The organism is Hymenobacter crusticola (genome assembly GCF_002154225.1).
Taxonomy (GTDB): Bacteria; Bacteroidota; Bacteroidia; order Cytophagales; family Hymenobacteraceae; genus Hymenobacter; species Hymenobacter crusticola.
Window position 1 is genome coordinate 57,672 of sequence record NZ_MTSE01000018.1, and the last position, 42,504, is coordinate 100,175.

Sequence of the window (42,504 nt, forward strand, 5' to 3'; positions counted from 1 at the left end):
CGCCGGCACGTGGGAGAAAGTAGGCGGTGGCATCACCTACACCCCTAGCCGCTCTAGGTCGTGGCTGACCAAGCCGCGCCGCTGGCAGCTTGCCCTAGCCGCCGCCCTGTTGCTCGGGGTGGGTTACCTGATCAGCCTATTCTTCTCCGATTCTGAGTTCACCCCGGCGACCGTCACGCCCCCCGCGGTTGAGGTGGCTAGTCCGGCTGCTGCTAACGCCTTGCCAGCCAGCTACAATGAGGCCGACGCTGCCAGCGCCGCACCGCGCACAACCAACCTGCCGGCCGGTCACTACGACCCCGTTACCGACACCTACATCTACACCATTGGCCAGCCCCTGGTGCTCACGCTGCCCGACGGCAGCCAGCAGCGCGTGGGCTCCAACTCCACCGAGTACCGCCTCTACCACCTGCTCACCGATCCGCGCCAGCGCCTCGAAACGCAAAATACGCCTTCCGAATGGATCAACGTCGACCGGGTGTACTTTACTCCCGGCCAAGCCACGCTCACCGCTGAGTCGCAGCAGCAACTGCAGAACCTAGCCAGCATCCTGCGCGCCTTCTCCCAGGCTCGCATCAAGCTAGGGGGCTACACCGATAGCACCGGCAACGCGGAAAAGAACCTGCTGCTAAGCCAAAGCCGCGCGTCGGCAGCCATGCAGGCGCTGGTTAAGCTAGGAGTTGATGCCAACCGGTTGCAGGCCGAAGGCTATGGTGCCCAAGACTTTGTGGCCTCTAATGTAGGCCCAGTAGGCCGGGCCCTGAATAGACGATTGAGCTTGCGCGTACTCAATCCGGCCAGTGCTTCTACGCCCGTTGGGGCCCTAGGTGCCGTGCCTGCTGCCGCGGCAGCCTCCGTGGCCGCGCCGGCGCATCAGGCTACCAAGGTGATCAAAAAGCGCCGCGTCACCCGGCGCCGGCCCAAAAAGGGGAAGTGGTTTCAGGGTTTGTTCAAGAAGATTCGCGGCAAACGTGCCCAGCGCAAAAGCTAGGGTTGATGATTCTGGCCTGCTCTGCGGCCTCTCCCCTACTGCCGCCACCGGGTTTAGCCCTAAACCGCGACGAGACTTTTTGCTTGTAAGCTGCTCGTTTTTTCGGCGGGAAACTCCAGCACAAACGTGGTGCCCTGCCCTAGCTCACTTCGCACCTCAACTCGAATATTAAGCAGCGCGCAGGCCTTCGCCACAATCGACAGGCCGAGGCCCATACCGTCTATTTCCTTGTGCGCCAGAGCGTCGGAGCGGTAGAGTGGGTCGAAGATCTTGCCTAGGTCCGTGGAGCGAATGCCGATGCCTTGGTCGGTGATGGTGCACTGCACTCGGTGCCCAAGGCCTCCTAGCTTAATGCTGATGGCAGAGCCAACCGGCGAATATTTCACGGCATTCGCCAGCACATTGTCCAGGATCAGGTCGAGCAAGTACGGATCGGAGATGATGAGCGGCGTGTCTTGGTCCTGCACGTCCACGCGGATGTGCTTGGTACCGAGGTCGGCGCGCTGGCGATAGAGCACGTCGTGCACGCTACTCAATACCGATAGTTCTTGGCGGTTTAAGGCTACTTCTTTGGCTTGGTTTTCAAACCGGGCGAGCAGCAGGAGCTGCTCCACGAGTTGCGTCAGCCGGTCGATTTCACGGATGCCTAGGCTGATATTTTCTACGTACTCAGCCGCGCTGCGAGGTTTGCGAATGAGCACTTCCAAGGTACCCTTAAGCACGGCTAGCGGGGTGCGCAGCTCGTGGGAGGCATCGGCGGCAAATTGCTTTTCGCGCTCTACGGCCTGTTCGATGCGGTGCAACAAGCCGTTGATGGCGCTGGCTAGGGTGTGCAACTCATCAGGGCGCGGAGGCAGGGCAATGCGCTCCGTTAAGTTACTGCGAGTAATGCGGTTGGTGGTAGCCGTAATCTGGGTGATTGGGGCAATGCTGCGACCGGCCAGTAAGCGCGCAATGCCAAATAGCACCACCAACACCAACGGGAACGACAGCAATAGCACCGTTTCGAGGCTGCGCAGCACATGTTGGGCAGCCTCTGCCGAAATAGCTGCTAGCAAGTACCCCACCGGCTTGCCGCGCTCCACAATTGACACCTGCACCTGCCGGATGGCCTTGCCGTGCAAAGTCGAATTCAGGGGCACCCGCCCATCCGTAGGGTCATCGAAGGTGAGTTGGTTGGCTTTCAGGTTGGGCGAGCGGTCCATCAGCCGCCCCTGCAAGTCGTTCACCTGAATAAACACTGGATCGATCTGCACTTCGCGGTGCTCCTCTTCCTCCCACTCACCTTTGTGCGCAAACACAATGGAGTGGTTCGCAATGGAGAGTTCCTTGCGGTGTTTGGCGGCCTCGAAGCGCAGGTTGGTATCGAGCCCCGAATACACGCGCTGTTGCACCACCACAAACACCACCAGGTATACCACCGCTATCAGGGCGGCCGTCACGAGCATGTATTGCAGAGCAATACGGTCTTTGAAAGCGAGAAACATAAATTTCGTTAGCGTAACTGAGTAGCCAAGTAGTTGATTAACTGAGCTTACAACTTCAACCTCATCCAATTATTCAACCACTTCACTACTCTCTTGCGACGTAGCCGATGCCGCGGATGGTTTGCAAGTACTCTTCGTCTTTGCTCAGGCGCAGCTTCTTACGCAACGCGTTCATGTACACGTCAATGACGCCCGTGTTGTACTCAAAATGAATATCCCACACTTGCTCAATGATCTTCTGGCGCCGACAAACTTCCCCCTTGTGCCGCAGCAAGTACTCCAACAGGGCAAACTCTTTCTGCGTGAGCAAAATTTCCTCGCCGTCCTTATACACTTGGTGCCTAGCGACGTCGAGCACGATGGGCCCGACGGAGAACCGCTCGGGCGCGGCCGCGGTGGTGCGCAGCTGCACCCGAATGCGCTCCAACACCTCGTCGAAGTGAAAAGGCTTTTTGATGTAGTCGTTGGCGCCAGCCTGCAACCCCGCTACCGTGTCTTGCACCGTGTCTTTGGCCGTCAGAAAGATCAGCGGCGTTAGGTTCTGCTGAGCGCGAAGCTGCTTGCAAAGCGCTAGGCCTGTGAGTCCTGGCAGCATCCAGTCCACGAGCAGCAGATCGTAGGGCTGTCCGAGGGCTTGGCGCAGACCCGCCGAGCCGGTAGCGGCCACATCGACGCCATAGCCTTCCTCTTCCAACCCTTGCTTCAGAAAACGGGCAATGCCGGGTTCGTCTTCGATTACCAATATCCGCATACAGTAAGGTAAAGAGTCAACAGCTTGTTTAGCAACGGATTATTTACCCAATCCCAAGCTGGCTTTTGCATTCCCAACACGAAGTACGCGGATTAGGTGGCTGGGCGCTAGTGTGGCTGCAGCTCTTAAGCAAAGCTTAAGGTTGGCTAGGCGCCAACTCATTTCTTAAATCTTGCTTAAAAAGACACTATCCCGAGCGGGGCTGCGTATGCTAATTACAGTTTTAATCTCATTTTAATCTTCAAGCTTCCGTTACTGGTCATGCGTTTTATTGCCCTTTGTCTTTTTGCGCTATTCACGGTTTTTGGCGCCCAGGCCCAGTCTACCGCCCCTACGTGGACCACTGACCTTAACGCAGCTTTGCAAGAAGCCAAAGCGACCAATAAGCCCGTGCTAGCGGTTTTCTCCGGTTCCGACTGGTGCAAACCCTGTATCATGCTCAAGCAGGAAGTCTTCGATCAGCCGGAGTTTGCTGAGTACGCCAAGGATAAGCTAGTGCTAGCCCGCTTTGACTTTCCGCGCAGCAAGAAGAATAAGCTTTCGGCCGAGCAAACGAAGCAGAACGAGCAGGCGGCGGCCCAGTTCAATAAAGAGGGCGCCTTCCCGCTGGTGGTACTGCTTTCCCCCGAGGGCAAGGTGCTGGCCAAAACGGGGTACCGCCCCGGAGGCCCCGCCGCTTACGACGCCTACCTCACGCAGCTTTTGGCCAAGCGCTAACCCCTATGCCTCGCTCATTCAGGTGGCCGTGGTTTGTTCTAGCGTTGCTCATCAGCGCACTCGCTAACTTTCTTCCGGCGCATGCCCAAAGTCCGACGACGTCGCGCAAGCCGCGCAACTTCACCCGCGAAGCGCACCTGATGGGGTCGCACTTCACCTTCACGGCCGTGTCGGATGATGATTCGCTGGCATGGCGGGCGCTGCGGGCGGCCATCCGCGAAACGCAGCGCATTGATCGGCTGTGCTCTTACTGGTATTCTACTTCGCAAATCACGCAGATCAATCGCGCCGCGGGCCTGCACCCGGTGGTGGTCGCGCCGGAAGTGTACGACCTGATTGGGCGCACCCTGAAGCTTTCGGCGCTGAGCGGTGGGGCCTTCGATATCACCTTCGCCGGTGGGGAGAAAATCTATACGTTCGACCGACAGGCGCACGCCGGCTTGCCCGACTCGGCGGTGGTGCGCGCCTCCGTGCGACGCATCAACTACCACAACGTACTCCTCGACCCGGCGCAACACTCGGTGATGCTACAGGAACCCGGTATGCGCCTGAACCTAGCCGGCATTTTGCAGGGCTACGGCGTGCGACGGGCCCAAGCGCTGATGAAGCAGATGGGCATTCGGGGCGGGCTGATCAACGGCTCGGGCGATATTTCCTGCTGGGGCCGGCAGGGCGACGGCTCTCTGTGGCGCATTGCCATCGGCGACCCGGCTTTTCCGCAGTCGGTGTCTTCCTGGCTCACGGTGACGGACGTAGCCGTTGTGACGGCCGGCAACTACGAGCAGTACTTCACGGTGCACGGCAAGTACTATGGCCACATCATCGACCCGCACACCGGCTACCCGGCTACTGGCTTGCGCTCCGTCACCATCATTTGCCCCGACGTAGAGCTAGCCGACGGCCTCGACGAGGTGGTGTTTGTGAAAGGCCCTGAAGAAGGGCTAGCCTTTATCAACCAGCTCAAAGGCGTCGACTGCACGCTCATTACCAACGACGGTCGGACGCTCACCTCAAAGGGCATGGCGGTCAACTATTACTCCACCCAAAAACCACCGGCGGTATCTACCTCCACACCCTAACGAACATGAGTTACAAGCATTGGCGTCAGGCACTAGTTGGCGTGCTGCTCCTGGCCAGTAGTGGCGGCCTGACGAGTTGCGTATCGGTGGCAGCCTACCAAAAGGTATACCTCAACGACGAGGATATGAAGCTAGCTAACAAACCGATTGAGACCTACGAAACCAATTTCGAGAGCTACCGCGAAGGTGCCGGCGGCGCCAACGGTGGCAAGGTGGGTGGCGGCTGTGGTTGCAACTAAGCCGCCACCCACCTTGCTCGTACGGGGCTAGGTAGCACCTGCCTAGGTTTATGGTTTTCTATGGTTTTCCGTCGCTCACTTCCCTTCTCATGCCCCGCATCTTTACTCACCTTATAATTCGTCTGGCGGCGGCCGTGCTTTTCACGTTGGCGCCAGTGCTCGTCTGGGCGCAGGCCACGCCCACCCCCAACCGGGTAGATGGCTACGGCGCTCCAAACCCGCCGGCCGCGGCACCTAGCCCCGCTACCAACGGAGAAACGCAGGTTGACATCCTGATGAGCTACTACGAACAAGATGGCCACCACGGCGCCGTAGAAGGCGGCATCGGCACCCAGCACCTTACCGATCTGACGCCCACCATTATTCTGAATGTGCCGCTCGATTCGGCCACGCGGCTGTCGGCCAATGTGGGGCTAGACTATTACGCGTCGGCGTCCACCGACCGAATCGACCAGGTGCTGTCGTCTCCTTCTTCCCACGATGCGCGCTACCACGCCGATTTCGGGTACTCGCACACCCTCGCCGACAAGCGCACCACTGTGGGCCTAGGGGCTGGCGCGTCCAACGAGTACGATTACCGCTCCTTCAACGTGACGGGCTCCTGGGCGCACGCCTCCCCCGACGGCAACCGCGAGCTGAGCGTAGCCGCGCAGGCTTTCTTCGACCGGGCTACACTCATCCGCCCCGCCGAGCTGCGCAGCGGCCGCAACCAGGAGCATGGCTCGGGCTTCGATACGCGCCAGAGCTACAACCTGAACATTGTATACTCGCAAGTACTATCGCAGCGCTTGCAAGTAGCCGTGAGCACTGAGCTAGTCGCCCAGCAGGGGTTGCTCAGCACGCCTTTTCACCGGGTGTATTTCAAGGAAACGGGAGGTACCCTAGGTTCAGCCAAAACAGAGCTCTTGCCCCGCCAGCGCTACAAATACCCTGTAGGACTGCGCCTGACCTACTACGCTACCGACTTGGTGCAAGTGCGCGGCTTCTACCGTTTCTACAACGACAACTTCGGCATTCGGGCGCACACGGCCGAGCTGGAAACACCTATCAAGATCACGCCTTTCTTTGTACTCTATCCCTTTTACCGCTACCACACCCAAACAGCCGCTACGTACTTTGCGCCCTACCTAGAGCACTCCACCGCTGATACCTACTACACCTCCGACTACGACCTAGCTGCTTTCTCGGCCAACAAGCTAGGGTTGGGGATACGCTACTCGCCCGTGTATGGCATTGGCCGTTTCAAAACGCCCTTCGGCAGCCGCATTGCCAAGTTCAAGAGTCTGGATCTGCGCTACGCCTACTACCGCCAGAATACGGGTCTTACCGCTAGCCTCGTCAGCGCCGATTTCTCTTTCACTATGCCTTAGGTTTTCTTCAAAACCTAAAAAATACGCGGCCGGGCCTGATCAACCAGCACGTATTTCTATGGCAGACAACTCTTTGCTAGGTAGCGTGCCCAGCAAAGTTTACGTACTTAGCTTCGTCCATCAGCTTTCAGTCGTATGGTTAACGCCCAGCATGCGCACACCGAGCAACATCTCACCAGCTCAGCCATGTTACAAGATATTGTCATTGGCCTTTCCGATGGCCTGACGGTGCCTTTTGCGCTAGCAGCGGGTTTGAGCGGGGCGGTGCAGTCGTCCGCGCTGGTCATCACGGCGGGGCTGGCCGAGGTGGTGGCGGGTTCCATTGCCATGGGCCTAGGTGGATATCTGGCGGGCCGCACCGAAATAGAGCACTACGCCTCCGAGCTGGCGCGCGAGCACCGCGAAGTGCGAGACATTCCCGAGGCTGAGCGCGCCGAAGTCGACGAGCTGCTTGCCGATATGGGCCTCTCCCCGGCAACCCGTGCGGCGGCTGTCCGGGAGCTCACCGCCGACCCCGAGCAATGGGTGCAGTTCATGATGAAGTACGAGCTAGGACTGGAGGAGCCCGATCCGAAGCAGGCCCCCAAAAGTGCCGCCACGATCAGCTTAGCGTATGCGCTCGGCGGTTTGGTCCCGCTCAGTGCTTATTTCTTCACAAGTACTCCGGCCGAAGGGCTAGGTTGGTCGGCGGTGATTACGCTGCTTTGCTTGCTGGTTTTTGGCTACCTCAAGAGCCGCATGACGGGGCAGCCCCCCGTTTGGGGCGCCCTGAAGATGGCCACGACGGGCGCCTTGGCGGCTGCCGCCGCTTTTCTGGTCGCCCGTCAGTTCTCCTAACCTAGGCTTCGGGCGCTGCCTAGCCGCTGAGCACCCATCAGCCAGTGGCTCTTGCCAGCCGGAGAATGAGTTGACACAGGTCGGCTTCCTCAAAAGGTTTTGTCAGCCAGGCGTTCATACCTGCGGCTAAATAGGCTTCACCATCATCCGTGAAGGCATTGGCCGTCAAGGCGATAATAGGAACCCGCGCGCGGGCAGCATCCGTGTGCTGCCGGATGGCTCGCGTCACCCCGACCCCACTTAAGCTAGGCATCTGAATATCCAGGATAGCCACGTCGTAGGCCTTGGCTTTCAGTAGCTCCAGGGCATCTTGGCCGTTGCCAACTGCTTCTACCTGCATGCCCCAATGTTCGAGCATCACCGTTGCCAGCCACTGATTTACGAGGTTGTCTTCGGCTAATAAGATCCGTAAGCCGCGTAGCTGCTCGTAGTCGACGGCCGGAACGGCATCGGCGCTGGGTGCGACTTCCACAACCCGAGGAAAAGTCAGGACAAAGGAGAAAGTAGTGCCCTTGCCTAGCTCACTGCAGAGTTGCAGCGTGCCGCCCATGTGGTGAATCAGTTGCTCACTGATAGCCAGCCCGAGCCCCGTTCCTCCAAAGCGCTGGCTGGTATGCGCATTGGCCTGCGTGAAGGCTTCGAAGATATGGATCTGCTGCTCCGGGGCGATGCCGATGCCTGTGTCGCGCACCCAAAAGCGCATCGCCAAGGCACTCGGCGTATCAGCCACCACGGCCGTGCCTAGCTCCACAGTACCTTGTTCCGTAAACTTAATGGCGTTGCTGAGCAAGTTCAGCAGCACTTGGTGGAGGCGATAGGCATCCCCCAGCACGTGCGGATCGATCAAGGAGCAAGGCGTCATATGAAGCTCGAGTCCCTTCTGCTCCGCTAAAGAAGCCACGGTTTGCAGGGCGCCCTGCAAAGTCACACTCAGGTCGAACGGCGCACGATCAATCTGCATGTGGTTGGCCGTAATCTTGGCCATGTCGAGCACATCATTCACCAGTGCTAGCAAGTGCTGGCCAGCCCGCTGCATGGTGTGCAAATATTCCCGTTGGGAAGCGGTAAGCGCCGTGCGCTCCAGGAGCTTGGCCATCCCAAGCACCCCATTCAGGGGGGTCCGGATTTCGTGGCTCATACGCGCCAAAAACGCTTCCTTGGCACGGGCATTCTCCTCGGCTAGCTGTTGTGCTTTCTTAAGCGCGGTGATGTCAGTGCTCACAATAAGCACTTCCTGTTGGCCTTTCACGCGCTCCAAGGGGCTCATGTGCACCTGCAAAAGGCGTTGCTCGCCCGATTTTAGCGTCAACGGCAGTTCCGTAACCAGAGGTTTCTGGGTCGTTAGTACTTGCTGACGATAGTGCTGGATCTGCCGCAGTTGCTTCTGTACCTCTGGACTTTTCTCCCCGCTCTGAATATGCTCGCTTCGGGCAGCCATCTCCTCGAAGAGCTTGTTAGCAAACGAAACCTGACCACCGTGATTGACCACGTACACGATGTTGGGCAGCGTATCGACGATGAGACGAATGAAAGCCTGTTGCTCCCGAATGAGCTCCTCGCTTTGACGTTGGCGCTCCTCGGCGGCGTAGCGAGCCGAAATATCCAAGCCCGACCCTACCACCAAGCGCAAGGACCCATCAGGATTGAACACGGGCCGCAGGTGGCGTAGTATTCGCCGCTGGCTCGCATGACCGTCCTGCATTTCTTCCCACAACACATCCTCTCGGGTAGTTGCTGCCTGATTGAAAAACGCTTCTCGTTGGTGGGCTAGCTCCGCAGGCCGCTGCCGATACGCGCAGTATTCGGCATTCGTTTTACCAATAACCCAGCTCCGTATTTCCGGGTTAGTAATGGAAGCCGGATTAACGAACACATAGCGATGCTCGGCATCGAACACCGCAATGTCAACCGGCAGCAAGTTCAAAATCGACTCGTAGAACTCTTGCTGTTGAGCAGCCTTTTCCTCCGCTAGCTTCCGCGCGGTGATGTCGATGCCCGAGCCGATCAGCAGCCGAACCGAGCCATCGGCCTCAATAACCGGACTTAGGTGGCGGAGCAGGTGCCGCGGAGTAGGCCCGTCGAGCAGTGCTTCCTCCCACTGCAGTTCCTGCCGGCTCGCCATGACCTGCGCAAACATCTGTTCTCTTTGCTCTCTTACTACCTGCGGAATAGCCCGGTAACGACAAGCTTCCTCGCTCGTTTTTCCTATCATCCATTCCCGCACCACCGGATCGGGCTCTACCGCTGTATTCAAAAACCGGTACCGGAATTCGGCATCTACGACGGCCACCGCGGCCGGTACCTGCGCTAGAATATTTTCATAGAATGTACGCTGCTCGGCCACTTGCTGCTCGGCGTGGTAGCGGGCGGTAATGTCCGTGGTGTACAGGGTTACCAAATCCTCATTCGGCACGACAACGACCGTGACGAGGTAGCGCCGCTCGGCAAGCACCAGTTCCTGCCGGTGCCCGTGGGTAGTGGCGAAAGCATAGTGCATGAACCCTAGCAGCTGCTCTCGCACCACCTCATGGGCTTCAAATGCCTGCACCAACGGCTTGGCCGCCGGGTTAGCATAAAGGATAGTTCCATCGGAAGCTAGCCTCAAAATGGGATCAGGGTTTTGCTCTGGTATATAGGAAAGTGTAGTGAGCAGGGCGTCGCGCTGGTAGCGCTCGGTCACATCACGGTAGCATATGAGCCGCCCTGCCTGGGCCTGATCAAGCACCAGATAATCTAGCTCCAGCACTCGCCCGTTTGCCAGAACAAACTCCTCATTCAGCACCGTCTTACCGGCTATATGCAGCGCTTTGGCCCGCGCGGCAAAATCAGCGGGGTCCAGAAAAGCTTCGTCGATATAAACAGTATCGGGCGGAATAGGCGGATATACCTCAGCAATAGTTGACCCGTTGGCTAAGCCAAACAGCTCTCTAAAATACTGATTCACATACAGAATCTGACCTTCTTCGCTAACTAGTAAGATCCCAATACGCAGAGTCTCCACCAGGGCACTCAGTTGGCTTTGCTGGCGCTGCGCACTCTGGTTTACGCTGGTGAGCTGCTGCTCCAGCGCGGCAATACGCGCCTCGGCCGCTAGCAGAGCCGCTTCCATCTGCTCGCGGCTTTTTTGCGCTGCTACTGGTAAATTTCCATCATTGGGGAAGGAAGGCCGAGCTTGAGCCATAACTTCAAAAAGGCAATAAGAAGTACACTAATTGTAAACAGCAATAGCAATCTTTATCCATCATGAACAAAACACCTTAATCAAAATTCAAAATAATGATATACGATAAAAATAAGTATTTATAGAATCTAGCTTGTTCTTACACGATAGACATTTATTCTATCACAGAATATTTTAATTAAATCTTTCTTCTACTTATTTATTCCAAAAAGATGATTACGCCTGCCTACAGGGCATAAACTCAGTATATACCCCATCATAATAGCCTGACTACTACCTGTATTTCACTAAAGAAGCAAGTTATTGGCCATTTTACCAGCCTACACGCAACCCCAGCACGATTCTAAATTTGACACTTCTAGTTCTCATTTTGCATCGTTTATTTCAATCCAGTAGCCATCAGGGTCTTGCAAATAAATCTGTTTTACGCCGTCCACTCTCAAAGTTGGCTCTTTGCCTTCCCCTTTTAAGTTGGTATAGGCAACACCTAGCTTTTCCAAGTGGTTGGTAAAATCGGACAAGGTTGCCACGCTGAAACACAGGTGTACATTCTTATCGGTGCTGATCTTGCACTGGCGCTGAATAATATGGAGCTGAAGCCCTGGCCCGATTGTGAGCCACGTATGCAAACCGTCATTGAACGGGTTAGGCACCTCATCTAGCAGCAATACCGTGCGGTAGAAGGTCGTGCTTCGCTTCAGATCCTGCACGCAGAGGGCAGCATGATTGAAGACGGGCGCTAAGCGGGACTTTGCTTGCCCCGTGGCGGCTCGTGAAGCGCTCAAGCCGCAGAGTAGTACCAGAGTAAACAGCGTTATTTTCATTCTCCAAGGTAATGATTGCAACTGTTTCAGCAGTACCTAGCTGCTACAAGAAATGGGTCTTCTCCCGGAGTGCCACAAACGACAAGTCGTGAGCGGCGCTCCGGGAGAAGACCCATTTCTTGTAGGCAGTCGGAGGGAGTTACCTAGCCCCGAGCAGCAGCCCTAGCACGTGTGACCAGACCAGGGCAAATAATGTTAACACAACGGCGAACAGCAGCCCTAGCATTAGCCACCAATACAGTCGCCGTTCGGGGCAAGTCGGCTGTGGCCACCACAGCATAAAAGGTAGAATCAGCGGCACCATGCTTTCCAAGCCTCTACCACCAGCTAGGTGCAGGTTTGCGCCCGTAATAACCGCTACCAGCGCACTTAGCAATAATAGATACTGCTGCCAACGGGGCAGATCGGGTACGAGTACCATCTTCTGATATGCTAGCTAGTACGGGGTAGGGTACTAACGCCTGCGTAGTAGCGGCCTTTGGGTTGGCTCCCCTTGCTCAAAGGGCTCATTCTCACCCGTTCTGCATTAACTAAAGTAAGGCTACGCTGAAGGCAAACTCCTGGTAGTAGTGCTAAACTGATGCTTCGTGCGAGCGACCTAGCGATTGAGATAACTGGAACTGCACCTCGGATGATTGCTTTCTTTTGTTTGCGGAAAGAAAAAGTATAGGGCATAATCTATCAGGAAGGAATAAGGAAATGGGTTACTGCGTATATCAAGGAAGACCGACAACATACTCGTAGCAGCTTCAGGATGAGGTCCGCTTGAAAACGCGCATTCAGAGAATAATTCGTTTTGCAGAGAGCATCCCAAACGCGAGCCAACTTCTTCTAGCGACTGTCGCTGGATCTCAGCATAGTACTAAAGCGAAGCGCATGCCCCCTTACGTGCAAGAAGGAAGCCAGTCAGAGCAGCGAGGCCGCACAAAATTTCATTTGTAAAGTCTACTCCTTGGCAAGCACTTGCCATTCAGAAGTTTAAAAAGCTCAGAAGAAAGCGCCAGAGCGCCACACGTAGTTTGTAGCTTTTTTGAAGTTGCACGAGGTGTGAATAAACGAACAGGAGAAAACTACCTAACCGGCAATTTTCTCCTGTTCGTTTATTCACACCTGATACTATACTAGCAAAGAATCATCCCGCCGTGTCAAAGGTGATACCGGTCAGTTCTTCAGTCAAGCGCCACAAGCGTTTGGCAGAGGCGGCATCCACTGCATAAGGCTTTACCCCGGCTGACATCTCTTGCCCGAGCGACAGTGTGGCTATATCTACATCTTCACAATACACTCCACCGATGTTATTTAACGACGGACTCGTCGCACACCAGATTGTAGTAGCAGCCCCTTGCGGAATGGTTTTGAGCGAGGCAATGACCTCCGGAACAATGTTTCCTTGGGCATCATAAAAACCGAATCGCTGTAGCAATTCCAACGGGGCTTCTCTCACTAGCTCAGTCCCCCAAATACTGCCGGGGTGCACTGCGTACGCTCTCACGCCAAACGCTTTGGCCCGATTATCCAATTCCAGCGAAAACAGGTTGAGCGCGGTTTTGGATTGCCCATACGCGGCTAAGGTTTCGTAGTCCCGGTGCTCAAAATTCGGGTCTTCAAAATCGAACGGCGCAAACTGGTGCCCCAGCGAGGAAACGTTGACTACGCGGGCACCATTCGCTTTTTTCAACGCCTCCCACAACCTAGCCGTTAGTTGAAAAGGCGCTAAGTAGTTGGTGGCTAGTTGCGATTCTACGCCCCGAGTATTTCGGCGCAATGGCACGAACATAATGCCAGCGTTATGAATAAGCAGGTGCAAGGGTCTGCCCGAAGCTAAGAACGTGGTTGCAAAGGCATCGATGGAGTCCGGGTTTAGGAGGTCCATTTCTGCCAGTTCTACATTGGTCACTCCCGCCAAATTTTCCTGGGCCTTATCCAAGCTTCTCGCGGGCACGATGACGGTTGCCCCGGCGGCGGCAAGCGTCTTGGTGGTTTCTAAGCCAATGCCCGTGTAGCCACCCGTGACAATGGCTATTTTGCCGGCCAAGCTCACCCCCGCGATTACCTCACTGGCCGTGGAAGCGGCCGTAAAGCCCGAACCAAGCGGCGCTTGTAAGGCGCCGTTATCATTAGTCTGTTCCATTTTTGCTTGTTGCTGTTCCGTTGAAAAAGGCCACTTATGTCAGCGCTCCACCTTATTTCATCAGGCTGATATTGGTCATTCCGCCGTCTGCTAGAATCTCCGTTCCGACAATAAATGAAGAGTCATCAGAGGCCAAGAAGACCGCTAATTTTCCCATCTCAGCGGGTAGCCCCATACGGCCCACGGGAATCAGGTCTTTCCACACTTGCTTCACCTGGTCTAGCTGCTCCTGCGGTACTATTTTGCCGAAGACTGGGGTATCAATAGAACCGGGCGACAAAGCGTTTACGCGGATGTTTCTGGCTAATAAATCCAACGATAACCCTTTCGCCAAGGAGATAATGGCGGCTTTAGCCGCTCCATAAATCGTCATGCCCGGGGCGGCCCGGTGAGCAGCACTCGACCCGATAAGAATGATGGAGGCTCCATCATTAAGGTAAGGAAGGGCTTTTTGAACCGTGAAGTAGGCACTCTTTAAATTCAGGTCCATATACCGGTCATAGTTGTCTTCCGTGACATCCATGATGGCGGCCATGGGGCTGCCATCAACGACCCCGCCCGCATTCACCACCACCGTATCAATCTTGCCGAACCGCTCGGAGGTGTCTTTGAAAATCCGTTCCAGGTCTTCCATCTTGGTTACGTCGCCTGGGATGCCGATAAAGCCGGCTCCTAGTTCCTGGACGGATTGGTTAAGGGTTTCTTGATTTCTCCCCGTGATAGTGCCGATGGCTCCTTCATTTTGGAGGGCTTCGGCAATGCCGAAACCAATACCACTATTGCCGCCCGTTACGACAGCGACTTTATTCTTGAGCTTGCTCATTTCAGTTTATTTGTGATTGTGCGCTGCAAAGCTAAAATCACTTTGTTACTTTTAGAAACTTTATAACTGAAAGTAACAGTAACCTAGAGGTAACAAGGTAACTTCTGTGTGCCACCCACCTAGGCCATAGCAGCGAGATGGAGCGAAGACCAGACCTAGCCAGATGAAACTACCATCCGCTCACCTTTTGGTACTTGCTACTGCAACAGCGTCACCCGCTTGCACGGACCTAGGTGCAGCCCTACCGCGAGAGGCTAGGAGTCACGCTGCCGGTGTTACAGGCCGTAAATACCGCCCGAAACGGATATCTTTTCCCCAGTGATCCATGCGGCATCATCCGAAGCCAGAAACACGGCTACTTTGGCAATATCCTCTGGCTGCCCAGTCCGACCTAGGGGAGTTGTAGCCACTAAGCGGGTTTCCGCCTCGCTACCGATAAAGCCGCCACTGCGCGAACCTTCCGTTTCCACGATGCCGGGCAGAATGGAGTTGATGCGGATATTACGGCCACTAAATTCCTTCGACAACGCCGTGGTCATGGCGTCTAAGGCCGCTTTGGAGGCTGAATAAACGGACCCCGTAGGCAAGGGCGTTCTACCGGCCTCAGAACTGATGTTGATGATGTTGCCTCCCCCCTCGCCAAACAGTTGTAGCGCGGCTTGGATGGCGAGCACCGTGCCCCACACGTTGATGTTGAAATGCTGATGAAACGATTCTGCCGAAACCTCTTCAATCGGTTCGTACTGATAAATGCCCGCATTGTTGACCAGGATGTCTAAGGTGCCGAATGCCGCTTTGGTTTCGGCGAACAACCGGCGTACATCGGCTTCGTTCGACACATCTCCCTGCACCGAAATAGCTGTGCCCCCGTTATCGGTAATGGCTTTCACTACTGTGTCGGCCCCCTCCTTGCTGGAGGCGTAATTCACTACCACGTTGGCTCCTTCGGCGGCAAAATAGGTCGCGATAGCTGCGCCTATTCCTTTCGAGGCTCCAGTAATCACGGCCACTTTGTTCTGTAATTTGCTCATCTGCTCGTTTGCTTAAGATTATGAGCCGCAAAGCTAGATTCACATTGTTTCTTTTAGCAACTTTGTAACGAAAAGTAACAGTAACCTAGAGGTAACAAAGTAACTTATGACATGCCAACCCCGTCAGAATGACGAACACAAAAAGGAGATGCGGGCCGTCCAGGATTCGATGGACGTGCTGAATGGCAAATGGAAAATTTCGATCATCTCTTCTATTTGCTACTACAACAAAAGACGGTTCTCCGATATTCTGAACGACGTCGTTGGCATCTCCAATAAGATGTTGAGCAAAGAATTGAAAGAGTTGGAAATCAATCAGCTCATCAAACGAACCGTCTTGGACACCCAGCCCATCACGGTGCAGTATGAGCTGACGGACCATGGCCTCACGTTGAAAACCATTATTCAGCACCTAACAGATTGGGGAATAGCCCATCACGAAAAAATATTCGGAAAGTAGTTTTGTGCTCATCCTTACTGCTCCTGAACCTGCCCGGCGCATACGATTCCTCGGACCAGCCGCACGCCTTCACGTAGCTGGTGGCCGAGAACAGTGCGAGCTAGGTCACAGCAGCCAAGGACGTACAACACGAACTGCCGCCCAAGAAGGCCCACAGTGGCTCCGGGCGCGAGTGCCCGATTCAGCACGCTCAAGAGCAGCGCAATGCGGCTACGTATTACAACCTAGGTTTGTCATTGCCGTGTGGCGGTGTTGGCGCATCTCCCACCTAAAGCGCCTGTTCTACTTTATCGAAGCTAGGGCTCGGCGTTTTGCTGGCTCGCTAACCACTGCACGCCCATTAGGGCCGCTATGCGGTTGAGCTCCCTGCTTAGCTAGGGCGCTCCTACCCTGCTGCTGAACCCAGTCAACGACCTAGCACCAAAGAATGCAGCAGGCCGGGCAACGTGCAACGTGCACCCGGCGCGTAAGCAGTTGCGGCCACCGTGGAAAGTAAGTATTTCTACTGAGGCTGGGCTACTTGGCTACCCTTGTCTTGGTCGGCGCACTCCTTCTGCAGCCTAACTGTTCAAGGAAGAACCCGTTTGTGCGCAGTTTAAGAATATGCGAAACTGAGTTACAAACGTTGTTTTACGAAGGTTTTTTTGCTGGCCGTAGTTGTGCACAAAACGATCCTTTTTGTCTGGTTTATTATTCCGTAGTTATCCAGCGGTAAATCCGTAGTTATGCGGAAATCATCCGTAGTAGTCGCTTTTTTCTAACCGTATAACTACGGTATGGATGATCTTTCGACGGAAGCGGCCCGGCGCCGTGCCATTGCCTGGGCCACCGCCCTGGCTGCCAATACCCCCCTGGAACCACAGGCCTACGAACAGGCCCTACTCGATGAATATGCCGTGGGCGCCCTCTCGCTGGAACAGGTGCTACGGCTACTCGATGAGCGCGTGAAGCACGTGCTCTACCGCAGTCGGGCCACGCAAGCCTTCGATGAGGAAGAGCTCAGCGAGCTGCTGGCCGAATCACGGTCTTGGAACGGGAGGCACGGCATCACCGGCCTGCTGTGCTACAGTAATCGCCAGTTTGTGCAGTTGCTAGAAGGCAAGTCTAACCCCGTCGACTTGCTCTATGCTCGCATTCAGCGCGACCCCCGCCACCAGCAAGTGACTACCCTGAGCACGGCCCATAGTGCGCAACGCTTTTTTGCGGATTGGCAGATGGGCTTTGTGACCGTGGATGAAGGCGAATTTCATTGGGTGCTAACGAGTTTGGATCATCCCAGCCATAACGCGTCCCTCATCGAACAGTACGTGCAAGATCCGCATTTGCGCACCCTGCTAGAAGCCTTTAGTCAGGTGTAAGTATCTACGCACCTGACAACGTAGCCAAGTCTTTGGGGTCTTATTTGAGGATCCCGTCTATTCATGTGACGAGCAGAAACCTAGCTTTGATATCCCTTACGATAACACATTGGATGACAAGAGCATAAATAGAAATAGCGTGCCCCCGTTCCAAAACATACTAGGAGCCACGCTCTTGCCATCAAGTCGGTTTTAAATCAAATAGAGCGATGAGCAGGTTGTAAGCAGTGTATTCTTTTTTTTAGAGAAACCTAGCTTATGTCTTCTAACGCTCTTTTTTCGCCATTTTCCCTGAAATCCCTCCACCTCAACAACCGGGTGGTGATGGCTCCCATGACCCGCTCGTTCTCACCCAATGGCGTGCCGGGCGTTGATGTGGCCGCCTACTACCGTCGCCGGGCTGAGGGCCAAGTAGGTTTGATTCTGACCGAGGGCACCGTCGTGGAACGCCCGGCCTCTTCCAACGACCCCAACATTCCGCACTTTTATGGCGAGCAGGCCTTGGCAGGCTGGCAGCATGTAGTAGACGAAGTACATGCTGGCGGTGGCAAGCTAGGTCCGCAGCTTTGGCACATGGGCGTGATGAACGAACACCGCTCGGGCTGGACACCGGCCCAGCCTTTCGAAGGCCCCTCAGGCATGGTAGCGCCCGGTGTGGCGAAAGGCAACGCCATGACGGAGAACGACATCACGGACACTATCGCGGCCTTTGGTCGGGCAGCGGCCGATGCCAAGCGCCTAGGCTTCGACTGCCTGGAGTTGCACGGGGCGCACGGTTATCTCATCGACCAATTCTTCTGGCATGGCCTCAACCAGCGCACTGATGCCTACGGTGGCCCTGATCTCACGGACCGCAGCCGCCTGGCCGTGGAACTGGTGCGCGAAGTACGCCGGCAGGTAGGCGAAGACTTTGTGATCAGCTTGCGTCTCTCGCAGTGGAAGCAGCAAGACTACCAGGTGAAGCTAGTGCACACGCCCCAAGAAATGGAAACCTGGCTGACGCCGCTCGCGGAGGCCGGCGTGGATATTTTCCACTGCTCGCAACGCCGATTCTGGGAAGCCGAGTTTGAGAACGAAGGCTCCGATTTGAACTTTGCGGGGTGGGTGAAAAAGCTCACGGGCCAAGCTACAATCACGGTCGGCTCGGTAGGGCTGTCTGGCGAGTTCCTAGCGGGCTTCGCGGGAGAGGCCTCCGTACCCAATGCGCAGTCGCTCGACGAATTGTTGCGCCGCCTCGACCGCGGCGACTTCGACCTAGTAGCCGTGGGCCGTTCGCTGATTGTGGAGCCAGACTGGGTAACGAAAATCCAGCAGGGCCGCGCTAAGGAGCTGAAAGGCTTCAGCCGCGAAGCCCTCGGTACGCTGGTGTAGCTACCATTGGCTTGATTATCCAACGGCCCTCGTGGCGAAGCTTATTGCTTCACCACGAGGGCCGTTGCGGTAGGATCGTTTTACCCGCTGCCACTTCTACCAGGTAGGAGTTTTCGCTCATGCACCAAGGCCATCCTGCTATTCCTGGTTGCTGTGCTGAACCCTGCCCCGTTACTGTAACGAACCATGTGCCGTCCGGCGCACTTGCGGGTCTAGCGTAGGACCATGTTCAGGACACGTTGTGCGTGCATAGTGGTCAATAGATTAGCTATGACAACGTCCATCCTGCGCTGCAACTAAGCGTGGTGACTGAGGAAGGTACAAGCAATCAACCTAGGTGCGCGACGATGCCGCCGCTTGATGGCGCGAAAAAACAATCTGTCAGCTGAGTGGTCTTAAACAACGCTGCGGCACGAAGCCGTTGCCACCATCTACTTGTTACTCTCCTCACCCATGAAGATTGGAATCATCGGGGCCGGCCACATCGGCAGTGCCCTCGCCGTACGGCTCGTTAGCCTCGGCCATTCTGTGCGCATTGCCAACTCGCGCGGTCCCGAAACCTTGGGCGATGTTGCCCAGAAAACGGGCGCAACCCCCGCTACAGCCCACGAAGCGGCCCGCTACGGCGACTTGCTAGTAGTGACTATTCCGCTGATTAATATTCCTGACCTGCCCAACGATTTGTTTGAAGGCGTGCCGGCTGAGGCGCCGGTGATTGACACCAGCAACTACTATCCGATGCTGCGTGATGGCCACCTGCCGGAACTAGAGAGCGGCACGCTTACCGAAAGCGAGTGGGTACAGCAGCACCTAGGTCGGCCCGTGGTGAAGGTGTTCAACAACATCTTTGCCGCGCACCTCGAACAAGAGGGCAAGCCCGCTGGTACGCCCGGCCGCATTGCCTTGCCCGTGGCCGGGGATGACGCCGCGGCGAAACAAAAAGTCATGGCCTTGGTCGAGGAATTGGGCTTCGATGCCGTGGACAACGGCAGCCTGCACGAATCGTGGCGGCAGCAGCCCGGCACGCCGGTGTACTGCACCGATATGCCGCTCGCCGAGTTGCAGCAAAACCTAGCTAGTCTTGGCACCGAGCGTACGGAGGAACAGCATGCGCAGTTCCTGGCCAACCACGCCGAGCAAGAAAAGCAAATGGAAGCGCAAGGCATCCGGCTAAAATAACCTAGGTCGAAAATAGCGGTTTGGTCGCTACTTGATCCAGCCCCAACCCAAGTGTCGCAGCTGTTGCCGTGGCGTTTGGCTTGGGGCTTTGTCTTGTGCATTTCCTTCATAATCAGCTTTTTGAAAACTATTCAATTTTTTTTACCGCAACCGAATAAGGGCTAACTTATTCCCATCCTTGCTCCTCTGCTAACTGCCAGCTACCAGTCTAGTGGCTAGCGAAAAAGACGACGTCAAACGGCCCGGAGGACCTAGGTTCTCCGGGCCGTTTGACGTCGTCGGATCTCGGGTCAACGCTTACTCAATCTGCAAGGAACTCGTCTGTTGCTGCTGCCCCGCGCGCACCTGCAAGCGGTAGATACCCGCCGGCAGCGCAGGCAAGGCGAGTGGCAACGTCGCAGCGGCGGAGGTCGTCGTTGTGCGCGTGAGGACCACTTGACCTAGGCTATTGTAGAGCGTTACCTGCAACGGACCCATAGCCGCGGTTAAGGCCGTGGGTAGCAGAAGTTGTACTTGCTCGCGGGCAGGATTAGGATACACTTGCAGCCGCTCACCTAGCCCAGCCAGAGGAGCACGGCTACTGGCTAGCACGCGGGTGGCGTTGCTGCCATTTTGATTGAGGCGCACGCTGGTGGAACTGCTGCCGCTGTTGCCGGTAGCTAGGTCCACGTCGCCGTCCCCGTCGAGGTCGGCTAGTGCCAGGCCCGAGGGCGTGCTGCCCACAGCTACGTCGGCGGCGGCGCGGAAGCCACCGGCGCCATCGTTCAAACGCACGCTGGCAGTGTTGCTGCCGGCATTGGCCGTGACGATGTCGAGGTCACTGTCGCCGTCTACATCGCTCAGCACCAGTCCCACAGGGTAGGCCCCTACAGCCACGGGCTCGCTGGCGCCAAAACTGCCCGTACCGGTGTTGCGGTGCACGTTCACTTGTCCGCTTCCAGCATTGGCCGTAACTAGATCTAGGTCGCCGTCGGCGTCCACGTCGCCGAGGGCCACGTTCTCCGGATTCGCGCCCACGGGCACCTCCACGCCGCCACCGAACACGCCAGTACCATCGTTCAGACGCACGCTGGCAGTAGTACTGTTGGAGTTGGCCGTCACAAAGTCGAGGTCACCATCGCCGTCTACGTCTCCCACAGCTAGGCTCAAGGGGCGCGTGCCGATGCGTACCTGCTGGGTGCCGCTGAAGCGGCCCGTGCCGTCGTTCAAGCGCACGCTCACTTCGCTGTAGGCACTCTGGTCATTGGCGACGTAGTTGTCGGCCAGGAGGTCTAGGTCGCCGTCGCCGTCTACGTCCGCCAAGGCTACCCCGTGCGGGTTGCGGCCCACTTCCACTTCTTGGGCACTACTGAAGCCTCCTTGTCCGTTGTTGAGGCGCACGCTTACAGTACTGGGGAAAATGGTACTGGAGTTGGCCGTCACGAAATCCAGGTCGCCATCCCCGTCCACGTCGCCGGTGGCTAAGTGGTAGGGCCCCCGGCCTACGTTCACGGCGGGGCCAGGCAGGTAGGTGCCGCGGCCGTCGTTGAGGCCCACGCTCACGGTGTTGCCGCGCTCGTTGGTGGTGAGGAGGTCTAGGTCGCCGTCGCCGTCGAGGTCCGCGGCCCCCACGCTGTGGGCACCGCTGCCGGCGGCTAGGTCGGCGCTGCCGCCGAAAGAACCCGTGCCACCCGTGGTTTGGGCCGTGAATTGGAACACATAGGGCGGCGCAGCCCCGCCCCCCTCGCTGCGTACGGTGGCCGGTATCACCACGGACACGGTCTCACCCGGGCGGAAATCGGTGCTAGGATCCACGGCTACCGTGCTGGCGGTGGTACTCACCTGGCTGGCTTTGCGCCCACCTGCCTGGGCCGAGAAGACGCGCACGTTACTGGCCGCGGTGGGGTTTACTGGTTGGGCAAAGGTCACCGCTACGTTAGCCGAGCGGGCGGCTAGCGCGTTCCGGGTGGGGTTCGTGCTTACAACCCTGAATGCCGTTGGGCGCTGCACGGTATAGGTTTCGCCCGCAAAAGGAACGTTGGCAATACCGGGCATCACACCGTCCGAGTTAGCTAGGTCTAAGCGCAGCGTACCGTTGCCGGTGCCCGTATTGACTGTGACTTCAAAAGCCAGCCCGGCGCCCGTGATGCTGCTCAGGCTCGCGCCGGTGAGCCCCGTTGTGGCTAGGCTGAAATTATTCAAGGTCAGGCTCGCTGCATTCGGACGGGCGGAGAAGAGGACCAGGTAACGCACACTGGCCGCATCGGTGGTGGGCGGGTCTAGGCGCGAAATACCCAGCACCTGCACAGGCGCCAGGTAAACGACGTTGAACTGCGTGGAGGCGAGGTTACCGTTGTCCGCGCGGTCCTGCGCCACGCCCGCGGGCACGCTCAGTTGCACCGTCGAGCTAGTAGGCGTCACGCTTACTTGGTGAGTAATCCCATTGCCTGTGAAGCGACTCACCGTACCGCCAACTACGTGTATGTCACTGGCGGTGAAGTCGCGCACGCCCTCGGAGAAATTAATGGTGAAAGGAATCGGGTTCGCGCTGGTCCAACTACCCGTTGGCCCGCTGATCGTCACCTGCGGCGGCGTATTATCCACGGTAAACTGCTGCGAACTTTCCCCACTACCCGAGCCCGAGGGGTCAATCAGGTACCCATAAACGTTATACGTACCCTCCTCAAATGGCGCGGGGGGCAGGCTCCAGTTGCCCCTTTCGTCAGAGGTTGTCGTGCCCCGCAACGCGCGCGAGGGATAGTCATAAATCATGACGCGGCTGTTGGGCTTGGCGTACCCGTTGATGGTAACAGGGCTCTTGACTGCACCCGTCGGCCCAATGCGGGGCGGCTCGGGGGGCGTGCGGTCAATCAGGTAAGTCTCGCCGGCGAAGGGTAGTCCTTCTAGCACCGGGGTGACGCCTGTGCTATTGTCCAGGATCAACTGCACGGGGAGCGAGCCGCGCCCCCCATAGCCGACCTCGATGGTGTAGCGTGCGCCAGATCCGGTGATCTGATTGATGTACGGGTACTGATCCGAACCCGTGACAACCCTAAAATTGGCCGCCGACAACCCGCTCACGCTGCCCGAAAGCGTGAGTGTGTAGGGCAGCGTACGGGAGCCGTTCGGCGACACCGAAGCCCGCACCAGCGAAACCACCGTCACGGCTTCGGCGCGCCCGACGGGCCTAATGACGGAGGCCCCGTGCCGGGTAAGCGCGGCAATTGTTTGGGGGTAGCCGGCCGCCGCTAGCGGGTGGATGGTTAGCAAGGGCAGCCAAGCGAGAAATAAGCTGGCCACCAGCAGGCGAAGCCCAGCGGATACGTGTTGCATAAGAAGCTAGTTTGAAAAGGATAGAAATACAGGAAAGGCACGTGAAAAAGGCGAACGAGAAGGCGGCGGAGGCGCTGTCGGGCGCCGATAATCATGCGCGCGGCCTCCATCTGCAATTGCGACCAAAGAGACGACGCTAGCCGTCCGCCCACAAGCCGCGCTTCTCCCCTAAATAGGGTAGAGAGCAGTCTTTTTTTCACCCGCTCCTTTGCTGACCTTTACCACCATGACGCTGCCCTACCGCTTGGTGATTATTGAGGACGACCCCACCGTGCGGGAGCTGCTGCACGACTACCTAGGTCGCCAACCTGAGCTAGCGTGCGTGCTCGTCGCCGACTCGGCGGAGGCCCTGCTGGCGTGGCTGCCCGATGCGGTGCAGCCCCCGCAGCTCATCCTGCTCGACATCCATTTGCCCGGGCGCAGCGGCCTTGATATTTTGCCCCGCCTGCGCCAGCTAGCTCCCACTGCCGAGGTCGTGATGCAAACCGTGTTTGAAGATTCGGCCAGCATCTTCGAAGCCCTGCGCCGCGGCGCCAGCGGCTACTTGCTCAAGAGTACCCCGCTGCCAGCCCTCAAAGCGGCCCTGCTGGAAGTGATGCAGGGCGGGGCCCCGATGAGCCGTGCTGTGGCCCGGCAAGTGCTGGCGCACTTTCGTCCGCGGCCCTTGGCGCCTTCGGCTGTGCTCACGGAGCGGGAGCAGGAGATTGTGCAAAACCTGGTGGCAGGCCTAAGCGAAAAGCAAGTGGCCCAGCAGCTCGGCATCTCGGTGCAAACGGTGCACAGCCACAGTAAGAGCATCTACCGCAAACTGCACGTGAGCAGCCGCAGCGAGCTGCTCAACTCGCTTCGTTAGCCTAGTGGTGCTATCCCCTACCGTAGGCAGTAATGTTTATCCCGTTACCTAGGTCGGTATTCCGAGTAGCACCTCCCAGCCCGGCCCGTCGGAGCGGGGGCCTATCCGCAACTGGCCGTCCAAGGCTCGCGCCCGTTGTTGCATTATGCGTAGTCCCAAGCCCCCGACGCCAGGTGGGCGAGGCGGGGTGGGGCCATCGTCAACGACTTGCAGCCATAGGCCGTCTCGGTTGCGGCCCAAGGTCACGTCCAATCGCGTCGCTAGCGGGGCGTGCCGCACCACATTGGTAATAGCCTCTTTGGCGAGTAAGTACAAATGCTGCCGCAACTGCGGCGCCAGGGGCTCCGCATCCAGCAAGTTTGTGGTTGTAAGCTGGGTGCGCAAGGTAGTCGCCTCGGTCGTTTGGTCGAGGTAGTCGCGCAGGCGGTCGAGCAGCGCCCCCACCGTATCAGCCCCCGCGTCGATGCTCCATACCACGTCCCGCATGGTGGTTAGGGCGGCGCGGCTATCCGCGAGCAGCGCCGCGGTGCCGGCCGGCGGCAGACCTGTCTGTTTCTCGTGGAGCAATTCTGCGCGCATGGTTACCCGCGTGAGCAGCGCCCCTACCTCATCGTGCAAGTCGGCCGCAATCCGGGTGCGCAGTTGCGCTTCCCGCAACAGGCGGCGCTGGCGTGCTCGAACAATACCTAACCCGGCCGCCACCGTCAGCAGCACGAGCAAGCCCATGCCCACCGCCAGTGTGCGCTGCCGCCGTAGCCGCGCCACCTCTTGGTCGCGGGCGCGCAGCAGGGCTTGCGCCCGGCGTTGGATGAGCTGGTAGCGCCGGGCCACCTGCCTGGCGCGGGTCAGGACTTGTTGGCTGGTGAGCGTATCGCGATACGTGTCGTAGCGGAGTTGAAACTGGTAAGCGCGGGCAAAGTCTCCTTGCCGGGCGTAGACTTGCGCCAGCACCCGGCATACATCCCGCATAATGGGTTGCCGGCTGCCCGGCGGCCGACGCGCATACGCCCGCTCCCCATAGTGGCGGGCACTATCCAGTTGGCCAGCGTGCAATGATAGGTCGGCCAGCGTCCCGTAGAGGGTCGTCACGGCGCCCACGTCGTGCAGTTGGTGTGCTAGGCATAGCGCGCGTTGCGCGTGCTGACGCGCCAAGGGGTACTGCCCTAGCTTGGTATACACCTGCGCGAGCCCCCCGGCCACCGTCATATGGTCTTGTGGGTACTGCGCGTAGGTAGTGGCTTGCTCGTAGCCCCGCCGGGCGCGCGCAATTTGCCCTTGCTCCAGGTAGAATTCACTCGAATTGAGCAACACCCGCAGCAATCCTAGGGAGCTATGGATGAGGTGGTTGAGTTGCAACGCCCGCTGGTAATAGGCTTGCGCTTGGCCCGGGTCGCCTAGCTGGGAATAATCATAGGCGATGCTGCTGAAAGCGTTAGCCTGGCCGGCTTGGTCATCGGCTTGCTCAGCGAGGTGGAGGCTGCGAAAGAGCCAGTCCAAGGCCTGGGCGTAATCGGTATAGAAGGTACCTAGCAACCAAGCACTGCGGGCGCGCAGGGCGAGGTCTGGCTGGCGCTGAGCGACAGACCAAGCGGCCAGCCAATATGCTTCCGCGCGGGCGTGGTGCGTGGTACCCCACTGGTTACGGCCGAGGGCAAAGAGCAGCTGCGCCTCAAGCCAAGCGTCGTGCTGGCGCCGGGCAGCAGGCAGAAGGGTCAGTAGCTGCGCTTGCGCCTGTTCGTGCTCACCGGCTTGCACCCGTCGACGTGCTGCTAGCAGGCGCGCGCGCAAGACGCCGCTGGTATCGCCTACTTGATGCGCTAGCTTGGCGGCAACTGTTGCGAGCGAGTCTTGCTGGGGCCGAGGCAATTCCTCCTCCAGAGCCAGTTGCCAGAGCAGGTGTTCGTGCGTCGCGTCCGGGGTTGGATGCTGGGCGAGTTGTTGCCACAGGCGGTGCAGGCGTCGCGACTGCGCCGAGGCCGCTAGGGTGGAGAGACTTAGTAGGGCCAGTACCCCCGCCCGCAGGAACCAAGCAGCCATAAGGTGTCGTACCCGCGCGCAGAAGCCGGGAATAGCGGCAAGGTAGTACGCGTGCCGCTTGATCGGCGCATCCTTACCTAGCTTTACCTAGCTTTTCTGCCTTCTGCTCGCCGGTTTGGGTATGGCTCCCGGCTGACCGCTAAGCTTCGCGAATTAGTCGGTACAGCTGCTCACGATAGGTATCGCTCACCGGAATTTCCTTGTCCTGAATGTAAATCGTGTTGCCATCGACCATGCGAATTTTATCCAGCGACACGATGAAGGACTTGTGCACTCGCAAAAACGGCGGCTGCGGCAGCGTCTCGGTCAGTTCCTTCAACGTTTGGTAGGTGACTACGCGTTGGGTGGGCAGATTGATAGAGACGTAATTGCTTAACCCCTCGATGTACAGAATATCGCCGTAGTTGACGCGCAGAAACTTGTTCTTGCTTTCCCCCTTCACGAACATGTGCCCAGCCGCGGGCGGTGGGTGCGGGGCGGCAACTGCGGTACCTGTCGCTATTGGCGTTGCCGCCGAGGGCGGGCCAGACACTTGCGTCAAGGCTTTTTGAGCGGCTTTGAAGAAGCGCTCGAAAGCAATGGGCTTGAGCAGGTAGTCCACCACGTCGTTTTCGTAGCCTTCGAGGGCATATTCGGGGTAGGCCGTGGTGAGCACAACCTTGCACTTGTTACCCGCCAGCTTCAAAAATTGCAGGCCTGTGAGCTTGGGCATTTGGATGTCCAGGAACACTAAATCAACTTGGCCCTGCTGCACCAGGGTTAGTGCCTCGATCGGATTGGTGGTGGTGCCTACCAGCGTGAGAAAAGGGATTTGGCTAATATAATCGGCTAGGATGAGCAGAGCCGGGGCTTCGTCATCGACAGCAAGGCAGCGAATCATGGCGAGGGGTGTAGAGCCGCCTAGCGGCGGCTCGTCGTTGGAGGATTGGAGTTACGCTGGTAATATATCATGCAACGACGAGACGCCACCAGGCGGCCGCCGCCGTTCTGGCTTAGCCCACCAGCCGCAAGGACGTCGTAAACTGTTCCTGGTCCGAATCTACCCGAAGCACGTGGCGCTCCGGGTACAAGAGCTCCAGGCGGCGGCGCAGGTTGGGCAGACCGATGCCAGTGGTGGCATCCTTGTGGTTGTCGCTGCGCTGGTTTTTAACTTCAAATTGCAGCTTCTCCTCCTCTAGGTTAAGATGGATGCGCACGGGATTTTCTGGGTCGTCGAGCACGCCGTGCTTAATGGCGTTTTCCACGAAGGGAATGAGCACGAGCGGGGCCACCTGGCGGCCGGCGGGCTCGCCCGTCACCGTGAACTCCACGAAAAAGCTGTCGGGGAAGCGCAGGCGGTAGAGCGCTAGGTAATTGTGCAGGTACTCGATTTCTTTTTCCAAATCCACCTGTCCATCGGGGCTTTCGTGCAGCATATAGCGCATGAGCTCTGAAAGCTTCAGGATGGCGTTGGCCACGGGCTTGGCCACGGGGTAAGCCATGCTAAAGAGCATGTTGAGGGTGTTATAAAGAAAGTGCGGGTTGATTTGGGTTTTGAGGAAAGCTACTTCGGCCGCCCGCTTTTCCTCACGCAACTGGCGGTTTTCCCGCTCGCGGCGCAGGGCGGCCTGCGCGCCCCAGATGGCCGCGCTCAGCACAATCATCGGACTACCGAAGAAGACGTTGTCGAAGATGTAATACGTCACCGTCGTGTCGGGTGTGTAGTTGTGAAAGCCTAGCAAGGCTGGGTAGATGGTCTCCTCAATCAGGGCCCGCAACCCGATGTAGAGCGCCAACACGCCCGCCAGTGCGGCTACCAGCTGCGGCCCACGGCCCGAGCGCAGCAGGCGCGGATACACCACAAGGTAGCACAGATAAAATTCCATGAAACGGATGAACAAGATGGATGCCGTGAGCCACAGCGCTATGCGCAGACGCGCTCTGTTGTGCAGAAACACGCCTAGAAACTCGTAGCCGCTATACAGCAGCCACCCTAGGATATGCCAGTAAACGAGCTTGTTTTTCATGAGAAAGCGAAAAAGAATATAGGCAGACCGCAGGCTGGTCCCACGTTGCCCTAGGATACCAAAGCTACTGCCAGCCGCCCGCGCCCACACCTTTTTTATGCGAAAGGGCGATTTTAGAATGTGAAAGGAGAAAACGACCTATTTGGGCAGTAACAGCAAGTTTTAGGGCATTGGAATAATGTTTTTTACCGGAGAAAAGGGCCAGCTCACCTTTGAGGCATCCATCAGCCAATGCCCTTTCCGATGCCTACTTCTCCTCGCTTCCGCTGCTTTTTCGTCCTGCTGTTGCTAGCCCTAGCCACCTTCTCGCAGCGGGTCGCCGCCCAGACGACTGCCACCGGCCTCGTACTGGATCAAGCTGGCCAGCCGCTGACCTTCGCCACGGCCGTGCTGCTAGCCCTCCCCGATTCTGCCATCGTAGGCTCCCAAACGACCACTGAGCAGGGCACCTATACCTTCAGCGACGTAAAGCCCGGCCGCTACTGCGTGAAGGCTATGCTGCTAAGCTACACCAGTGCCCGTAGCGCTGCCTTCGTGGTGACCCAAGCGGCTATGACGATACCGGCCCTGCGCCTAGCTGCTGCCGCCACAGCCCTGAAAGAAGTGACCATAGTAGGCAACCCGCCCCTACTGGAGCAACACGCTGACCGCACCGTGGTGAATGTATCGCGTCTGAACACGGCCGGCGAAACGGCCCTCGACATTCTCAAGAAAGCCCCCGGCGTGACCCTCGACAAGGACGACAACGTGGTGTACCGCGGCAGCGCCGGCGTGAACGTGCTGATTGATGGCAAGCTTACCTACCTGTCGGGTGACGCCCTGAGCAGCTACCTTAAATCCCTGCCCGCCTCCGCTATCAGCCAGCTGGAACTGATGCCTAACCCGCCCGCCTCCATGGACGCCGCCGGCACGGCCGGCGTCCTCAACATCAAGCTACGCCGCAGCCAACTCCCCGGCTTGAGTGGCACCTACACCCTAGGCCTTGGCCAAGGCCGCTACGAGAAAAGCTGGGTCGGTACTAACCTAGCTTACAACGTGGGCAAAGTGCGCCTTTTCGCCCGCCTCGACGCCGGCCGCTACAACTCCTTCAACCGCCTCACGATGAGGCGCACCATTCGCGACAGCATCTTCAACCAAGAAAACCTGTGGCGCCCCCTCACCTACGCCGGCACTTACGCCATCGGCGCCGACGTGGCCCTTACCTCCCAGCAGAGCCTAGGTATCCAACTGCGCGGCGGCCTGAACTACACCGATGCCGTGAGCACCAGCAACTCCGTGACCACCGACTGGGCTGGCACCCCCGGTGGCCGTCGCCAGATGACCAACCCCCAAGCCAGCAACGGCACCAACCAGGCCCTAAACCTCTACTACCGCTTCGCCCTCGACAGCACCGGCCGCGAGCTGAGCGCCGCCGCCGACTACGTGCACTACACCAGCGGCAAAGACCAAAGCTTTTATAACGTGGTGTTTGCGCCCAGCACCGAGCAGGGCCGGCCGGCCGAGCAGCTACGCAGCGACGCTTCCTCGGAAACGACCATCCGGGCCGCCAAAATCGATTATGTGCACCCCTTCGCTGGCACCAAGTGGCGGGCCGAAACCGGCGTCAAAACCAGCTGGGTGACCTCGCGCAGCGCCATCCAGTTTGATAAGCTAATGGACAGTGGCTGGGAGCTCGATGGGCTGCGCACCAACCAGTTTGCCTACAACGAGCACATCAGCGCCGGCTACGTGAGCGTGAACACCACCCTGAACCGCCTGGAACTGAAAGCCGGCTTGCGCGGCGAGCTAACGCAAACCACCGGTACGCCCGCCATCGGTCCGCGCATCGCCCGCAACTACTTCCAGCTGTTTCCCAGTGCCTTTGCCAGCTACAAGGTGAATGAAAACAACCAAGTGAGCGCCTCCGTGAGCCGCCGCATCACCCGCCCCGCCTACCAGAACCTGAACCCCTTCCTCAACTACTCCGACTTCTATACTGCTCAGCAGGGCAACCCGTTCCTCGCTCCGTCGCTCTCCCAGTCCTTGGTGCTGAACTATCTGCACAAAGACTTTCAGGTGCTGAGCCTGAGCTACCTGCACGAAACCAACTCCGTGAACAACGTAGTGACCCAAAACGACGACACCAAGGTATCGACCAGCACCCCGCAGAACCTAGCCGAAACCAGCACCCTGATCCTGAGCTCGGGCGGCCACACCGACCTCACCAAGTTCTGGGGCATGGATAACCAGTTGAGCGGCAGCTACACCCAGGTGCATACCATCCTGCAGGACCAGTCGGTGAACCTAGCTAGCTACAGCTGGGCGGCTAGCTCCGACCACACCTTTACCCTACCCCGCAGCTACAAGTTGCTAGTGGGAGGCAGCTACGAGTCGCCCGGCGTTCAAGGCCTCTACCACACGAAAGCCAGCGGCGCCGTGAACCTAGGTCTGAAAAAGCAGCTCTGGGCGGAAAAAGCCACCCTCAGCCTGCGCGTGGCCGATGTGTTCAACACCAACCGCTTCCGCAGCACGCTGCGCTACAACAACGTGAACCAGACCTGGAACAACCAGTGGGAAAGCCGCCGCGTGACCCTAACCTTCACCTGCAAGATCGGCAGCGGCAAAACCCAGGCCCGCCGCACCGCCGCCAGTTCCGACGAAGAAGGCCGGGTGGGCAACTAACGCTCTAATCGGCAGCCATTACATCCGCTGCTGAGATAAGCGAGGGCAAGATGACAGAGGCTACCACTCCTTCCGAGTCGCACAGAACCGGAGTTACTCCTTGCATAACTTGATCTGAAAACGGTGCTCATCACTCCGAAAAGCAACGTTTCAGTGCGCTCCACGCGAGCTTATTTGCTCAGTTAAACAAGGCTACCTAAACCAACAAAACAGACAAGAACGATCAACTCATTATGGAGCAAGACCCAGCAGGGCGCCTGTACCAACGCACGGCTATTCGGAGGCCAGCTGGCGCCGGATGCGGCTCAAAGACTGCTGGGTGATACCTAGGTAAGATGCCACATCCCGTAGCGACACGCGCAAAGCAATGTCGGGCTGGTGCAGCAGGAACTTCTGGTAGCGAGCTGCGGCACTTTCGCCGAGGTATTGATTGCGCACCTGAATCTTATCGAGCAAGGTGCGTTGGGTAATCAAGTCAATCAGCGGCTGTAGGTAAGAGAGTTGTGCATAGAGTTGGTACAGCCCCGCATGAGGCAGCACAAGCAACTCAGCGGGGCAGGCCGTCTGGATGCCCTCAGTGGCGGGCACCTGGTGGAGGAAGCTAGCTAGGATGGTGCACAGCTGGTTTTCCTTTAAGAAGAAGCAAGTGGCTTCCGACCCGTTTTCGTGCGGTGCCATGATGCGCAGCACCCCGCGAACGATAAAGTACATCTCCTGGCACACCTGCCCCGGCCGTACCAGCACCTCGTTTTCGGGCAGGGAACGGTGACGCAGGCTTTGTGTCAGCAACTCCTGATCAGCTAACGGAATGTCGCGGAATAGCTGGAGATACTGCAGAAACGGCGTGTACGGCGACATCGTTTTACTGGGGTAATCCAGGAGAAGAAGCTGGCGGAAACGCGACGCCCGTGAGTTCGGCGCAGCTGGCCAGAAACTGGTCCTGCAGGGCCGCGTCCGCCGCTTGCGGGTGGAAGGCCCGCAGCCGTTGATGGTAGAAATACTGACCGCTAACCCTAGCAGCAGTTTCGTCGCTGGCGGCTAGCCATGCTTGCGTGACGGGCGCTTGAGCTAGGCTGTCGGGGGCGCCGGGGCCACCCATTTTGGTGGCGACCCAACCCGGCTCCAAGGCATTGGCTAGTACATCGGGCCACTGGCGCGCTACGGCGAAGGCCAACAGCACGTCGTGCAGCTTCGAATCGGCATAGGCTTGGTAGCCATTCCACGGGCGCTTTTCCCAGGTAAGATCCTGCAAGCTAGCGTCGCCGTCGCGATGCAACCCTGAGCTAAGATACACCAGCCGGGCGGGCTGCTGTATCAAGCAGGTTAGCACGTAGGGAGCGAGGGAGTTGACGGCCAACACCGGCGGCAGACCGTCGGCCGTGTTGCCGCGCCGCGGCTCGCGGTAACCGATACCCGCGTTGTGAATGATTGCCTCGAAGCGGCCGAGCTGGTTAACTTGGTTGGCTACCGAGCGCATGCCAGCTAGGGTTGATAGGTCGCCGCTCACGGCCGTTTCAACGCCGGGCACGGCGGCTAAGGCCTCTCGCGCCCGCTCGGGACTGCGAGCGTGCAGCACGACTTGATGCCCCTGCTGCACTAGCAAGCGGGCGGCTAGCTGACCAAGCCCATCGGCTGAACCGGTAATAAATATGCGCGCCATAACAAAAGACATAAGAGTAAAAAACGAACCGTACGCACCCTGCCACTAGATTACTTCTACGTGGTTGCCGCCGCTACGTACTGCCGCAGCGCATCTTCCAGCAGAGTAGCCCCGGTGTGTTGCTCCGCGCCAGTGCCAGCGAAGGCAATCCAGCCGCGGTTGAACCCGGCAACCATGTCGGTCATGAGCAGCGCAGCGGCGGGCGTCGCCCTCCACGAGAGATAGGTTGCCACGTGGTCGGCCGGCGGCACGACTACCGTTTGCAGGGGGCGGCCGAGCAGGTAGCTCAAGCAAGCTGTCACGTCATCTGGCGAATACAAACAAGGACCTGCTAGCTCTGCTACGCGCGGACCGGTCCAGCTTTCGAGGAGCATGCGCGCGGCTAGCTGCCCGATATCCTCCGTGGCAACCATCGGAATGGGGCGGTCGGTTGGGAAGAGTAGGCTGGGTACTTGGCCTGTCTGCTGAGCTTGGCTTATCAGCCCCTTGACGTTTTCCATGAACCACGCCGCCCGAATGGAAGCTGTAGGCATCGGCAGCTGCTGAAAGGCTTGCTCCATGTCGTAGAGCTTGCTGATGGCGCCGAGGCCGTGGTCGTGTTGCGCGCCCACCGACGACAGATACACCACTTTGGGCACGGCAGCGGCCTGCAAGGCGGCGGTAAGCGCCACCAGCATCCGACGATTTTCAGCGATGGGGTCGGCAACTTCCAACAACGGCGGAGTCGCCACAAACACGCCGTCGACGCCAGTGAAAGCGGCTTGTAAGGTCGCGGCGTCGTGCAAGTTGACAACGGCCACTTCCGCTGCTTGAGCCTGCCACGCGGCCGCTTTCGCTGGGTTGCGCACAACGGCGCGAACTGATTGACCGGCCGCTAGCAAAGCGCGGGCCGTCGCTCCACCGACCTGGCCGGTAATTCCGAGGATAGCAAACATACCTAGGGTTGGTTACGAAGTGAACGAGAGACGTAGTGCACTATGCGCTATGCCGAATAGCTTGCGGAGCTGCGTAGCGGAAGTGCTCAACAAAGGTCCGCTTCCAGCAGAAGGCGGCATTTACCATTTGGTAAATAGCGTAGCGGCTAGGCCGCCGAGCTAGCGTTCCTTAATCAGCCTCGCCTGCTTCCAGGTATCGTTCTGCTGTCATGCGGCAGCCAAGAACACCCGGTAGCCTCCCTAAACCATCTGGTCAGAAAACAGCCTTCCTTTCACCTAGAGGCCAGTTTGTAGCGTGCGGCTGCTTGTTCAGCTAGCGGCGGCTAATTTTCCTACTAAGCCGCGTAGCTTGCACCATTCCGAAGGCAGACCATTAGAGTACGGGCGCTCCTTTTCGGACAAACTGAGTGGATTCCTCATGTTTTGATACATTTACTGGCCCCACTACCTAGGTCTTGTCATCCACCTAGGCCCACCACCCACCCGGTAATTTGTTATGAAAATCCTGCTAGTGGAAGACCACCCGGAGCTGGCCAAAAGCATTGCTAGCTACCTCACGCAGGAGCACTATATCTGCGAAGTGGCTCCCACGTTCGATGAGGCGCGGGAGAAGCTAGCCTTGTTCACGTACGACTGCGTGCTGCTGGATATTATGTTGCCCGATGGCAACGGCATCAGCCTGTTGAAGCTGCTGCGCAAGGACGGCGTTGAGAGCAGCGTCATCATCATCTCGGCCCAGAACGCGCTGGATTTCAAGCTAACTGGCCTGAGCGAAGGCGCCGATGACTACATTACCAAGCCGTTTCCGCTGCCCGAGCTGCACGCCCGCATCAAAGCCATCATGCGACGGCGTAGCGTGCACAAAAACAACATCATCACCTTCCAAGACATCACCGCCGACCTAGAGTCGTTGGAGTGCCGTGTGAATGGTAAGCTACTGAATCTCACGCGCAAGGAAACCAACTTGCTGCTGTACTTCATCAACAACAAGGGCCGCATGCTCACGCGGCAGGCCATTGCGGCCCACCTCTGGGGCGACTACACCGACAACCTAGATAGCGTAGACTTTGTGTACCAGCACGTGAAAAACCTGCGCAAGAAAATCACGGATGCCGGCGGCAAGGACTACATCAGCACTGTGTATGGGTTTGGGTACAAGCTAAACGCGGCCGACTCGTGAAGCTCAACTACCGCTACACCATCGCCTACGCGGTTATTACGTTTTTCGTCCTGAGCATCGGCTTTGCCATTGTGTACGCGGCCCTGTCGCGCAGCGTCACCCAGGCCACCATTGGCAAGCTCGAACACCTGAACGCGGTGGTAGCGGCTCAGCTCAAAAGTGGGCGCGACTACACCGGCGACCCGTCGCGGGCTAACGTGCAAATCAGCCGAGCTAGCTTCGACTCGACAAACCACGGCAGCACGGCCCAAATTCGCGACGAGTGGAACGCTGCCTTACAGTCGGAAGTATCGACTATTCGCCTGACTACCTACGCGGTGGTGGGTGGGCAACCGTACCGCATCACCAGCAAAGCCGCGGTGGTGGAGCCCAGCGACGTATACCTGACGGGCTTGGTGCTGGTGTTTGCCTGGACGTTCGTTTTTCTGCTGGCCTTGGTGGTTATCCTCAGCGAGGTCATTTCCTGGTATATCCTCAAGCCGTTCAACAACACGTTGCGCGGCATTCAGCTTTTCCAGCTCAGCCAGAAGAACACCATCGACCTGCACCCGAGCCGCACGGCCGAGTTCAACGTGCTCAACGAGTTCTTGGTGCGCATGACGGCGCAGGCGCAAAGCGACTACCAAGGCTTAAAGGAGTTCTCCGAAAATGCCTCGCACGAGCTGCAAACGCCTATTGCTAGCATCAAGGCCAAAATCGAATTGCTGATAGATTCGGAGCTGACCGAAAAGCAGCTGCTCCTGCTCACCGGCATGCACGATGAGCTAGAGCGCCTCGCCAAAATCAACCAGTCGCTGACGCTGCTGGCCAAGCTGGAGCACTACGAGTCGGGGCCCGAGGTGCGCACCGACCTGAGCCAACTCGTGCGCACCACCGAAGCAGCCTTCGCCGACCTAGCCGAGATGAAAGGCATCCGGACGGTGGAGCAGATTGCCGACGACGTGCACGTCTCTTTCGACGAATCCTTGGCCCAGCTCCTGCTCAATAATCTGTTCAGCAATGCCATTCGGCACAACTTGCCCGGCGGCGAAATTCAACTTCAGCTTTCTGCTACAGAATTGGTGCTGGCCAATACCGGCCACGCGCCTTCCGCGCCCGTGAGTGAGTTGTTTGGGCGCTTCAAGAAAGGCAATGCCTCGCTCGACTCCATAGGCATCGGCCTCGCTATTGTGAAGCGCATCAGCGAGTTATACGGTCACCGCATCACCTACACATACGAAGACGGCTGGCATCGGATCAGGCTGGCTTTTGCCCCCGAACAGACCTAGCTACCAGTTGAAGGGGAGAACAAACGTTTGCGGTACCGATCCAAAATTTCAGATAATCGATAAGTTTTCTTCAAAATTCCTTCAAAATCGGGTACTTCATTTGTAAGGCAACCTCGAACAAACAGGATCTTTCTCCTACCATCCGGCACCTCAAACGTTTCCACCCGTGGCTATCCAACTCTCACCCGCTTCTCGCTCCTACGCCACTCCGGTGGAGGCCGCGCCGCTGGAGAAAGTTTCGCCCCGGCGGCTCAAGGCTATCCTGAGTGGTTCAGTTGGCAACTTGGTGGAGTGGTACGACTGGTACGTTTTCTCGTCCTTCTCGCTGTACTTCTCTGGCTCATTCTTCCCATCCGGCGACCCCACCGCGCAGCTGCTTCAAACGGCCGGCATCTTCGCCCTAGGTTTTCTGATGCGCCCCATCGGCGGCTGGATGTTCGGCCGCATTGCCGATAAAGTAGGCCGCAAGCAGTCTATGACGCTGTCGGTGCTGCTCATGTCGCTGGGCTCCTTGCTCATTGCCCTCACCCCTACTTACCAAACCGTGGGCCTGGTGGCGCCCGTTATGCTGCTCACGGCGCGGCTGTTGCAAGGCCTCAGCGTAGGTGGCGAGTACGGCGTATCGGCCACGTACCTCAGCGAAATGGCCACCCGCAACCGGCGGGGCTTTTATTCTAGCTTCCTGTATTTCACGCTCATCGGGGCGCAGCTGCTAGCCCTTGGCATTCAACTAATCTTGCAAAAAGTACTGCTCACGGAAGCCCAGCTGCTGAGCTGGGGCTGGCGCATTCCGTTCGTGATTGGCGCGGCCTTGTCCGTGGTGGCCTTGTACTTGCGCAGCAACCTCGACGAGACGCCGGTTTTTCAGACCCAGCAGCACACCCCCGACGAGCAGCGGGGTAGCGTACAAGTGCTCTTGAAGCACCCCCGCGCCGTACTGACGGTGGTGGGCCTCACGATGGGTGGCACGCTGGCGTTCTACACGTTCACCACCTACATGCTGAAGTTTTTGGTGAACACGGCCCACATGAGCAAGGAGTCGGCTACCAACATCTGCTTTCTATCGTTGCTCGTGTTTGCGGGCTTGCAGCCGGTTTTTGGGGCGTTATCCGACCGCATTGGGCGGCGGCCGCTGCTGCTGTTTTTTGGTTTGTTTGGGGCGGTGGGCACCGTCCCGCTGCTCACCGCCCTCAGCCACACCACCACGCCTTGGGTTGCCTTCGTGCTGCTGGTGGTGGCCCTCACCATTGTGAGCGGCTATAGCGGCATCAACGCGGTGGTGAAAGCGGAGCTGTTTCCCGTCGAAATCCGCGCCCTAGGTATCGGCTTGCCGCACGCCCTCACGGTAGCCCTGTTTGGCGGCACCGCCGAATACCTAGCCTTGTGGTGGAAGGGCACCGGCCACGAATCGTATTTCTACTGGTACATCGCCGGCTGCATCGGGTTGTCGCTGCTGGTTTTCCTGTCGATGGAAGAAACCAAGCAAACCTCCCGGCTTAACCTAGAGGAAGGCGGCTAAGCCCGCGCACCTCGCTTTCTCGCTGATTCCTAGCTGTTTTTGCTCGCCAATCCGTTGGCGCCGGGCGCTTATTGCCTTCTCCGGGCTAGCTCGCCTTTCACTCGTCTTCTTTCCAGCGTACCTAATCTTCTTCATGAGTATGAACGCAACCACCACTTCCGCCGCCCTTCTCGACCGCCTCAAGCCGCTGGGTTTTCAGCAGGCAAAGGCCGTCCGATTGAACCTAGCCCCCGCCGCCTTGGTGGAAGAAGCGCTTCGCAATGGGGAAGGTACGCTGACCGACACGGGTGCCTTGATGGCCGACACAGGCCAGTTCACGGGCCGCTCGCCCAAAGACCGTTTCATCGTGCGGGACGCTAGCACCACCGACAGCGTGTGGTGGGGCGACATCAACATCCCGTTCGACGCGGATAAGTTTGACCAGCTACACGCGAAGATGGTGGCCTACCTCACCGACAAGACGCTGTATGTGCGGGAAGCCTACGCCGGCGCGCACCCCGCCTCCCAGCTTAAGCTGCGCGTGGTGAATGAGCTAGCTTGGCACAATCTCTTCTGCTACAATATGTTCTTGCGCCCCGCAGAAGGCGCCGACACCTCGTGGCTGCCCGACTTCAGCATCATCTGCGCGCCCGGCTTCGAGGCCGATCCGGCGGTGGATGGCACCCGGCAGAAGAACTTCGCTATTCTGAATTTTACGAAGAAAACGCTACTTATTGGCGGCACGGGCTACGCCGGCGAAATGAAAAAGGGCATCTTCGGGGTGCTCAATTACCTCTTGCCGCACGAGCAGAACACGTTGCCCATGCACTGCTCGGCCAACGTGGGCGAGGACGGCGACACGGCCATCTTCTTCGGCCTCTCGGGTACGGGCAAAACCACGCTGTCGGCCGATCCGCGCCGGGGCCTCATCGGCGACGACGAGCACGGCTGGCTGCCCGGCGACGGGGGCGTGTTCAACTTCGAAGGCGGCTGCTACGCCAAGGTCATCGACCTGAACCCGGAGAAAGAGCCCGAAATCTGGAACGCCATTAAGTTCGGCGCCATCGTGGAGAACACGCGCTTCGTGCCCGGCACCTGCACCGTGGACTACGCCAACACCTCCGTGACGGAAAACACGCGCACGGCCTACCCGCTGCCTTTCATCCCGAACGCGGTGGAGCCCTCCGTGGCAAGTTCGCCGAAGAACATTTTCTTCCTCACGGCCGATGCGTTTGGGGTGCTGCCGCCCATCAGCAAACTCGATAAGAGCCACGCCATGTACCACTTCCTCTCGGGCTACACGGCCAAGGTGGCGGGCACGGAAATGGGCATTACGGAGCCCCAAACCACTTTTTCGGCGTGCTTCGGTCAAGTGTTCTTGCCGTTGCACCCCACGCAGTACGCCGAAATGCTCGGCCAGAAAATGGACGAGCACCCCGATGTGCACGTGTGGCTGGTGAACACCGGCTGGAGCGGCGGCAGCTACGGCGTGGGCTCGCGCATGAAGCTAGCCTACACCCGCGCCATGATTACGGCCGCCCTCGACGGCGCCCTCCACCACACGAGCTTCACCCAGCACCCCATCTTCGGGGTAGGTATTCCGGACTTCGTGCCCGGCGTGCCGACCACCATTCTGGACCCGCGCAACACGTGGCAGGACCCAGAAGCCTACGACAAAACGGCCGCGGAGCTAGCCCAGAAATTCGTGCAGAACTTCCAAAAGTTTGCCGCCTTCGCCAACGACGACATCCTGGCTGGCGCACCCACAGTGGCCGCGGCGGTAGCTGTGTAGATAAGGCGCCGTAGCAGCTTTCTTTCTCTTTTTAATCACTCATTCCTGAGCCTCGCGCTTCACTAAAGTGTGGGGCTAGGTAGCCCTTGCCTATTCCACCGGGGTTGCGGGCCGCCGCACCCAGGAAATTTCCACTTCTATTCTTTGCTTTCATGAAACGATTGTATTCGAACCTGACCGTGCAGGTCCTGACGGCCATTGCCCTAGGGGTTGTGGTGGGGGCGCTGTTTCCGAGCTTCGGTGCGGCCCTCAAGCCCGTGGCCGACACGTTTATCAGCCTGATCAAAATGCTGATTGCGCCCATCATCTTCCTCACGGTGGTGCTCGGTATTGCGGGCATGGGCAGCCTGAAAAAAGTAGGCCGCGTGGGCGGCAAGGCGCTGCTGTACTTTGAAATCGTGACGACCCTAGCCATCGGCATCGGCATTGTGGTGGCCAACGTGACCCAGCCCGGTGCCGGCGTGCAAGCCACTGCCCGCGCCGTGCTCCAAGACAGCAAGAAAGCCGAGGAAGCCGCCAAGTTCACTTCCCAAGCCGGCGACATGAACTGGGTGGAGTTCTTCACACACATCGTACCTAGCAACGTGGTTGATGCCTTTGCCAAAGGCGACATCCTGCAAGTGCTGCTCTTCTCGGTGCTCTTTGGCCTCGCGCTCAATCAGATGGGCCAAGCCGCGCAGCCGCTCGTCAAAACGTTCGACCGGCTCTCGCACGCCATGTTCGGCGTGCTGGCCATCGTAATGAAGCTAGCTCCGCTGGGCGCCTTTGGCGGCATGGCCTTCACCATTGGTAAGTATGGCATCGCGACGCTATTGCCCCTGGGCAAGCTCATGCTGGTGGTGTACGCCACCATGTTCCTATTCATCTTCGTGGTGCTCAACCTGATTTTGCGCTACTACAAGCTCCGTTTAGGTCCGTACTTGCGCTTCATCAAGGAAGAGATTCTGCTGGTACTGGGCACGTCGTCGTCGGAGTCGGCGCTGCCGCGCATGATCGACAAGCTGGAGCGCTACGGCTGCTCGCGCTCGGTGGCCGGCTTGGTTATCCCGACGGGTTATTCTTTCAACCTCGATGGTACGTCTATTTACTTATCCATTGCGGTAATCTTCCTGGCGCAAGCTTTTAACATTCCGCTTTCCGTTACCCAGCAGCTCACGCTGATTGCTATTCTGGTGGTTACCAGCAAAGGAGCGGCGGGCGTCACGGGCTCGGGCTTTATCGTGCTAGCCTCCACGCTAGCTGCCACCAAAACCATTCCGGTGGAGAGCGTGGCGTTGCTGCTCGGCGTCGACCGCTTTATGAGTGAGGCGCGGGCCATCACCAACGTTATCGGCAACGGTGTGGCCGCGCTGGTCATTGCCAAGAGTGAGGGCGAGTTCGACGAAGCGCGCCATCAGTTGGCCTTGCAAGGCAACTCGGTGCCGGAAGAATTACTGCCGGAGCCCGTTTCGATGATACCCCGCGTGGAGAAACTCACGCCGAACGAAGTACCCGTAGCCGTTTCGGCGCGGCACTAGAACCTAGGTCGCCGGCTACTTACCCGTCGTGCTCTTACCGCTTCCCTAGGTTTTGCAGAACCCTAGGGCGCATTCTGCCTTCCCCAAAATCCCATCCTCTTCTTTCCCCTCATGCACAAGCTTTTCACTCGGCTCCTGGTCGTAGGAGCACTGCTTGCTGGCTCGGTAGCCCACGCGCAGGTAATCTTGCCGCCGACGCCCGGCAAGGCACCCGACCCGGCCCCCAACGTCATTCCGAAACCAGCCGCGCAGCCCGCCAAATCGGCACCCTACGGAGCGGGCATGAAGATCAACATCTCCCCCGACGGCTCGAAGTACGTGCGCATCATGACCGCGCACCAGGTTTGGGCCCGCTATACAGAAAACAATACTGGCACCCTGTCGGCCACGGAGGAGCCCACTCCTAGCCAGACTGATTTCAGCTTGCGCCGCTCCCGGGTGCTGCTGGTGGCGCAGCTCAACTCGCGCTTCGTCATCATCACGCAGCTAGGGGTCAATTCGCAAAACACGCTGTCGGGGGGCGGGCCGGGGGAACCAACCGGACCGGGCAAAAAGCCTTCGTTTTACCTGCACGACGCCACCATCGATTATAAGGTAAACAGCCACCTGAGCCTAGGTGGCGGCTTGCACGCCTACAACGGCATCTCGCGCCAGAGCAGCTTTGCTGCTTTCTCACTCCTTACTCTAGACGTGCCGGGCACGCAGTGGCCCGTGACCGATGCCATCGACCAGACGGGCCGGGGCCTTGGCCTCTTTGCCCACGGCCGGTTCGGGCACTTCGACTACCGCTTGTCGGTAAACGATGCTTTCCGCAACAACCTGAGCAGCACGCCCGCCACCCTCACCACCGACGTAGCGGCCTTCAACCCGCGGGCCCGCGGCAAGGTGTACCAAGGCTATTTCACCTGGGAGTTCTTGGAGAAAGAGGCCAACCTCGTGCCGTTCACGGTGGGCTGCTACCTAGGGAGCAAGCGGGTGTTGAACCTAGGAACCGGTTTCCTGTACTACGGAAAGGGCATGTACATGCGGTCGGAAGCGGCCCCTAGCTTGCAACCCAACACCAGCGCCTGGACGATTCCGTACACAAAGCAAGATTTGAGCGTATTGGCCGCCGACATCTTCTACGACACACCCGTCGATACCACTGCTGGCAACAAAACGGCCTTCACAATTTACGGCGCCTTCTACCGCTACAACATGGGTTCCAACTTCATGCGCTACGGCGGCAACGTCAACCCCGGTGCGGGCTCGGCCGTGCTGCGCGGCAACTCGGTACCGGTACTAGGCACCGGCACCGCCCAAACCATCCAGACGGGTTTCTTGCTGCCGCAGCGCCTGCTCGGTCCGAAAATTCGGCTGCAACCCTACGTCGATTACATCCACGGGCACTATGATGGCCTGCGCCGCACCGATGGCCGCATTCAGGACGTACATATTATGGATGGCGGCGTAAACGTACTGCTGGATGGGCACCAGGCGAAAGTCACGCTAAACTACCGCGCGCGCCCCGACTTCAACAACATCAACAACCTCGATTACCGCCCGGAAGTCACGATGCAGCTGCAAGTGATTCTCTAAGCTTCACGCCTCCGGTGCCCCCTGTAGCTGCTTCAGCGCCCCGCCAACCTAGGCCAAGGCGTCCTGTCGCGCTACGTATTACCCCTTTTATTATGCTCAAAATCAACAAACAAGACGCCCTCAACTACCACGCCCAGGACCCCGCCGGCAAGATTGAGGTAGTGCCCACCAAGCCCGTCAGCACCCAAGCCGACCTCGCCCTGGCCTACTCTCCCGGCGTGGCCGAGCCCTGCATGGCCATCTTCGAGAACCCCGACGACGTGTATAAATACACAGCCAAGGGCAACTTGGTAGCGGTCATTAGCAACGGCACCGCGGTGCTCGGCCTGGGCAACATTGGCCCGGAAGCCTCGAAGCCGGTGATGGAGGGCAAAGGCG

General features: G+C 58.3%; 33 protein-coding genes and 1 pseudogene (1 of these 34 cut by a window edge). 19 read left to right on the forward strand and 15 right to left on the reverse strand.

Annotation, left to right across the window (positions count from 1 at the left end):
• Positions 1–991: the 3' portion of an OmpA family protein gene (locus BXP70_RS22585; RefSeq protein WP_143436634.1), read on the forward strand. 605 nt of this gene lie to the left of the window's left edge; 991 of the gene's 1,596 nt are visible here — the last part of the coding sequence; its start codon lies off the left edge, out of view; its stop codon occupies positions 989–991.
• Between the two features lie 59 nt (positions 992–1,050).
• Here BXP70_RS22585 and BXP70_RS22590 read toward each other — a convergent pair whose 3' ends face one another.
• Positions 1,051–2,478, reverse strand: coding sequence for a sensor histidine kinase (locus tag BXP70_RS22590; RefSeq protein WP_086596393.1), 1,428 nt, complete (start codon positions 2,476–2,478; stop codon positions 1,051–1,053).
• Positions 2,479–2,563: 85 nt separating this feature from the next.
• Positions 2,564–3,229, reverse strand: a complete 666-nt coding sequence (locus BXP70_RS22595) for a response regulator transcription factor (RefSeq protein ID WP_086596394.1) — start codon at positions 3,227–3,229, stop codon at positions 2,564–2,566.
• Between the two features lie 261 nt (positions 3,230–3,490).
• Between BXP70_RS22595 and BXP70_RS22600 the strand changes: the two genes are divergently transcribed.
• The 5 genes from BXP70_RS22600 (at position 3,491) to BXP70_RS22620 (ending at position 7,471) form a co-directional block, all read left to right on the forward strand.
• Positions 3,491–3,946 (forward strand): thioredoxin family protein, encoded by a 456-nt coding sequence (locus tag BXP70_RS22600; protein WP_086596395.1) that lies wholly within the window; start codon positions 3,491–3,493, stop codon positions 3,944–3,946.
• 5 nt (positions 3,947–3,951) lie between these two features.
• A complete protein-coding gene (locus BXP70_RS22605) occupies positions 3,952–5,025 on the forward strand; it encodes an FAD:protein FMN transferase (protein ID WP_086596396.1) in 1,074 nt (357 codons plus the stop codon).
• 5 nt (positions 5,026–5,030) lie between these two features.
• Positions 5,031–5,264 carry a DUF4266 domain-containing protein gene (locus BXP70_RS22610; RefSeq protein WP_086596397.1) on the forward strand — a complete coding sequence of 78 codons (234 nt, stop codon included), beginning with the start codon at positions 5,031–5,033 and terminating at the stop codon, positions 5,262–5,264.
• Positions 5,265–5,353: 89 nt separating this feature from the next.
• On the forward strand, positions 5,354–6,634 hold the full coding sequence (locus BXP70_RS22615; protein ID WP_179197785.1) for a DUF3570 domain-containing protein: 1,281 nt from the start codon (positions 5,354–5,356) through the stop codon (positions 6,632–6,634).
• 135 nt (positions 6,635–6,769) lie between these two features.
• Positions 6,770–7,471 (forward strand): VIT1/CCC1 transporter family protein, encoded by a 702-nt coding sequence (locus BXP70_RS22620; protein ID WP_086596399.1) that lies wholly within the window; start codon positions 6,770–6,772, stop codon positions 7,469–7,471.
• A 37-nt stretch (positions 7,472–7,508) separates the two neighbouring features.
• Here BXP70_RS22620 and BXP70_RS22625 read toward each other — a convergent pair whose 3' ends face one another.
• The 6 genes from BXP70_RS22625 to BXP70_RS22650 form a co-directional block, all read right to left on the reverse strand.
• Complete coding sequence (locus tag BXP70_RS22625; RefSeq protein ID WP_086596400.1) at positions 7,509–10,652, reverse strand: PAS domain-containing protein; 3,144 nt, start codon at positions 10,650–10,652, stop codon at positions 7,509–7,511.
• A 365-nt stretch (positions 10,653–11,017) separates the two neighbouring features.
• A complete protein-coding gene (locus tag BXP70_RS22630) occupies positions 11,018–11,476 on the reverse strand; it encodes a VOC family protein (RefSeq protein ID WP_086596401.1) in 459 nt (152 codons plus the stop codon).
• Between the two features lie 139 nt (positions 11,477–11,615).
• Positions 11,616–11,897, reverse strand: coding sequence for a hypothetical protein (locus BXP70_RS22635; RefSeq protein ID WP_086596402.1), 282 nt, complete (start codon positions 11,895–11,897; stop codon positions 11,616–11,618).
• Between the two features lie 711 nt (positions 11,898–12,608).
• On the reverse strand, positions 12,609–13,607 hold the full coding sequence (locus BXP70_RS22640) for an SDR family NAD(P)-dependent oxidoreductase (protein ID WP_086596403.1): 999 nt from the start codon (positions 13,605–13,607) through the stop codon (positions 12,609–12,611).
• 52 nt (positions 13,608–13,659) lie between these two features.
• Positions 13,660–14,430 carry an SDR family oxidoreductase gene (locus tag BXP70_RS22645; RefSeq protein WP_086596404.1) on the reverse strand — a complete coding sequence of 257 codons (771 nt, stop codon included), beginning with the start codon at positions 14,428–14,430 and terminating at the stop codon, positions 13,660–13,662.
• Positions 14,431–14,705: 275 nt separating this feature from the next.
• Positions 14,706–15,461 carry an SDR family NAD(P)-dependent oxidoreductase gene (locus BXP70_RS22650; protein WP_086596405.1) on the reverse strand — a complete coding sequence of 252 codons (756 nt, stop codon included), beginning with the start codon at positions 15,459–15,461 and terminating at the stop codon, positions 14,706–14,708.
• Between the two features lie 106 nt (positions 15,462–15,567).
• Between BXP70_RS22650 and BXP70_RS22655 the strand changes: the two genes are divergently transcribed.
• The 4 genes from BXP70_RS22655 (at position 15,568) to BXP70_RS22670 (ending at position 19,829) form a co-directional block, all read left to right on the forward strand.
• On the forward strand, positions 15,568–15,921 hold the full coding sequence (locus BXP70_RS22655; protein ID WP_086596406.1) for a winged helix-turn-helix transcriptional regulator: 354 nt from the start codon (positions 15,568–15,570) through the stop codon (positions 15,919–15,921).
• A 776-nt stretch (positions 15,922–16,697) separates the two neighbouring features.
• Positions 16,698–17,279, forward strand: coding sequence for a BLUF domain-containing protein (locus tag BXP70_RS22660; protein WP_086596407.1), 582 nt, complete (start codon positions 16,698–16,700; stop codon positions 17,277–17,279).
• Between the two features lie 258 nt (positions 17,280–17,537).
• Positions 17,538–18,650 (forward strand): NADH:flavin oxidoreductase, encoded by a 1,113-nt coding sequence (locus BXP70_RS22665; protein WP_086596408.1) that lies wholly within the window; start codon positions 17,538–17,540, stop codon positions 18,648–18,650.
• Positions 18,651–19,103: 453 nt separating this feature from the next.
• Positions 19,104–19,829 (forward strand): NADPH-dependent F420 reductase, encoded by a 726-nt coding sequence (locus BXP70_RS22670; protein WP_086596409.1) that lies wholly within the window; start codon positions 19,104–19,106, stop codon positions 19,827–19,829.
• Positions 19,830–20,126: 297 nt separating this feature from the next.
• On the opposite strand, the gene BXP70_RS22675 is transcribed toward BXP70_RS22670, so the two are convergent.
• Positions 20,127–23,141 carry an FG-GAP-like repeat-containing protein gene (locus BXP70_RS22675; protein ID WP_086596410.1) on the reverse strand — a complete coding sequence of 1,005 codons (3,015 nt, stop codon included), beginning with the start codon at positions 23,139–23,141 and terminating at the stop codon, positions 20,127–20,129.
• A gap of 208 nt (positions 23,142–23,349) precedes the next feature.
• Here BXP70_RS22675 and BXP70_RS22680 point away from each other — a divergent pair, with 208 nt between their 5' ends.
• Positions 23,350–23,994: a response regulator gene (locus BXP70_RS22680; protein ID WP_086596411.1), complete on the forward strand. Its 645-nt coding sequence runs from the start codon at positions 23,350–23,352 to the stop codon at positions 23,992–23,994.
• Positions 23,995–24,042: 48 nt separating this feature from the next.
• Here BXP70_RS22680 and BXP70_RS22685 read toward each other — a convergent pair whose 3' ends face one another.
• From BXP70_RS22685 to BXP70_RS22695, 3 genes are all read right to left on the reverse strand, one after another.
• Positions 24,043–26,031: a tetratricopeptide repeat-containing sensor histidine kinase gene (locus BXP70_RS22685; RefSeq protein ID WP_086596412.1), complete on the reverse strand. Its 1,989-nt coding sequence runs from the start codon at positions 26,029–26,031 to the stop codon at positions 24,043–24,045.
• A gap of 139 nt (positions 26,032–26,170) precedes the next feature.
• Positions 26,171–26,911, reverse strand: a complete 741-nt coding sequence (locus BXP70_RS22690) for a LytR/AlgR family response regulator transcription factor (RefSeq protein ID WP_086596413.1) — start codon at positions 26,909–26,911, stop codon at positions 26,171–26,173.
• A gap of 112 nt (positions 26,912–27,023) precedes the next feature.
• A complete protein-coding gene (locus BXP70_RS22695; protein WP_086596414.1) occupies positions 27,024–28,037 on the reverse strand; it encodes a sensor histidine kinase in 1,014 nt (337 codons plus the stop codon).
• A gap of 243 nt (positions 28,038–28,280) precedes the next feature.
• Here BXP70_RS22695 and BXP70_RS22700 point away from each other — a divergent pair, with 243 nt between their 5' ends.
• Positions 28,281–30,698, forward strand: coding sequence for a TonB-dependent receptor (locus tag BXP70_RS22700; RefSeq protein WP_179197786.1), 2,418 nt, complete (start codon positions 28,281–28,283; stop codon positions 30,696–30,698).
• Positions 30,699–30,971: 273 nt separating this feature from the next.
• On the opposite strand, the gene BXP70_RS22705 is transcribed toward BXP70_RS22700, so the two are convergent.
• From BXP70_RS22705 to BXP70_RS22715, 3 genes are read right to left on the reverse strand one after another with little or no spacing between them, the layout of a single operon-like run.
• Positions 30,972–31,556 (reverse strand): Crp/Fnr family transcriptional regulator, encoded by a 585-nt coding sequence (locus BXP70_RS22705; RefSeq protein ID WP_086596416.1) that lies wholly within the window; start codon positions 31,554–31,556, stop codon positions 30,972–30,974.
• Between the two features lie 4 nt (positions 31,557–31,560).
• On the reverse strand, positions 31,561–32,358 hold the full coding sequence (locus tag BXP70_RS22710; RefSeq protein ID WP_086596423.1) for an SDR family NAD(P)-dependent oxidoreductase: 798 nt from the start codon (positions 32,356–32,358) through the stop codon (positions 31,561–31,563).
• A gap of 56 nt (positions 32,359–32,414) precedes the next feature.
• Positions 32,415–33,293, reverse strand: coding sequence for an NmrA family NAD(P)-binding protein (locus BXP70_RS22715; protein ID WP_086596417.1), 879 nt, complete (start codon positions 33,291–33,293; stop codon positions 32,415–32,417).
• Positions 33,294–33,789: 496 nt separating this feature from the next.
• Between BXP70_RS22715 and BXP70_RS22720 the strand changes: the two genes are divergently transcribed.
• From BXP70_RS22720 to BXP70_RS22750, 7 genes and pseudogenes are all read left to right on the forward strand, one after another.
• Positions 33,790–34,473 carry a response regulator transcription factor gene (locus BXP70_RS22720; RefSeq protein WP_086596418.1) on the forward strand — a complete coding sequence of 228 codons (684 nt, stop codon included), beginning with the start codon at positions 33,790–33,792 and terminating at the stop codon, positions 34,471–34,473.
• A complete protein-coding gene (locus tag BXP70_RS22725) occupies positions 34,470–35,741 on the forward strand; it encodes a sensor histidine kinase (protein WP_086596419.1) in 1,272 nt (423 codons plus the stop codon). The genes BXP70_RS22720 and BXP70_RS22725 overlap by 4 nt, the downstream gene beginning before the upstream one ends.
• A gap of 166 nt (positions 35,742–35,907) precedes the next feature.
• The gene (locus BXP70_RS22730) at positions 35,908–37,260 is read left to right on the forward strand and encodes an MFS transporter (RefSeq protein WP_245849723.1); all 1,353 of its coding nucleotides are present in this window, start codon (positions 35,908–35,910) and stop codon (positions 37,258–37,260) included.
• A gap of 139 nt (positions 37,261–37,399) precedes the next feature.
• Positions 37,400–39,031: a phosphoenolpyruvate carboxykinase (ATP) gene (pckA, locus tag BXP70_RS22735; RefSeq protein WP_086596425.1), complete on the forward strand. Its 1,632-nt coding sequence runs from the start codon at positions 37,400–37,402 to the stop codon at positions 39,029–39,031.
• Positions 39,032–39,183: 152 nt separating this feature from the next.
• Entirely contained in the window at positions 39,184–40,548 is a 1,365-nt protein-coding gene (locus tag BXP70_RS22740; RefSeq protein ID WP_086596420.1) for a dicarboxylate/amino acid:cation symporter, read from the forward strand.
• Between the two features lie 111 nt (positions 40,549–40,659).
• Positions 40,660–42,126, forward strand: a complete 1,467-nt coding sequence (locus BXP70_RS22745) for a hypothetical protein (protein ID WP_245849724.1) — start codon at positions 40,660–40,662, stop codon at positions 42,124–42,126.
• Positions 42,127–42,218: 92 nt separating this feature from the next.
• Positions 42,219–42,504 (forward strand): annotated as a pseudogene (locus tag BXP70_RS22750) (NADP-dependent malic enzyme); the annotation flags it as partial.

What these genes read in the sequence shown, in the direction of transcription:
- BXP70_RS22620 (WP_086596399.1), top strand. Translation starts at nt 6,770, where the DNA reads ATGGTTAACGCCCAGCATGCGCACACCGAGCAACATCTCACCAGCTCA.
- BXP70_RS22615 (WP_179197785.1), top strand. Translation starts at nt 5,354, where the DNA reads ATGCCCCGCATCTTTACTCACCTTATAATTCGTCTGGCGGCGGCCGTG.
- BXP70_RS22715 (WP_086596417.1), bottom strand. Translation starts at nt 33,293, where the DNA reads ATGTTTGCTATCCTCGGAATTACCGGCCAGGTCGGTGGAGCGACGGCC.
- BXP70_RS22685 (WP_086596412.1), bottom strand. Translation starts at nt 26,031, where the DNA reads ATGGCTGCTTGGTTCCTGCGGGCGGGGGTACTGGCCCTACTAAGTCTC.
- BXP70_RS22740 (WP_086596420.1), top strand. Translation starts at nt 39,184, where the DNA reads ATGAAACGATTGTATTCGAACCTGACCGTGCAGGTCCTGACGGCCATT.
- BXP70_RS22640 (WP_086596403.1), bottom strand. Translation starts at nt 13,607, where the DNA reads ATGGAACAGACTAATGATAACGGCGCCTTACAAGCGCCGCTTGGTTCG.
- BXP70_RS22595 (WP_086596394.1), bottom strand. Translation starts at nt 3,229, where the DNA reads ATGCGGATATTGGTAATCGAAGACGAACCCGGCATTGCCCGTTTTCTG.
- BXP70_RS22625 (WP_086596400.1), bottom strand. Translation starts at nt 10,652, where the DNA reads ATGGCTCAAGCTCGGCCTTCCTTCCCCAATGATGGAAATTTACCAGTA.
- BXP70_RS22705 (WP_086596416.1), bottom strand. Translation starts at nt 31,556, where the DNA reads ATGTCGCCGTACACGCCGTTTCTGCAGTATCTCCAGCTATTCCGCGAC.
- BXP70_RS22650 (WP_086596405.1), bottom strand. Translation starts at nt 15,461, where the DNA reads ATGAGCAAATTACAGAACAAAGTGGCCGTGATTACTGGAGCCTCGAAA.
- BXP70_RS22590 (WP_086596393.1), bottom strand. Translation starts at nt 2,478, where the DNA reads ATGTTTCTCGCTTTCAAAGACCGTATTGCTCTGCAATACATGCTCGTG.
- BXP70_RS22630 (WP_086596401.1), bottom strand. Translation starts at nt 11,476, where the DNA reads ATGAAAATAACGCTGTTTACTCTGGTACTACTCTGCGGCTTGAGCGCT.
- BXP70_RS22655 (WP_086596406.1), top strand. Translation starts at nt 15,568, where the DNA reads ATGACATGCCAACCCCGTCAGAATGACGAACACAAAAAGGAGATGCGG.
- BXP70_RS22600 (WP_086596395.1), top strand. Translation starts at nt 3,491, where the DNA reads ATGCGTTTTATTGCCCTTTGTCTTTTTGCGCTATTCACGGTTTTTGGC.
- BXP70_RS22610 (WP_086596397.1), top strand. Translation starts at nt 5,031, where the DNA reads ATGAGTTACAAGCATTGGCGTCAGGCACTAGTTGGCGTGCTGCTCCTG.
- BXP70_RS22695 (WP_086596414.1), bottom strand. Translation starts at nt 28,037, where the DNA reads ATGAAAAACAAGCTCGTTTACTGGCATATCCTAGGGTGGCTGCTGTAT.
- BXP70_RS22645 (WP_086596404.1), bottom strand. Translation starts at nt 14,430, where the DNA reads ATGAGCAAGCTCAAGAATAAAGTCGCTGTCGTAACGGGCGGCAATAGT.
- BXP70_RS22670 (WP_086596409.1), top strand. Translation starts at nt 19,104, where the DNA reads ATGAAGATTGGAATCATCGGGGCCGGCCACATCGGCAGTGCCCTCGCC.
- pckA (WP_086596425.1), top strand. Translation starts at nt 37,400, where the DNA reads ATGAACGCAACCACCACTTCCGCCGCCCTTCTCGACCGCCTCAAGCCG.
- BXP70_RS22675 (WP_086596410.1), bottom strand. Translation starts at nt 23,141, where the DNA reads ATGCAACACGTATCCGCTGGGCTTCGCCTGCTGGTGGCCAGCTTATTT.
- BXP70_RS22700 (WP_179197786.1), top strand. Translation starts at nt 28,281, where the DNA reads ATGCCTACTTCTCCTCGCTTCCGCTGCTTTTTCGTCCTGCTGTTGCTA.
- BXP70_RS22690 (WP_086596413.1), bottom strand. Translation starts at nt 26,911, where the DNA reads ATGATTCGCTGCCTTGCTGTCGATGACGAAGCCCCGGCTCTGCTCATC.
- BXP70_RS22635 (WP_086596402.1), bottom strand. Translation starts at nt 11,897, where the DNA reads ATGGTACTCGTACCCGATCTGCCCCGTTGGCAGCAGTATCTATTATTG.
- BXP70_RS22710 (WP_086596423.1), bottom strand. Translation starts at nt 32,358, where the DNA reads ATGGCGCGCATATTTATTACCGGTTCAGCCGATGGGCTTGGTCAGCTA.
- BXP70_RS22665 (WP_086596408.1), top strand. Translation starts at nt 17,538, where the DNA reads ATGTCTTCTAACGCTCTTTTTTCGCCATTTTCCCTGAAATCCCTCCAC.
- BXP70_RS22660 (WP_086596407.1), top strand. Translation starts at nt 16,698, where the DNA reads ATGGATGATCTTTCGACGGAAGCGGCCCGGCGCCGTGCCATTGCCTGG.
- BXP70_RS22745 (WP_245849724.1), top strand. Translation starts at nt 40,660, where the DNA reads ATGCACAAGCTTTTCACTCGGCTCCTGGTCGTAGGAGCACTGCTTGCT.
- BXP70_RS22605 (WP_086596396.1), top strand. Translation starts at nt 3,952, where the DNA reads ATGCCTCGCTCATTCAGGTGGCCGTGGTTTGTTCTAGCGTTGCTCATC.
- BXP70_RS22720 (WP_086596418.1), top strand. Translation starts at nt 33,790, where the DNA reads ATGAAAATCCTGCTAGTGGAAGACCACCCGGAGCTGGCCAAAAGCATT.